This is a genomic window from Pseudomonas arvensis, assembly GCF_056688935.1.
Map to the genome: position 1 here is coordinate 3085193 of NZ_CP162038.1, position 57367 is coordinate 3142559.

General features: G+C 61.0%; 51 protein-coding genes and 1 pseudogene (2 of these 52 cut by a window edge). 32 read left to right on the forward strand and 20 right to left on the reverse strand.

Annotation, left to right across the window (positions count from 1 at the left end; translation table 11 throughout):
• The 3 genes from AB3G88_RS13785 to AB3G88_RS13795 all read left to right on the forward strand — a co-directional run.
• Nucleotides 1-1266 carry the 3' portion of a methyl-accepting chemotaxis protein gene (locus AB3G88_RS13785; RefSeq protein ID WP_191948047.1) on the forward strand. The gene continues 369 nt to the left of window position 1, outside the view, so 1266 of the gene's 1635 nt are visible here — the last part of the coding sequence; the start codon falls outside the window, past its left edge; the stop codon is at nucleotides 1264-1266.
• Nucleotides 1267-1383: 117 nt separating this feature from the next.
• A complete protein-coding gene (pnuC, locus tag AB3G88_RS13790; protein ID WP_032891136.1) occupies nucleotides 1384-1947 on the forward strand; it encodes a nicotinamide riboside transporter PnuC in 564 nt (187 codons plus the stop codon).
• Nucleotides 1944-2468 (forward strand): AAA family ATPase, encoded by a 525-nt coding sequence (locus AB3G88_RS13795; protein WP_112195426.1) that lies wholly within the window; start codon nucleotides 1944-1946, stop codon nucleotides 2466-2468. Before pnuC ends, AB3G88_RS13795 begins: the two co-directional genes overlap by 4 nt.
• A 36-nt stretch (nucleotides 2469-2504) precedes the next feature.
• Here the strand turns inward: AB3G88_RS13795 and ggt are convergent, their stop codons facing one another.
• Nucleotides 2505-4229, reverse strand: a complete 1725-nt coding sequence (gene ggt, locus AB3G88_RS13800; RefSeq protein WP_480454383.1) for a gamma-glutamyltransferase — start codon at nucleotides 4227-4229, stop codon at nucleotides 2505-2507.
• 229 nt (nucleotides 4230-4458) lie between these two features.
• Between ggt and AB3G88_RS13805 the strand changes: the two genes are divergently transcribed.
• A complete protein-coding gene (locus AB3G88_RS13805; RefSeq protein WP_480454385.1) occupies nucleotides 4459-10539 on the forward strand; it encodes a dermonecrotic toxin domain-containing protein in 6081 nt (2026 codons plus the stop codon).
• 136 nt (nucleotides 10540-10675) lie between these two features.
• Nucleotides 10676-11821 (forward strand): MalY/PatB family protein, encoded by a 1146-nt coding sequence (locus tag AB3G88_RS13810; RefSeq protein ID WP_099583138.1) that lies wholly within the window; start codon nucleotides 10676-10678, stop codon nucleotides 11819-11821.
• 45 nt (nucleotides 11822-11866) lie between these two features.
• Here AB3G88_RS13810 and AB3G88_RS13815 read toward each other — a convergent pair whose 3' ends face one another.
• From AB3G88_RS13815 to AB3G88_RS13830, 4 genes are all read right to left on the reverse strand, one after another.
• On the reverse strand, nucleotides 11867-12082 hold the full coding sequence (locus AB3G88_RS13815) for a TOBE domain-containing protein (RefSeq protein WP_003173733.1): 216 nt from the start codon (nucleotides 12080-12082) through the stop codon (nucleotides 11867-11869).
• A gap of 152 nt (nucleotides 12083-12234) precedes the next feature.
• A complete protein-coding gene (locus tag AB3G88_RS13820) occupies nucleotides 12235-13143 on the reverse strand; it encodes a FecR domain-containing protein (RefSeq protein WP_480454386.1) in 909 nt (302 codons plus the stop codon).
• Entirely contained in the window at nucleotides 13140-13658 is a 519-nt protein-coding gene (locus tag AB3G88_RS13825; RefSeq protein WP_099583140.1) for a sigma-70 family RNA polymerase sigma factor, read from the reverse strand. Before AB3G88_RS13825 ends, AB3G88_RS13820 begins: the two co-directional genes overlap by 4 nt.
• A gap of 92 nt (nucleotides 13659-13750) precedes the next feature.
• Complete coding sequence (locus AB3G88_RS13830) at nucleotides 13751-14692, reverse strand: LysR family transcriptional regulator (RefSeq protein ID WP_112195434.1); 942 nt, start codon at nucleotides 14690-14692, stop codon at nucleotides 13751-13753.
• A 115-nt stretch (nucleotides 14693-14807) separates the two neighbouring features.
• Between AB3G88_RS13830 and AB3G88_RS13835 the strand changes: the two genes are divergently transcribed.
• The 8 genes from AB3G88_RS13835 (at nucleotide 14808) to AB3G88_RS13870 (ending at nucleotide 22722) form a co-directional block, all read left to right on the forward strand.
• Nucleotides 14808-16103, forward strand: coding sequence for an MFS transporter (locus AB3G88_RS13835; RefSeq protein WP_099583142.1), 1296 nt, complete (start codon nucleotides 14808-14810; stop codon nucleotides 16101-16103).
• Between the two features lie 16 nt (nucleotides 16104-16119).
• Nucleotides 16120-17304 carry an L-rhamnonate dehydratase gene (rhmD, locus tag AB3G88_RS13840; RefSeq protein WP_112195436.1) on the forward strand — a complete coding sequence of 395 codons (1185 nt, stop codon included), beginning with the start codon at nucleotides 16120-16122 and terminating at the stop codon, nucleotides 17302-17304.
• Nucleotides 17305-17314: 10 nt separating this feature from the next.
• Nucleotides 17315-18115: an aldolase/citrate lyase family protein gene (locus AB3G88_RS13845; RefSeq protein ID WP_112195438.1), complete on the forward strand. Its 801-nt coding sequence runs from the start codon at nucleotides 17315-17317 to the stop codon at nucleotides 18113-18115.
• Nucleotides 18116-18125: 10 nt separating this feature from the next.
• Nucleotides 18126-19559: an aldehyde dehydrogenase gene (gene aldA / locus AB3G88_RS13850; RefSeq protein WP_480454388.1), complete on the forward strand. Its 1434-nt coding sequence runs from the start codon at nucleotides 18126-18128 to the stop codon at nucleotides 19557-19559.
• Between the two features lie 69 nt (nucleotides 19560-19628).
• Nucleotides 19629-20504, forward strand: coding sequence for an amidohydrolase family protein (locus AB3G88_RS13855; protein WP_480454389.1), 876 nt, complete (start codon nucleotides 19629-19631; stop codon nucleotides 20502-20504).
• Nucleotides 20504-20824: an L-rhamnose mutarotase gene (rhaM, locus tag AB3G88_RS13860; RefSeq protein ID WP_480454390.1), complete on the forward strand. Its 321-nt coding sequence runs from the start codon at nucleotides 20504-20506 to the stop codon at nucleotides 20822-20824. Before AB3G88_RS13855 ends, rhaM begins: the two co-directional genes overlap by 1 nt.
• Nucleotides 20825-20864: 40 nt before the next feature.
• Nucleotides 20865-21923 (forward strand): L-rhamnose/proton symporter RhaT, encoded by a 1059-nt coding sequence (gene rhaT / locus AB3G88_RS13865; protein ID WP_099583148.1) that lies wholly within the window; start codon nucleotides 20865-20867, stop codon nucleotides 21921-21923.
• A 28-nt stretch (nucleotides 21924-21951) separates the two neighbouring features.
• Nucleotides 21952-22722, forward strand: a complete 771-nt coding sequence (locus AB3G88_RS13870; protein WP_480454392.1) for an L-rhamnose 1-dehydrogenase Lra1 — start codon at nucleotides 21952-21954, stop codon at nucleotides 22720-22722.
• 66 nt (nucleotides 22723-22788) lie between these two features.
• On the opposite strand, the gene AB3G88_RS13875 is transcribed toward AB3G88_RS13870, so the two are convergent.
• On the reverse strand, nucleotides 22789-24234 hold the full coding sequence (locus AB3G88_RS13875; RefSeq protein ID WP_480454393.1) for a mechanosensitive ion channel domain-containing protein: 1446 nt from the start codon (nucleotides 24232-24234) through the stop codon (nucleotides 22789-22791).
• A gap of 211 nt (nucleotides 24235-24445) precedes the next feature.
• Here AB3G88_RS13875 and AB3G88_RS13880 point away from each other — a divergent pair, with 211 nt between their 5' ends.
• Entirely contained in the window at nucleotides 24446-25243 is a 798-nt protein-coding gene (locus tag AB3G88_RS13880) for an EamA family transporter (protein WP_099583151.1), read from the forward strand.
• A gap of 65 nt (nucleotides 25244-25308) precedes the next feature.
• On the opposite strand, the gene AB3G88_RS13885 is transcribed toward AB3G88_RS13880, so the two are convergent.
• Nucleotides 25309-26175, reverse strand: a complete 867-nt coding sequence (locus tag AB3G88_RS13885; protein WP_191948040.1) for a pirin family protein — start codon at nucleotides 26173-26175, stop codon at nucleotides 25309-25311.
• Nucleotides 26176-26355: 180 nt separating this feature from the next.
• On the opposite strand from AB3G88_RS13885, the gene AB3G88_RS13890 reads away from it, so the two are divergent.
• Nucleotides 26356-27099 (forward strand): response regulator, encoded by a 744-nt coding sequence (locus AB3G88_RS13890; RefSeq protein ID WP_480454395.1) that lies wholly within the window; start codon nucleotides 26356-26358, stop codon nucleotides 27097-27099.
• A 20-nt stretch (nucleotides 27100-27119) separates the two neighbouring features.
• On the forward strand, nucleotides 27120-28439 hold the full coding sequence (locus AB3G88_RS13895; RefSeq protein WP_178075313.1) for an ATP-binding protein: 1320 nt from the start codon (nucleotides 27120-27122) through the stop codon (nucleotides 28437-28439).
• Here the strand turns inward: AB3G88_RS13895 and AB3G88_RS13900 are convergent.
• Nucleotides 28436-30373, reverse strand: coding sequence for a TonB-dependent receptor domain-containing protein (locus AB3G88_RS13900; RefSeq protein ID WP_480454396.1), 1938 nt, complete (start codon nucleotides 30371-30373; stop codon nucleotides 28436-28438). The genes AB3G88_RS13895 and AB3G88_RS13900 overlap by 4 nt on opposite strands.
• A gap of 591 nt (nucleotides 30374-30964) precedes the next feature.
• Entirely contained in the window at nucleotides 30965-32176 is a 1212-nt protein-coding gene (locus tag AB3G88_RS13905) for a multidrug effflux MFS transporter (protein WP_480454398.1), read from the reverse strand.
• Nucleotides 32177-32278: 102 nt separating this feature from the next.
• Between AB3G88_RS13905 and AB3G88_RS13910 the strand changes: the two genes are divergently transcribed.
• The 5 genes and pseudogenes from AB3G88_RS13910 to AB3G88_RS13930 all read left to right on the forward strand — a co-directional run bounded on the left by AB3G88_RS13910 (nucleotide 32279) and on the right by AB3G88_RS13930 (nucleotide 38354).
• Nucleotides 32279-33385 carry an efflux RND transporter periplasmic adaptor subunit gene (locus tag AB3G88_RS13910; RefSeq protein ID WP_480454400.1) on the forward strand — a complete coding sequence of 369 codons (1107 nt, stop codon included), beginning with the start codon at nucleotides 32279-32281 and terminating at the stop codon, nucleotides 33383-33385.
• Nucleotides 33386-33387: 2 nt separating this feature from the next.
• On the forward strand, nucleotides 33388-36471 hold the full coding sequence (locus AB3G88_RS13915; protein ID WP_099583158.1) for an efflux RND transporter permease subunit: 3084 nt from the start codon (nucleotides 33388-33390) through the stop codon (nucleotides 36469-36471).
• 110 nt (nucleotides 36472-36581) lie between these two features.
• Nucleotides 36582-37511 (forward strand): annotated as a pseudogene (locus AB3G88_RS13920) (type IV secretion protein Rhs); the annotation flags it as partial.
• Between the two features lie 43 nt (nucleotides 37512-37554).
• Nucleotides 37555-37911: a hypothetical protein gene (locus AB3G88_RS13925; protein ID WP_250925196.1), complete on the forward strand. Its 357-nt coding sequence runs from the start codon at nucleotides 37555-37557 to the stop codon at nucleotides 37909-37911.
• Between the two features lie 95 nt (nucleotides 37912-38006).
• The gene (locus tag AB3G88_RS13930) at nucleotides 38007-38354 is read left to right on the forward strand and encodes a hypothetical protein (protein WP_480450223.1); all 348 of its coding nucleotides are present in this window, start codon (nucleotides 38007-38009) and stop codon (nucleotides 38352-38354) included.
• Between the two features lie 68 nt (nucleotides 38355-38422).
• Here AB3G88_RS13930 and AB3G88_RS13935 read toward each other — a convergent pair whose 3' ends face one another.
• From AB3G88_RS13935 to AB3G88_RS13955, 5 genes are all read right to left on the reverse strand, one after another.
• Nucleotides 38423-39652: a M20/M25/M40 family metallo-hydrolase gene (locus AB3G88_RS13935; protein WP_480450225.1), complete on the reverse strand. Its 1230-nt coding sequence runs from the start codon at nucleotides 39650-39652 to the stop codon at nucleotides 38423-38425.
• 47 nt (nucleotides 39653-39699) lie between these two features.
• Complete coding sequence (locus AB3G88_RS13940; RefSeq protein WP_480450228.1) at nucleotides 39700-40758, reverse strand: diguanylate cyclase; 1059 nt, start codon at nucleotides 40756-40758, stop codon at nucleotides 39700-39702.
• Between the two features lie 106 nt (nucleotides 40759-40864).
• Nucleotides 40865-41497 (reverse strand): LysE family translocator, encoded by a 633-nt coding sequence (locus tag AB3G88_RS13945; protein ID WP_099583162.1) that lies wholly within the window; start codon nucleotides 41495-41497, stop codon nucleotides 40865-40867.
• Nucleotides 41498-41567: 70 nt separating this feature from the next.
• Nucleotides 41568-42437, reverse strand: coding sequence for a sugar phosphate isomerase/epimerase family protein (locus AB3G88_RS13950; RefSeq protein ID WP_099583163.1), 870 nt, complete (start codon nucleotides 42435-42437; stop codon nucleotides 41568-41570).
• A gap of 26 nt (nucleotides 42438-42463) precedes the next feature.
• Complete coding sequence (locus AB3G88_RS13955) at nucleotides 42464-42628, reverse strand: rubredoxin (RefSeq protein WP_016968943.1); 165 nt, start codon at nucleotides 42626-42628, stop codon at nucleotides 42464-42466.
• A gap of 158 nt (nucleotides 42629-42786) precedes the next feature.
• Between AB3G88_RS13955 and AB3G88_RS13960 the strand changes: the two genes are divergently transcribed.
• From AB3G88_RS13960 to AB3G88_RS13985, 6 genes are all read left to right on the forward strand, one after another.
• The gene (locus AB3G88_RS13960) at nucleotides 42787-44199 is read left to right on the forward strand and encodes an aminotransferase-like domain-containing protein (RefSeq protein ID WP_191958363.1); all 1413 of its coding nucleotides are present in this window, start codon (nucleotides 42787-42789) and stop codon (nucleotides 44197-44199) included.
• 344 nt (nucleotides 44200-44543) lie between these two features.
• Nucleotides 44544-45794 (forward strand): ribonucleotide-diphosphate reductase subunit beta, encoded by a 1251-nt coding sequence (locus AB3G88_RS13965; RefSeq protein ID WP_112195468.1) that lies wholly within the window; start codon nucleotides 44544-44546, stop codon nucleotides 45792-45794.
• 84 nt (nucleotides 45795-45878) lie between these two features.
• Nucleotides 45879-46367 (forward strand): DUF1289 domain-containing protein, encoded by a 489-nt coding sequence (locus tag AB3G88_RS13970; RefSeq protein ID WP_099585267.1) that lies wholly within the window; start codon nucleotides 45879-45881, stop codon nucleotides 46365-46367.
• A 50-nt stretch (nucleotides 46368-46417) separates the two neighbouring features.
• Nucleotides 46418-47338 carry a class I SAM-dependent methyltransferase gene (locus AB3G88_RS13975; RefSeq protein WP_099585268.1) on the forward strand — a complete coding sequence of 307 codons (921 nt, stop codon included), beginning with the start codon at nucleotides 46418-46420 and terminating at the stop codon, nucleotides 47336-47338.
• 148 nt (nucleotides 47339-47486) lie between these two features.
• A complete protein-coding gene (gene pcsA, locus AB3G88_RS13980; RefSeq protein WP_099585269.1) occupies nucleotides 47487-48203 on the forward strand; it encodes a phosphatidylcholine synthase in 717 nt (238 codons plus the stop codon).
• 180 nt (nucleotides 48204-48383) lie between these two features.
• Nucleotides 48384-49163 carry a TSUP family transporter gene (locus AB3G88_RS13985; protein WP_480450233.1) on the forward strand — a complete coding sequence of 260 codons (780 nt, stop codon included), beginning with the start codon at nucleotides 48384-48386 and terminating at the stop codon, nucleotides 49161-49163.
• Here the strand turns inward: AB3G88_RS13985 and nudC are convergent.
• Together nudC and AB3G88_RS13995 are read right to left on the reverse strand one after the other, a co-directional pair.
• Nucleotides 49131-49964: an NAD(+) diphosphatase gene (gene nudC, locus AB3G88_RS13990; RefSeq protein WP_112195471.1), complete on the reverse strand. Its 834-nt coding sequence runs from the start codon at nucleotides 49962-49964 to the stop codon at nucleotides 49131-49133. The genes AB3G88_RS13985 and nudC overlap by 33 nt on opposite strands.
• 5 nt (nucleotides 49965-49969) lie before the next feature.
• Entirely contained in the window at nucleotides 49970-50782 is an 813-nt protein-coding gene (locus tag AB3G88_RS13995) for a crotonase/enoyl-CoA hydratase family protein (protein ID WP_099585271.1), read from the reverse strand.
• Between the two features lie 160 nt (nucleotides 50783-50942).
• Here AB3G88_RS13995 and AB3G88_RS14000 point away from each other — a divergent pair, with 160 nt between their 5' ends.
• The 3 genes from AB3G88_RS14000 to AB3G88_RS14010 all read left to right on the forward strand — a co-directional run bounded on the left by AB3G88_RS14000 (nucleotide 50943) and on the right by AB3G88_RS14010 (nucleotide 53266).
• Nucleotides 50943-51497: a UPF0149 family protein gene (locus AB3G88_RS14000; RefSeq protein WP_480450236.1), complete on the forward strand. Its 555-nt coding sequence runs from the start codon at nucleotides 50943-50945 to the stop codon at nucleotides 51495-51497.
• Between the two features lie 90 nt (nucleotides 51498-51587).
• Nucleotides 51588-52844, forward strand: a complete 1257-nt coding sequence (locus tag AB3G88_RS14005) for a 3-phosphoshikimate 1-carboxyvinyltransferase (RefSeq protein WP_480450238.1) — start codon at nucleotides 51588-51590, stop codon at nucleotides 52842-52844.
• A 32-nt stretch (nucleotides 52845-52876) separates the two neighbouring features.
• A complete protein-coding gene (locus AB3G88_RS14010; protein WP_032886837.1) occupies nucleotides 52877-53266 on the forward strand; it encodes a hypothetical protein in 390 nt (129 codons plus the stop codon).
• Nucleotide 53267: 1 nt separating this feature from the next.
• Here the strand turns inward: AB3G88_RS14010 and AB3G88_RS14015 are convergent, their stop codons facing one another.
• Nucleotides 53268-53867 carry an NAD(P)H-dependent oxidoreductase gene (locus AB3G88_RS14015; protein WP_191959042.1) on the reverse strand — a complete coding sequence of 200 codons (600 nt, stop codon included), beginning with the start codon at nucleotides 53865-53867 and terminating at the stop codon, nucleotides 53268-53270.
• A gap of 82 nt (nucleotides 53868-53949) precedes the next feature.
• On the opposite strand from AB3G88_RS14015, the gene AB3G88_RS14020 reads away from it, so the two are divergent.
• Nucleotides 53950-54555: a TetR/AcrR family transcriptional regulator gene (locus AB3G88_RS14020; RefSeq protein WP_191946147.1), complete on the forward strand. Its 606-nt coding sequence runs from the start codon at nucleotides 53950-53952 to the stop codon at nucleotides 54553-54555.
• 43 nt (nucleotides 54556-54598) lie between these two features.
• Here the strand turns inward: AB3G88_RS14020 and AB3G88_RS14025 are convergent, their stop codons facing one another.
• From AB3G88_RS14025 to AB3G88_RS14035, 3 genes are all read right to left on the reverse strand, one after another.
• A complete protein-coding gene (locus tag AB3G88_RS14025; protein ID WP_480450241.1) occupies nucleotides 54599-55606 on the reverse strand; it encodes a transcriptional regulator SouR in 1008 nt (335 codons plus the stop codon).
• A 315-nt stretch (nucleotides 55607-55921) separates the two neighbouring features.
• Complete coding sequence (locus AB3G88_RS14030; RefSeq protein ID WP_112195482.1) at nucleotides 55922-56530, reverse strand: LysE family translocator; 609 nt, start codon at nucleotides 56528-56530, stop codon at nucleotides 55922-55924.
• Between the two features lie 258 nt (nucleotides 56531-56788).
• The gene (locus AB3G88_RS14035) at nucleotides 56789-56956 is read right to left on the reverse strand and encodes a hypothetical protein (protein WP_158235035.1); all 168 of its coding nucleotides are present in this window, start codon (nucleotides 56954-56956) and stop codon (nucleotides 56789-56791) included.
• A gap of 153 nt (nucleotides 56957-57109) precedes the next feature.
• On the opposite strand from AB3G88_RS14035, the gene AB3G88_RS14040 reads away from it, so the two are divergent.
• A protein-coding gene (locus AB3G88_RS14040; protein ID WP_480450244.1) for a GNAT family N-acetyltransferase crosses the window boundary here: on the forward strand, nucleotides 57110-57367 show its start. Its footprint extends 279 nt past the window's final position; only the first 258 of its 537 coding nucleotides appear in the window; the start codon lies at nucleotides 57110-57112; its stop codon lies off the right edge, out of view.

Consider the following 57367-nt stretch of genomic DNA (forward strand, 5'->3'; position numbering starts at 1 on the left):
GATGGGTTTGCAGTGTTCAACGAGTTCGTGAACCTGGCAAAAGCCAAGGGTGCCGGCATCGTCAACTATCGCTGGCCCAAGCCCGGCGCACAGGCGCCCGTGGCGAAGACTTCCTATATCCAGTTGTTCGAACCCTGGGGCTGGATTATCGGCTCCGGCGTGTATATAGACGACGTCCAGGCCGAGTTCACCGCCCAGGTCTGGAAAGCCTCAGTGGTCGGCCTGGTCATTGCGCTGGTGATGGGCCTGCTGGTGTCGCTGATTGCGCGCAGCATCGTGCGGCCGTTGCAGGCGGCGGTGCATGCCATGGGCAATATCGCCAGCGGCGAAAGCGACCTGACCCGCAGCCTCGACACCCACGGCCGTGACGAAGTCACCCAACTGTCCCAGCACTTCAACAGCTTCACTGCCAAGCTGCGCCAGGTGGTGAGCCAGTTGCAGGTGTGCGCCAACGCCTTGGGCCAGTCCTCTACCGAGCTGGGCAACAACGCCAGCCAGGCCCATGACCGCAGCCAGCAGCAGTCGCAACAGATGGAACTGGTGGCCACCGCCATCAACGAAGTCACCTACGGCGTGCAGGACGTGGCCAAGAACGCTGAACACGCCGCCAGCGAAATGCGCGACGCCCAGGCCCAAGCGCAACAAGGCCAGGTCAATATCGACGGTAGCCTGCAACAGATCGACCAGCTTTCCAGCACCATCAGCCAGGCCGTGGAAGTGATCCGCACGCTGTCCAGCGAAAGCACACAGATCGGTGGCGTGCTGGAAGTGATCCGCTCCATCGCCGACCAGACCAACCTGTTGGCCCTGAACGCCGCTATCGAAGCCGCTCGCGCCGGGGAGCAAGGCCGGGGGTTTGCGGTGGTAGCCGACGAAGTCCGCCTGCTCGCCCAACGCACGCAGAAGTCCACCGCCGAAATCCAGGCGATGATCGAGCGCCTGCAAGGGCACTCGGAAGCGGCGGTCAAGGTGATCAGCGACAGCCACAGCGCTTCGCAACTGACCATCGAGCAAGCGGGCCAGGCCGGCGCCAGCCTGACCGCCATCGGCCAGGCCCTGCACAACCTCAACGGCCTGAACGCCTCAATCGCCAGTGCCACCCTGCAACAGGCCCATGTGGTGGAAGACATCAACCAGAACGTCACCCAGGCGGCGGGGTTGTCCCATAGCACGGCGTTGGCGGCGGAGCAGTCCAGCGTGGCCAGTGTGCATTTGCGCGGTTTGAGCGAGCAACTCGACGGCCTCCTGCGCCAGTTCAAGGTCTGACACTGCTCCAAAGGTGGGAGGAGGCCTGTCCCCTCCCACCTTTGCCCTCCTGCGTTTTGAAGATTGCTGGCCTGTGGTTACAATCACCGCCCTCTCCCACTCCCCCAAGGAATCGCCATGTCCGGGCTTGAACTGTTCGCCGCCGCCCTGGGGGTGATCGCTGTCTGGCTCACGGTCAAGCAAAACCCCTGGTGCTGGCCCATCGGCCTGGTGATGGTGTTGCTGTACACCTGGGTGTTCTACGACGTGAAACTCTATTCCGACATGCTGCTGCAAGTGGTCTACGCCGCGCTGCAAGTCTATGGCTGGTGGCAGTGGACCCGCGCCGGCGAGGTCAAGCAGGGCCGCCAGGTCACGAGCCTGGGCGTGCCGGCCATCATGACCAGCCTGGCGATCGGCGCGGTGGGCAGCCTGCTGCTCGGTGCCGCCATGGCCCACTGGACCGACGCCGCGCAACCCTGGCTCGACGCCGCCCTCACCGGCTTCAGCCTGGTGGCGCAAATGTGGATGGCGCAGAAACGCGTGCAATGCTGGCCGCTGTGGATTGCCGTGGATGTCATCTTCGTCGGGCTGTTCCTCTATAAAGGCCTGTACCTCACCGCCGGTCTCTATGCGCTATTCACCGTGATAGCTGTACAAGGCTGGCGCGAATGGCGCGCCGATCCGGCGTTGCGCACATGAAGGTCGTGGTGTTGGCGGGGCCCGAATCCAGCGGTAAGAGCTGGTTGGCTGCCGAGTTGAACAAACACTTCGGCGGGTTGATGGTCGGTGAATATGTACGCCATTTCATCGACCACCATCAGCGCGATACCACCCTGGCGGACATCCCGGCCATCGCCCACGGCCAACTGGCCTGGGAAGATGCCGCCCGCAAACAGCAACCCAACCTGCTGATTCTCGACACCCACCTGCTCACCAACACGCTGTGGAGCAAGACCCTGTTCGGCGACTACCCGGCGTGGCTCGACGATGAGCTGCTGGCCCGTCATTACGACCTGCACCTGCTGCTCTCGCCGGAAGATGTGGAGTGGACAGCCGATGGCCAACGCTGCCAGCCGGAGCTGGAAGATCGCCGCGCGTTTTTCCAGCAAAGCCTGGACTGGATGCAGCAGCATCAGCAGCCGGTGGTGGTGATTCGAGGGGATTGGGAGGCGCGCCGCGCTGCGGCGTTTGCGGCAGTGGAACACCTGCTTGAACCTTAACACTGCCCCCTCCCACATTTTTAACCGCGTCAGGCTTCAGTAGCCCAGGGACAGGCCCGTATTGCGACGCGGGTCATTCGCCCCGTAGAAACGATTATTCCCCACCGGCTTGCCGCCCAATGCAGGCGCGCCCACCAGGATCGCCGCCAAATGGTTGGCATCCTGCGGCCCGGCAAACTTGTGACCCCAGCTCTCCAGAAGCTTCTGGGTGTCCGGGCTGACCGCGAAGGTCTCAAGGTTGGTGGTGTCCGGCATCCACTGCTGGTGGAAACGCGGCGCATCCACGGCTTCCTGGATGTTCATCTTGTAGTCGATCACGTTCAAGATGGTCAGCAAGGTCGCAGTGATAATGCGGCTGCCACCCGGCGTACCCACCACCATCACGGCCTTGCCATCCTTGGTCACGATGGTCGGGCTCATCGACGACAGCGGCGCTTTGCCTGGGGCGATGGCGTTGGCTTCACCCTGCACCAGCCCGTACATATTCGGCACGCCGACCTTGACGGTGAAGTCGTCCATTTCATCGTTGAGGATCACACCGGTCTTGCTTGCCATCACGCCCGCGCCGAACCAGTCATTGAGGGTGTAGGTGACGGAGACCGCGTTGCCCCACTTGTCGACGATGGAGTAATGGGTCGTGTTGTTGCCTTCATGGGGCGAAACGCCCGGTTTGATCGCCTGGGAATCCCCGGCCTTTTGCGGTTCGATGGCTGCGCGCAGTTTGGCGGCGTAGTTTTTATCCAGCAGATGCTCGATCGGGTTCTTCACGAAGTCCGGGTCGCCGAGGTAGCTGTTGCGGTCCACATAAGCGTGGCGCATGGCTTCGATCTGGTAGTGCAGGCCCTGGGCCGAGTGATAGCCCAGGTCGGCCATCGGGTAGCCTTCGAGGATATTCATGATCTGGCAGATCACTACACCGCCCGAGCTCGGCGGCGGCGCGGAAACGACGTGGTAGCCACGGTAGTCGCACTCGATGGGCGCCAGTTCGCGGGTCTTGTACTTGTCGAGATCAGCCTGGGTGATGATGCCCTTCCCTGCCTGGCTGGAGTCCACCAGGGCCTTGGCGACCCAGCCTTTATAGAAACCATCTGTGCCTTTGGCAGAGATTTCCTTGAGGGTTTTGGCCAGGTCTTTCTGCACCAGTTTCTGCCCGACCTGCATCGGCTGGCCGTTGTGCAGGAAGATGCCGCGCAGGTCCTTGTCTTTTTCAAACTCGCCGGTGGCGGTGTGCAGCAGGTCGATATCGCCTTGTTCCAGGGCGAAGCCGTTTTCTGCCAACTTGATCGCCGGGGCAATCACCTGGGCGCGCTTGAGGGTGCCGTACTTGCTCAGCGCCAGCTCCATGCCGGACACGGTGCCGGGCACGCCGACAGCCAAGTGGCCCTTGGCGCTCAGGCCTTCGATGACGTTGCCGTCCTTGTCCAGGTACATGTTGGCGGTGGCTGCCAGCGGAGCTTTTTCGCGGAAGTCGAGGAAGGTCTTGCGCCCGTCCGCCAGTTGCACGGTCATGAAACCGCCGCCGCCCAGGTTACCCGCCGCCGGATACACCACCGCCAACGCATAGCCCACGGCCACGGCCGCGTCCACTGCGTTGCCGCCGGCCTTGAGTACATCCACGCCGACATGCGTTGCCAAATGCTGGGCCGTCACCACCATGCCATTTTCACCGGCCACCGGGGCCTGGGAAGCGGCCTGTACACCACTGACCGTCAACACCAGGGCAGTGGCAATCAAGGTACGGCTGAAGGGTTGGTATTTCATCCATGGCTACTCTAGTTGTTGAGATGCACCAAAATAGCCCGCTGGAGATTTAATCCCCAGCGCGATGGCGTTTTTATTACAGAACTTGTCGGTCATGGAACGGAGCCGAAAAAGCCGCTGCGATACTTCGCGCCCAACAGGCCGAACAACTGACAGGAACTTACACACTCCGCACGCCACTCAGCGAAACCCGCCTGAAGTCAGTATTGGTCAACGCGAGAAGCCCGACATGAAAAACGTCAACACACTCAACACAAAGATTGCACCACTCACCAGCGCAACACACCTGAACTTACCTGCCACTGAACCGATAGTTTCAAACGTGCTGAAAACACTGGCAGTCAAAATGCACGCCGATCTTGGCGGCACAAGCGCTCATTTCAGCCCGCCTCAATCGAGCGCGGCGGCATCTGCCGAACAACGTGTCCTGAGTGTCTTGGAACAACGCCCGTCGGTGAACCAGCCCAACCTTGCCGATCAGATCCTCTACCTGATGCATGCATCGAGCAGCCCCCTGGAGGACGCAGGAATGGCCCAGGCAGTCGCTCATTTACTGGATCAGCCCAGCCACCAAGATGTACGAAAAACCTATGCCCAACTGATCAGCGACAGCCTGCAAGGCGCGGCGACAGTAGCGCATGACGCCGCACACGTGTTGTCACGCAACCGGCGCGCTCTAGCCCCAGACCGAGCGCGACCCACGTCCACCGAGACCAATTCCTCTCCCCGCACAATAGTGACCCAAGGCGACAGTGAACTGGCCTTGCTGTCGGCCAACGCAATGCTCGAACGCTATATCGCCATCGAGGAAAAACGCGCGCTCCCAGCGCCAGAAACCGTGTCCAATATCCCACCCTTCTCAACCTTCGGCCTGGCATGGTCGAAGCTTTCGGCATTGCTCACCGGCGAACCCTTCAAAACCTTTGCAGCCAGTAAAGGGATTGACGTCACCACCGTACGGATTTCCTTGCCATCGGGCACATTGAACTGCCTCAGCAATGGCAAGCCCGCGGTCTTTACGTTGACCGACAGGTCCGACTGGTACGCAGTTGCTCCGCGAGTGCTGACGGCGGCAAAACAACTGACGCCACTCAAAGTCGCGACGATAGACTTTCCTGGCGTTAACAGAGCCTCTCTCGAACTCATCAGCCGCTTCTACCACGCCGGCTTCGACGAAAGCTCAAGCTCTCCACGCTTCTTTATCAACTTTCTGAATGAATACCGGACGTTTCATTCGCTCCTTCCGGGCCGCGTTCCAGATAGTTTCAACTACAGAAAACAGGCCGAGGCAATACGCACTGTCGGAGCAATGACCCCAGAGGAAATCACCGCCCTTACCGCGTCGCGCCCCTCGGATGTTTCGCAGCAACTCAAACGCGGCGACAGTGCCTTGGCAAGACTTTGCAGTCAGGCTCTGATCAACAACGTCGATGGGCTTAACAGCGACCCATATAAAATTTTTTATTTGATGATTCATGACATCCCTGAAGACTCAACCTTCTCAAAGGCCCAAGAGCATTTTAGACACACGTTGAACACCGAGCCTTTTGCGCGATTTGCGGTAGACCAGTCCATCAACCTGAATAGCATCTCGATTGATCCCATCAGTGGCGATCTGCATTGCACGATTAATGGGGATGAAAAGGTTTTTAAATCAAACGACGCATCAGGCTGGAAGCTGGCTTCACCCCAGGTCCTGGAAGCCGTCAGGACGTTGGCCGCCGGACTGGACAGACACTGGAGTTACCCGCAACCCAAACGGGCCTGCCTGTTTGACGTAATGGCTTTCTACGGCGAAAGCCCGGTTGTGGGCTCAACATTGGCCACTTTCAATCAATGTGCCCGAATCAATCGCAATAATACGTTCAGCGCTTTTGTGGACGGCGTAGCCGACCCTCGCGGCGACTATCGTCGAGCGCGTGAAAGGCAACAATCCGTCCTGAAATCGCTCACCCCTGAGCCTCAACCACCTGCCGCACAAAACATCGACGAGCAACGCTTGGTCGAGGCTTACGCCACAGAGCTTCTCAAGACAGCGGATGGCAGCGATGCCGCCTGGGTTCGTGCGCCTGAGGGCTCGACGCTGGGCAAATGGCTGGAAATGTATCGCGGCCTCCTCGACCACCCGCTGGTAGCAGACTGGATGCGCGAGCAAAAAATCGACCCAGCGCTCATCGAACTCACGCCGTCTACGGGTGAGTTACTGGTCCGCGACGACAGTTCAGTGAGGGTCTTTTCATTGAACGATGATTCCGACTGGAAAGAGATTGCCCCTGTCCTCTTGAGCGTTGCCAACGTTATTGCCCCCGTCCCCGATCAAAGCCTGCGCATCGCCCCGGGCAATGGTTTCATCGCCACGCCGCTTGAGGTGGTCGCCAACTTTTACGGGGAGCAGGCGCCTACCACAGCGGCCGACATTCGTACCAGGGTCAATCAGTTGCGGCACAAAGGCAGCTTTGATCCGCCTGCGCCAAACGACGCGCTGCGGCCCGCCAGGGCAAGAACGGCGGAGGCGCTGGACAATCTGCACCGCCAGGCACACGTTTACAGCAGCGCCATCACGCGCTCGAGACGAGACAAGACCGACTACAAAAACCTGATGACAACCGTCGCACGCGACTTGCCGAACTTGCGCGCAGAAGCAAAAAAATGGGCCGAGGCCCTGGTTCTCAAACTCACCGGCAAAACGGTCGATGCCGATACGATCTACCTCAACCGATTCCAGGGTTCCCAGAGTGCGAACACCGTCACCGGCTGGGAACATATGAACGAAGAGCCGACTTCTTCGCTGCGCCTGCCTGACGCTTTGTTACACAACTTCTCGGAGGACGACTGGGTCCCCGGCAACCTCGATTCCGAAGCCGGCCTGTATACAGACGGCCCGGGCAAAAGTAAAAACGGCGGGTATGGCACTCATAACGAACTTGCGCTGTCACCTTCGCAACTGATGCATGAAAGCTGGAAAACCGACTTTCAAAACCAGATCTCCCAAAAACTCGACAATTTCTGGACAGAGCACGCTGATGACTATCGGGCGGCGGTCAAAGGCCAGTTTATTTTCAAGGCGCGAGAGCAATTGAAGGCCGCTGAACAAGCCACACCGGCCGAACGGGCAGCGCTACCGGCGGAACAACGCTTTACTCGCCAGGACTATGAACTGGTCATGAAAGCTGCCGCCAATGTGCCATTGGATGTACATCAACAACTGTCCCTTGAACAGATAAGGACCCTCAGCCCGGTAAAACATGTCGTACGCGTACATGCCTTCGACATCAACGGCCTCATGTCCAACGACATCCTGCGTTTCACCGAGCTGGATGATGGCCAATACCGCTACCTCAAAGGGCGCCGGGACGGCCGTCAGATACTGTATATACCTGGAAACAACCCGGATTTTTTACGCTTTGACTCTTTAGAGAGCATGGATAACTGGATCGCTGATCATGCCAAAAACCCTGACAAACGCAAGGCCCTGGCGTCCCATTTCACCCTGTCAGATCGTCAGGAAAGAGCGTCCACTCCCGTGTTGAAAACGATGCTGGAGCAGTTTCTTCCGTTGTATGGGCTGCTTGCGCCTAAAGATCGTTCGAAAGAAGGCATCGACTCCTTGCTCGATAGGCTCTCAACGGGCTCCGCAGACAACCTGGAAGGTAACCATATCGATCAGGGCAACTTCGTGATCCACGAGGACGTTTTCAGCACAGTGACGAAAGCCACCAGCCAGCGCATGCGTGCTGATGCGGACACCACCATCAAATCCAACAGTGAAGTCACCCGCGATACCTGGCTCAACGATCTGTCTGTTGCCGCCGAGTTACTGGCCAAACTGGCTCCGATTGCCGCTCCAGTCGCCGCAGCTGCCGTTGTTACCAGCCTCGCGGAGGCTGTAATTGGGGCGGAAAAGTCCGACACGGGCGATACCGAAGCCGAACGAAGCGACGGCTCAAGCAAAATGCTGGATGGTGTGCTCAACGCGCTGTTCTCCTGCAACGCCGCAGAAGTCCCCGAAGATCCCTTTGTGCGGCCGACCTCCAGGCCGCTCGCACGCCCCGCGGCCCGCGAAGCAACCGGCGTGCTGGTGAACAACGGCGTATCCAGGGAGATCATCACCGAGGCTCACCTGCCCGTGCAACGCGAGCGTTTTTCCGACGGTACCACGGCCCTCGTGCTTGAACGACCGATGCCGCCCGATGCGTACACCGTGGCTCGCTCCGACGGGTTCGATCTGGTCGCGGGTGAAAAAGTCTATCGCTACGAATCCAGCGAGCCGGATCGGTTGACCGATCTCGCTACCACGGCGCGCCCTGGCAGCCTGGACCGTTTCGAAGAATTCTGTCCGGCCCCCATGTCCTTCTCTGGAAGAATGCGACGAGACACAAGTAGTCTGTGTTTCGTCAAATCCTTGGCTAACCTAACCGGAGATAAAGCAAAAGAACTGCAATCTCTGGAACATACACGCCTGTACCCAGCCGCGCGAAAATCACTGTTTAACAGTAAGCGGTTCGTGGTTGCCGAAAGACGCTTGAATGAAGTGGTCGAGACCAAGGTGGGCAGTAAACTGGTGCCAGTTCAGGGCAAACCCTTCATCGAATACAAGTCGATCGTCACCGGCACTATCACCAAGGATGCCCGATTCGGCATGGTTGACAGGACCGAAAGTGAATTCCTGCGTGACCATACCTATGTCGTAAAGCTGGGAAATATCAGCAGCGTCTGTAAAGACTCGCGCGAACTCAGAGGCATCGTCGTCACCAGTCCAGTAGCGGGTGACACGGCTCAATACCTGGTGATCGAGGCAGACACTGCGCAATTCTATACAGCAAAAATAACCCCAGGTCAGACCGGGGAGGTGCGCTTCATCAAATGTGACCTTAACGACTTCAATATTGAGCTGGGCAAGAAATACCGCGCCGAACTCTACGCACGCCAAGGCTCTGCCGCCCTGCCGATCGACGCCGATTTTGTCGCATTGCCCCCCCTCGATAAGGCTCTCGCCGACTTGAAAAAGTCAGGCCACACAGACCCGCAGATCAATGAGCTGAAAACCAAGCTGGCAAAAATGAGCAGCGGCCAGAAGCGTGAGGTCGTGTACGAACTACAGGCAAGAGGAGCTATTGAGAAACAGGTCATCGCACTGAAAACCGCGAAGGTTCGACCGCTGACCAAACCCCGCAACTTCAACACACTGTCGGTTTCGCAAAAAAATGAATTTTTTGCGACCCGTGCAAAAGAGGCAGTAACCCAGCAGCTCAAGGCCACGGGGCTTGGCCCAGGCAATCTGGTGCGCTCCGCCGATGACGTGGCACGAGCAAGGGCTGCACATCAGACCCTGCAATGGATGCGACGTACCCACCCATCCGGAGCGCCGGAGCGTGCGACGATGGCGCTCAAGAGCGGCGTTGGAAACTGCGGCGAGATGAGCCTGTTGGCCAAAGACACGATCAACAGCAGCGGCGGCAGAGCCTATGAATGGAGGGCTGGGAATGAGCATGCATTTACCGTGGTGGGCGGCCCCGCAGAGCTGCCCGGTGCGACGGTGGACTTTTCCGGCCCCGAATGGGGTGACGCATGGATTGTCGACCCCTGGGCCGATATTGCATGCCCTGCCAGTCAGTACACCGGCAAACTGGACGAAGTCATGCGCCAATGGGAGGCCCAGGGAATAAAGATCGTGGACGGCAGTGGCGCTATAGGCCTGGGGAGCCCAACCAAGCAAGAATGGCTGGATGCCCTGATCGAAAAACCGAAAACTGCTTACCCGCACAGTTACGAATTACCCGCACCTGCCCTACGGGTTCCCAGGCCTGATGCGCCCGTCAAGCCGCCGACCGTTTACGTTCCCGCAGGCGCCAGCGAAACCCTGGAGGGCGGCAACGCCGTACTGTCTACACGCGGACTGTCAGACTGCTCAGCGCTCATCGTTCTAACCGACCTTAGAAACGGTGTTTTTCAAAAACGTACCCTGATGCATCTGCTCGGCAGTAATGTCGAGAACGGTCTTGGCAGCCTGAGCGCATCGCGAGAGCTTGCGAAGCTGGAACAGTCATTGGGTAGCGACGCAAAAGTCATCTTTGTGGGCGGCAGCAACTCCAAGTCGGTCGTAGGTATGGCCACTGTTCTGGGGCAGACCGTGGATGGCAGACAACCGCTGCTGGACATCGTAAAAAAACCAGGGGTTTCGTCCAGTCTGGCCAGCGCTACCGCCATTGATGTCAACCCGGATGGGACATTTCAACTGGTGACGGAGGACGGAACCCAGGGCGTCTTGAGCAAACAGATGGCCGAGGATGTTTTTGGCTTTATTGACTAAGGGCCGCGTTACTGCCCATTGGCGCAACCCGAGGTCTGTGACGACCCCGGATTACCTGGCGTGCCGGGTGCGATAAACCCGGCATGCGGTTAGAATCGGCGCTCTGTCACAGGCCCTTTCAACCGCGAGCCCCTCCATGAGTTTTGATTTCGACACGATCCACCCCCGCCTCGGCACCGGCAGCACCAAGTGGAACCGCTACCCGGCCGATGTGCTGCCAATGTGGATCGCCGACATGGACATCGCCGCGCCGCCTGCCATTCTGCAAGCCCTGCACGAACGCCTGGACCAGCAGATCCTCGGTTACAGCGTGGCCGGCCCGGATGTGCGCGAAGCCATCGTCGCCGACCTGTGGGCCAAGTACGCCTGGCGCGTGCAACCTGACGAATTGCTATTCCTGCCCGGCGTCGAGCCCGGCTTCAACATGGCGCTGCACGCCTTTGTACAACCGGGCCAGCCGGTGGTGCTGCAAACGCCCAACTACCGGCCGATTCGCCTGGCGCCGGGGCACTGGAACCTGCCGCGCATCGAAGTCCCATTCGAATTGATCGACGGTGAATACATCACGCCAATGGCCGCCATGCGCGAAGCCTTGACCGGCGCCGGCGCCCTGCTGTTGAGCAACCCCCACAACCCGATGGGCAAGGTCTTCCCCCGTGAAGAACTGCTGGCCGTGGCCACGGCCTGCCTGGACAACGGCGCGCTGATCATCAGCGACGAAATCCACGCAGAGCTGTGCTTCGACGGCCGCCGCCACATCCCCACCGCCAGCCTCAGCCCCGAGATTGCCCAGCGCACCATCACCCTGATGTCGGCGAGCAAGGCCTATAACGTGGCAGGCTTGAAGACCTGTTTTGCGGTGATCCAGAACGCCGAGATTCGCGAGCGTTTCAACCACGCCCGTTGCGGCATGGTCGACAGCGTCAGCCCCCTGGGCCTGGAAGCCACCCGCGCCGCCTACAGCCAGTGCGGCGAATGGCTGGAAGCGTTGAAACAGTACCTGCAAGCCAACCGGGATTACCTGCTCGACGCTGTGCAAACGCGCTTGCCGGGTGTGGTGATGCATGCCCCCCAAGGCACCTTCCTCGCCTGGCTCGATTGCAGCGCCCTGGGCCTGGATGACCCACAGCAATTTTTCCTCGAACAGGCCAAGGTCGGGTTGAGCGCAGGGATCGAATTCGGTGATGACAGCCAGCAGTTCGTGCGCCTGAACTTCGGTTGCCCACGGGTCATGCTGGAGGAAGGCTTGCAGCGTATGGAGCGCAGTTTGCGCAACCGCTGAAACGCGCAAAAAAATGGCCCCCGCTGCAATGGCGGGGGCTAGGGTCTACAGCTTGGCGATAGACACTTCGGTGGACTTCACAAAGGCAATCACTTCGCTGCCTACTTTCAATTCCAGGTCACGCACCGAGCGGGTGGTGATCACCGACGTCACGATGCCGGACGCGGTTTGCACGTCGATCTCCGACACCACTTCGCCCAGCAGGATTTCCTTGATCACGCCCTTGAACTGGTTGCGCACGTTGATCGCTTTAATAGTCATGTCGGCTTTCCTTTTGGCTGCTGGGTCAATCCGCACGAATGCGCAGGCCCTCAAAGTGCGCTATCGGTAGAGACATTAAAAGGAATATATAACTCTTTATTTATTCGATATGGATATATAAAGGCTGTTGTGGTGAGCGGGCAAGCTCGCTCTCAGCTGAGTGTGACCCAATACCGCGTGCGCGCCTGCACCTCAAAGCCCAGGGTCGAGGCCAGCAGGTTAAGGATGCGATCAGTGTCGTCCAGGCGAAAACTGCCGGTCACCCGCAACGCTTCAAGCCGAGGCTCCCAGCGCAACACACCCGGACGATAGCGCTCCAATTCCCGCAGAAAATCCCCCAGCGCCTGGTTCTGCGCGGTCAGTACGCCGTCGCGCCAACCGAGTTGCAACACATCAAACGGCACCCAGGCGCCAAGTCCACTGGCCTTGAGCGGCGCTTGCTGGCCTGCCTGCAAGGTCGCCGTCTGGCCGTTCAGGTCGCGCACCTGCACCATGCCCTTGAGCACCGACACCAGACAACCGGACGCCAGTTGCCGAACACAAAGTTCAGCCTGGCTGAGCCGGAGTTCACCGTAGCGGGTGTGCACGGTCATCGCCGCCGTGCCCGGCACCGTCAGCGCCAGTTCACCGTCGACCAGACTGATGCGGCGCTGCGCCAGGTCTACGTCTACTGCCGTGGCGGTATTGAGCTGCAGGCTGGCACCGTCGGCCAACGGCAGGCGTTTTCGCTCGCCGGTGGCGGTATGCAGGTCGGCCCGCCAAGTGTCGATGGGCAACTGGCGGCTGATCAGCCAAACCGTCGGCAGCAGCGCCGCCACGCCCAATGCGCGCTTGAGCACCGCACGGCGGCCCGGTTGCGGGCGGTCGAGGCTGGCCATCGCCAGTGCCTGGGGCAAACCGCTGAAGCGTTGACGCAGGGATTGGGCTTTCTGCCAGGTCTGTTCATGTTGCGGATGGCTGTCGCGCCAGTGCTGCAGTGCGGCGTGATCACGCTCGGTGGCCGCGCCGGACTCCAGCAGCGCCAACCACTGGGCGGCAGCACGGGCGACGTCGCGGCTCACAGTTCCACCAGCAGGCAATGTTCGTAGGCCTGGGCCATGTAACGCTTGACCGTGCGCTCGGACACGTCCAGTCGTTCGGCAATCTCGCGGTACCCGAGGCCCTCCAGTTGGCTCCACAAAAAGGCGCGGCGCACCAGCACGGGCAAGCCGTCGAGCAATTCATCCAGGGCTTGCAGGGTTTCCAGCATCAGCCAGCGCTGTTCGGGGGACGGCACACAGGCTTCGGGCAAGCTGGCCAGGGCGTTCATATACGCCTGTTCCAGGCTGCGACGCTGATGAAAATTCACCAACAGGCGCTTACCCACCGTCACTAGATACGCCCGCGGCTCCTGCATCTGTGCAATCGGCTGGGCACTGGCCAGTACGCGCAGGAACGTATCCTGGCTCAGGTCCGCCGCATCCCAGGCATTGCCCAGGCGCCGGCGCAGCCAGCTTTCCAGCCAACTGCGATGGTCACGGTACAAGCTTGACAGCGTCAGTTCAGGGGCATGCGTCGGGACAACAGCATCATTCATGGCAAGCAACCTGCACGGCGCGAGTGAGTCTCAAATGAGATTCATTCTATTTAATATCCTGCCGCGACACCATGCCCTTTTCAACATTGCGTTTAGAGCATCGCCGCTTTCTGCCGCAGCAAATCCATAAACAGCCCCAATTCCCGGCTCACCCCCTCGCCCTTGCGCAGCAACATGCCGAACGGTGCCAGGCGCACATCCAGGGCCACCGGCAGCGCCACCACCAGGCCCATCTTCAGGTAATCGCGCAGGGCACTTTCCGACAGCACCATCACTGCGTCGGTCAGTTGGATCAACTGCTGCATGGAGTACACCGAGCTGCATTCGATAATGTCCGCGGGGCTAGGCAGTGCCAGGTCCTGCAACGCCTGGTCGAAGCCGATGCGCGCTGGGCTGGTTTGCGGTTGCAGGATCCATGGCCAGTCGCGCACCAGTTCCGCCAGGTCCAGGTGTTTACGTTGCGCCAGCCGGTGCCCGGCATGCACGACCACCAGCATTCGCTCGTTGCCCAGAGGCTCGAAACTGTAGTGCTCGCTGTCGGTGGCGGCGTTGCGCCGGGTGATGGCCAGGTCGATGCGGCCCTGTTCGAGCAGTTGAATCACCTGGTCGCTGGTGTCGCCCATGATGCGGATGCGCAGTTGCGGGTTGAGCGCTTTGATCTGCGCGATGGCGTCCATCACCAGGTCCGGCGCGGCGCCCATGATGGTGCCGATGGACAAGTAGCCGTAGCCGCCCTGCTGGCGCGCCATCAAGTCCTCGGCGCAACGGTCCAGGCCGCTGAGGGCCGACTCGGCGAAGCGGATCAGCTCTTGGCCCAGCGCCGTAGGCCGCATGCCCCGTGGCAGGCGTTCGAACAGGTCGCAACCGAACATGTCCTCGATCTCGCGCAACATACGTGTGGCCGCCGGTTGCGACATGTTCAGGGCCTGGGAGGCACGGTGCAGGTTCTGGCTGGAACTGAGCGCCACCAGCATGTGCAGATGCTTGTAGCGCAGGCGATTGAACAGGCTGCGGGAGATGACGGGACTACTCATGAATTCCTCATTATCGATACCCTGAGAGTATCACTTGTAAGCTAGATTCGATTTGTAGCGCATTGCTCGGTCGCCGTACAGTCCGTCCCATAAGAACAAAACAACGGACTCCATCATGAAAACCCTGCCCGCGCCCCTGCTCGCCAAGATTTCCTGGCGGCTGCTGCCCTTCCTACTGTTGATGTACATCATGGCGTTTCTCGACCGCGCCAATGTCGGGTTCGCCAAACAAGCCTTCCAGGCCGACACCGGCTTGAGCGATGCCGCGTTCGCCTTCGGCGCCGGGGTGTTCTTTGTCGGCTACGCGCTGCTGGAAGTGCCGAGCAACCTGATCCTGCACCGTGTCGGCGCCCGCCTGTGGATGTGCCGCATCATGGTCAGTTGGGGCCTGATTTCAGCGGCGATGGTGTTTGCCCACAACGAAACCAGTTTTTACCTGCTGCGTTTCTTGCTCGGTGTGGCCGAAGCCGGCTTCTTCCCCGGCGTGATCCTCTACCTCACCTACTGGTTCCCCCAGGCCGTACGCGGCAAGGCCATGGGTTTCTTCTACTTTGGCGCGCCCCTGGCATTTATCTTCGGCAGCCCGCTGTCCGGTTTGCTGCTGGAGATGGACGGCTTCGCTGGCATCCATGGCTGGCAGTGGCTGTTCGCGGTGGAAGGCCTGATGGCCACCGCCGTGGGCATCTGGGCCTACTGGTACCTGGACAACCGTCCCGCCGATGCCAAGTGGCTGAGCGCGGATGAGCGCGAGCAAATCCAGACCTTGCTGGATGCAGAAGACCAACACAAAACCTCCCACGGCCGCAGCCTGCTGAACGTGCTGTGCCAGCCATCGGTGCTGTACCTGTGCCTGGTGTATTTGCTGATCCAGGCCAGCGTCTACGGCGTGGTGTTTTACCTGCCGACCCAAGTGGGCGACCTGCTCGGCACCAAGGTTGGCTTGATGGTCGGGCTGGTCTCGGCGATTCCGTGGATCTGCGCACTGTTTGCCGCGTGGTGGATCCCCGGTTATTCCGACCGCACCGGCGAGCGTCGCCGCACCGCTTGCCTGACGTTATTGATGGCCGCTGCCGGCATCGCTTGCTCGGTGACCTTCACCAACCCGTTGCTGGGCATGCTCGCCCTGTGTTTTGCCGCCTCGGGTTTTATCGCGGTGCAGCCGGTGTTCTGGACCTTTCCGTCGAGCTACCTGGCGGGCAGCGCTGCGGCAGCGGGCATTGCGCTGATCAACTCCTTCGGTGCCCTCGGCGGCTTTATCGCACCGGTCATCAAGCACTGGGCCGAAGGCGCCTTCCATTCCCCGGCAGCCGGTTTGTACCTGCTGTCCGCTACCACGGTACTGGCTGCGTTGCTGGTACTGGGCATCCATTCACCCGGCCGCACTGCATCGAACACGCCGGCCACTGTTTAACGCCAGGAGTCTTACCATGGGTCATCTCACTATCAAACACGTGCGCGCCTTTGTATTGCGAGGCGGCGGTGCCGATTACCACGATCAGGCCGACGGCCACTGGATCGACGATCACATCTGCACACCCATGAGCAAATACCCCGAGTACCGCCAGAGCCGCCGCAGTTTCGGCATCAACGTGCTCGGCACGCTGGTGGTGGAGATCGAAGCCAGCGACGGCACCGTCGGGTTTGCTGTGACCACCGGCGGCGAACCGGCGGCGTATATCGTCGAAAAGCACCTGGCGCGCTTTATCGAAGGTGCCCGCGTCACCGATATCGAAAAGATCTGGGACCAGATGTACCAGTCCACCCTCTACTACGGCCGCAAAGGCTTGGTGATCAACACCATTTCCGGCGTCGACCTGGCGCTGTGGGACTTGCTCGGCAAGATCCGCCAGGAGCCAGTGCACCAACTGCTCGGCGGTGCGGTACGTGACGAATTGCAGTTCTACGCCACCGGCGCCCGCCCGGACCTGGCCCAGAAGATGGGCTTTATCGGCGGCAAGATGCCCCTGCACCACGGCCCCAGCGAAGGCGAAGAAGGCCTGCGCAAAAACCTCGAACAATTGGCCGACATGCGCGAGCGGGTCGGCCCGGACTTCTGGCTGATGCTCGACTGCTGGATGAGCCTGGACCTCAACTACGCCACCAAACTGGCGATCGGCGCCCATGAACACGGGCTCAAGTGGATCGAAGAAGCCCTGAGCCCGGACGATTACTGGGGCTACGCGGCCCTGCGCAACAACGTGCCCAAGGGCATGCTGGTGACCACTGGCGAACACGAAGCCACCCGCTGGGGTTTCCGCATGCTGCTGGAAATGGGCTGCTGCGACATTATCCAGCCGGATGTTGGCTGGTGCGGTGGCCTCACTGAATTGGTGAAAATTTCGGCCCTGGCCGACGCCCACAACGCGATGGTCGTGCCCCACGGCTCGTCGGTGTACAGCTACCACTTTGTCGCCACGCGGCAAAACAGCCCGTTCGCCGAATTCCTGATGATGGCGCCGAAGGCCGATGAAGTGGTGCCGATGTTCCACCCGCAACTGCTCGGCGAACCGGTGCCAATCAATGGCCGCATGCGCCTGTCGGTGCTCGACAAGCCCGGCTTCGGCGTTGACCTGAACCCGGATTGCCAACTGCACCGTCCGTATAACCGCTAAGGAACCTGCCATGAACATGCCCCGCAATGGCTTCAAGGCCGCCCTGGCGCACGACGCCACCCAGTACGGCATCTGGGCCGGTTTCGCCACCGGCTACGCCGCCGAGATCGTCGCAGGCCTGGGTTACGACTGGATGCTGATCGACGGCGAACACGCGCCCAACACCGTGCCCAGCGTACTCAACCAATTGCAGACAGTGGCGCCCTACGCCACCGCGCCGGTGGTGCGTGCGGTGAATGGCGACGCCAGCCTGATCAAGCAACTGCTCGACGTCGGCGCCCAGACGCTGATGATCCCTATGGTCGAAACCGCCGAACAGGCCCAGGCCCTGGTGCGCGCCATGCGTTACCCGCCCCACGGCATCCGCGGCGTCGGCGGCGGTTTGACCCGCGCCACCCGCTGGGATGGTGTGGCGAACTACCTGCAAACCGCCCACGAAGAGCTGTGCCTGATCGTGCAGGTGGAGTCGCGCCTGGGCGTGGAAAACGTCGCGGCGATTGCCGCTGTCGAAGGCGTGGATGCGGTATTTATCGGCCCCGCCGACTTGTCCATCGGCCTCGGCCACGCCGGCAACCCCGGCCACCCCGAGGTGCAGGAGCGCATCCGGCACGCGGTGGACGCCACCCTCGCCGCCGGCAAGGTCTGCGGCATCCTGGCGCCCAACGAAGACGACGCACGCCGCTACCAGGCCTGGGGTTGCCGCTTTATCGCCGTGGCCATCGACATCAGCCTGCTGCGCCAGAGCGCCCTGGCCACCCTCGCCCGCTATCGCCCGGTTACCGACGCGAAAGCGCCGTCGCGCACTTACTAAGGAGCTGCCCATGTCATCCGTTCCCGTGTACCAGAACTTCATCAATGGCCGCTTCGTCTCCAGCGAAGCCCATCTCGATGTGCTCAACCCGGCCACCGGCGCCTTGCTGTCCAAGGTGCCCGCCTCCACCGGCGCTGACGTCGACCAGGCCCTCGCCGCTGCACGGGGTGCGCAAAAAGAGTGGGCGCGCAAACCGGCCATCGAACGCGCCGGGCACCTGCGCCGTATCGCCGCCAAGCTGCGAGAAAACGTCGCGCACCTGGCCCGCACCATCACCCTGGAACAGGGCAAGGTCAGCGGGCTGGCCGAAGTCGAAGTGAACTTCACCGCCGACTACCTCGACTACATGGCCGAATGGGCGCGCCGCATCGAAGGCGAGATCATCACCAGCGACCGGCCCAACGAAAACATCTTCCTGTTCCGCAAACCCTTGGGCGTAGTGGCGGGCATCCTTCCGTGGAATTTTCCGTTCTTTTTGATCGCACGCAAAATGCCCCCGGCGCTGCTCACCGGCAACACCATCGTGATCAAGCCCAGCGAAGAAACCCCGAACAACTGCTTTGAATTCGCCAAACTGGTGGCCGAGACCGACCTGCCCGCCGGCGTGTTCAATGTGGTCTGCGGTGATGGCCAGGTCGGCGGTGCACTCACCGCTCACAAAGGCGTGGACATGATCAGCTTCACCGGTAGCGTTGCCACTGGCTCACGCATCATGGCCGCCGCCGCGCCGAACATTACCAAGCTCAACCTGGAGCTGGGCGGCAAGGCGCCGGCCATTGTGCTGGCAGATGCCGACCTGGACCTGGCCGTCAAAGCCATCCGCGACTCGCGCATCATCAACACCGGGCAAGTGTGCAACTGCGCCGAGCGGGTGTATGTGGAGCGCAAGGTTGCGGATCAGTTTATCGAGCGCATCAGCGCGGCCATGTCGGCCACGCGCTACGGTGATCCGCTGGCCATGGCCGATGCGGAAATGGGCCCGCTGATCAACCGCCAGGGCCTGGACAACGTCAATCGCAAGGTGCGCACCGCGTTGAGCCAGGGCGCCACGCTGGTCAGCGGCGGGCAGATCGCTGACCTTGGCGCGGGCTTTCACTTCCAGCCGACGGTTTTGGCCGGCTGCCGCGCCGACATGGAGATCATGCGCGAAGAGATCTTCGGCCCGGTGCTGCCGATCCAGATCGTCGACGACCTCGACGAAGCCATCGCCCTGGCCAATGACTGTGACTACGGCCTGACCTCGTCGATCTACACCCGCGACCTGGGCAAGGCCATGCACGCGGTGCGCGAGATCGACTTTGGCGAAACCTACGTCAACCGCGAAAACTTCGAGGCCATGCAGGGTTTCCATGCTGGCGTGCGTAAGTCCGGGATCGGCGGAGCCGATGGTAAGCACGGCCTCTATGAATACACCCATACCCATGTGGTGTACCTGCAGAGCTGAGGTGGTGAAATGGGCCGGTGCGCGGTAGCGTGCTGGCCGTTCCTGACAGAGTCCCACAAGGATTGCGCAATGCCCCAGACGCTCTATACCGGCCCTATCATCGATAGTCATCTGCACCTGTTCGATCCGCGTCGCCCCCAGGGCATCCCGTGGCCCGAGCCGGGCAACCGCTTGTATGCCGCGCATTTACCCCTCGATTACTGGACCGTCGCCAGCTCGCACAATGTGGTCGGCGCCATCGCGGTGGAAGCCAGCCCATGGCGCGACGACAACCGCTGGATCCTCGAAACCCTGCGCAGCGACCCGCGCATGCTCGGGTTTGTCGGCAACCTGGACCCGCTGCACGCCGACTTCGCCGCCGACCTCGCTGCACTGGTGCAAGAGCCACTGTTCCTCGGCCTGCGCTACGGCAACCTGTGGGACCGCGACCTGCTGCTGGATCAGACGCGCCCCGGTTTTATCAACGGCCTGCGCCAACTGGCCGCCAGCGGGCGCAGCCTGGACAGTGCCAACCCGAACCCGCGTTTGATCAAGGGATTGTTGAAGCTCAGCGATGCACTGCCCGAGCTGCGCATCATCGTCGACCATTTGCCCAATGCCCAAGTGCCGGCCGGTGAAGAGGCCGCTTATCACGCCGACCTGCTGCGCCTGGCGGAGCGGCCGAATGTATTCGCCAAACTCGCGGAAATCCCCCAGGTCGGCCCGCACGGCCTGATCGTCGACACCGCGTTCTACAACGACCGGTTGTCGGTGTTGTGGGAAGCGTTTGGCGACGAGCGCTGTTTCTTCGGCAGCGACTGGCCCAACAGCGATCACCTGGCGGATTTCGCCACCACGCTGGGGCTCGTAAAAAGCTGTTTGGCGCACAAACCCGAAGCCGTGCAGGCGCAGTTTTTCCTGCACAACGCAGTGCGCATCTACACCCCGACCCATGGAGCGCAGTGATGCAGACCCGTGCCTTTCGCATGAACCTCAACCCCGGGCAGGCCGATGAATATCGCCGGCGTCACGACGAGATCTGGCCCGAACTGGCCCAGGCGTTGTTGGACGCGGGTGTGGTGGACTATCGGATTTTCCTCGACGAACCGGCCAACGCGCTGTTCGCCGTGCTGACCCATGAAGACGCCCACGGCCTGGACGAACTGCCCGGCACGGCACTGATGCGACGCTGGTGGAGCTACATGCAGGACATCATGCCCAGCCATGCGGACGCCTCGCCGGCCAGCGTCGATTTGCTGCCCATGTTCCACCTGTCCCGGCCCTGAACCCACCGATGCACAACAACAATAAAAAGGATTCGACTTCGTGGAAATCATTCTCCTTGGTGTGATTCTGCACTTTATCGGCGGCTTCGCCTCCGGCAGTTTCTACATCCCCTACAAGAAGGTCCGCGGCTGGGCCTGGGAAAGTTATTGGATCACTGGCGGCCTGGTGTCCTGGCTGATCGTGCCGTTGATCGCGGCGCAACTGACGGTGCCGGGCTGGGTAGACATCCTGCGCAACGCCGACACCAGCACCCTGCTGTGGACCTATCTGTTCGGCGTGTTGTGGGGCATCGGCGGGCTGACCTTCGGCTTGACCATGCGCTACCTCGGGCTGTCCCTGGGCATGTCGCTGATCATGGGCCTGACCTCGGCCCTCGGCGCGCTGATGCCGGCGCTGTACCGCGACCTGTTCACCGATGCCACCGAAGGCACCCTGACTTCGATGCTGGCCTCTCAGGGCGGGCACTGGGTGTTGTGGGGCGTGGCGGTGTCGCTGGTGGGTATTGCGGTGTGCGGCAAGGCTGGGCTGATCAAGGAACGGGAAGTGTCCGAGGCGGTGAAGTTCGCCAGTGTCAGCGAGTTTTCCCTGGGCAAGGGCATGCTGGTGGCGGTGATTTCCGGGGTGCTCAGTGCGTGTTTCAGCTACGGCATTTCTGCCGGCCGCCCGCTGGCCGCTGCGGCTGTGGAGCACGGCGCCAACAGCCTGTTCCAGAACAACGTGACCTTTATGGTGATCATGTGGGGCGGGCTGACCACCAACGGCATCTGGTGCCTGTGGCTGAACTGGCGCAACCGCAGCTTCCATAACTATTTCGATCGCAGCACGCCATTGCTGGGCAATTACCTGTTGGTGGCCATCGCCGGCACGCTGTGGTTTCTGCAATTCTTTTTCTACGGCATGGGCGAAAGCCGCCTGCAGAACGACGCCAGTTCGTGGGTGCTGCACATGTCATTCATCATCATCGTGTCCAACTGCTGGGGCCTGTATTTCCGCGAATGGCACGGCACCAGCGCCGCCAACAAAGGCGTGCTGGTGGCCGGTATCGCAGTGATCCTCGGGGCCATCGCCATGGTCGGTTACGGTAATTACCTCGGCTGACGCCGCCTATTTTTGAAGGAGTGTTTTTATGTTGCTTGCAGACAAAACCGTGATCATCACCGGCGCCTCCCGTGGCATCGGCCGCGCCGCCGCCCGTGAATGTGCACGCCAGGGCGCCCGCGTGGTGATCGGCCACAGTGGCAGCGACCAGGGTAGCGAGGCGGCGTATTCGCTGATCGAAGAGATCAAGGCGTTTGGCGGTGCGGCCATCGAAGTGGGTGGCGATGCCGCCGACCCGGACACCGGCGACAAGCTGGTGGCTGGCGCGGTGAAGGCGTTCGGCAGCGTCGACGTGTTCGTCAACAACGCCGGGATCTGCCCGTTCCACTCGTTCCTCGACATGCCGCGCGAGGTCTACCTGAAAACCGTCAACACCAACCTCAACGGCGCCTACTTCGCCGTGCAGGCGGCGGCCAACCAGATGAAAAACCAGGGCCGTGGCGGCGCGATCATCGCGGTCAGCTCCATCAGCGCGCTGGTCGGCGGCGGCATGCAAACCCACTACACGCCAACCAAGGCCGGGCTGCATTCGTTGATGCAGTCCTGCGCCATTGCACTCGGGCCCTATGGCATTCGTTGCAACTCGGTACTACCGGGGACCATCGCCACCGACATCAACAAGGACGATCTGGCCGACGAGGAAAAACTCGCCTACATGACCTCGCGTACGCCGTTGGGGCGGTTGGGTGAGCCGGATGATGTGGCTGGGCCGATTGTGTTCCTGGCTTCGGATATGGCGCGCTACGTCACCGGCGCTTCGTTGCTCGTCGATGGCGGCCTCTATGTGAACCTGCAGTAACCCCCGCTCTCCCTCAAACATCACAGTCCCTTCCCACAGGGGATCTCTGTGTGCCTGTGCGGTCTGTCAAAGACCGCGCTTGCGCAGCCACTGTAAAAAGCCCTTCTTGACCGGCACCACCGGCGCGTCCTGGGTCAGGGCCTGGGCCGCGTGCAAGCGGAAGTCCAGCAGGGTTTTCATGGCGTCGGCGATGTCGTGTCGTGCGTCAAGGCACGGCGTCAGGTATTCCTTTTCAATGCGGTACAGGGTGCAGAACGTCTTGGCGGTGAAGTCCGCCAACGCGGCCTGATCGGTCAAAATCCCCGCTTCGCCGATGACCTCTCCAGGGCCCATGCGCCCGGCCTCGAAGGTATGACCGCCTTTGATCAGCATCACCGACACCACACCCGACTCCACGATAAACAAATGATCGCTGACCTCCCCCGCCGGCAAAATCATCTCGCCGGACCGGTAACTGTGCAGGGTCATGTTCTGGCTGAAGGTGTCTTTTTCCTCCTGGCGCAGGGTCGAGAAAATCGAAGAACTGTCCAGCAACGCCCGTGCTCGGGAAGTTGGCACCGGGGTCGCGCTTTCGCCAGCAGACAGCAGGCTCACACCCGCCGCTTGCAGGTGCCGGAACGCCAGGTCGTAGAGTTGGTTGCGCACTTCGCGCTTGAGGGGCATGGCCGGGACGAAGCCGCTGATTTCATACTCCACGCCACCGCTCACGGAAGTCTTGAACGCCACACTCGGCGCGGGCTTGGCCAACAACGGCCGGCACCCCTGCATGGCACGCTCCAGCGCTTCGATCACCGTTTGCGGCCGCGCATGGGGGCTGACCTGCAAGCTGACTGCCAGGCCGAACATGTCCGCCGGGCGCGAGAAGTTGATGATCTTGGCCTTCGCCGCCAGGGAGTTGGGAATCACCGCCATGCTGCCCTGGGAGGTTTGCAGGCGCGTGGCGCGCCAGTCGATATCGGTGACCCGGCCTTCGGTGCCGTCGATGGAAATCCAGTCATCCAGTTGATAGGGCTTGGTGGTGTTGAGCACGATCCCGGAAAACACATCGCTCAACGTGCTTTGCAACGCCAGGCCGACAATGATCGCCACCGCGCCGGACGTCGCAAGCACGCCTTTGACTGGCAAGTCGAGCACGTAGGCCAGCGCCGCGATGATCGCAATCAGGAAAATCACCGCGCCCATCAAATCCTGCAACAACCGCCCGGTATGCCCGACCCGCTGCATCATCAACGCCCCGAGCAACACCGTCAGCGTACGCGCAGCGAACAACCACCAACCAATCTGCAACGCCGTGGCAGCCATGTGCAACGCGGTGTTGTCGGCATAGGGCGCGACGAGCATGGGATTCATGCCGTCGTTGAACAGCACGGCACTGAAGACAGCGAAGATCACCAACCGCGCCGCGAGTTTCCAATTGGCGAGGTTGGCGGAGATAAGCCGCCACACGGCGATGTCGATGAGGATCAGCGCCAGGGCGCAGAGCATCGGGTGATCGGAGATAAATGAGGGCATCCAGGCGACTCCAGGGCGAATGACGGGAAGATCGCATGAAATGGGGGTGGCGGGTATAGGGCGCGAAAAAAAACTCAAGCCCCCCAAACTCCCTTCCCCTTTCTGCAAAAAAGCACAGGAAAAGAACTACATACTTTTGGGAAGTGAGGGGTTTGATGTAGACCCAATCCGGCAAGAAGCTGACAACGGATGACCGACAGGTAGCACTGACATGCAGAAAACACAGCAAGAAAGTCGCCAGACTTCTGCGTTAGCGATTATTTTATCTGCGCTGGCGAATGTTCTATTAGGGGCGTCGTCTGTTTACTGGAGAGCGCTTAACGACGTTTCGTCCCTCACGTTGGTTGCCTACAGAGTTTCGCTATCCACTTTAATTCTCGCTTTTTTGATTTTCACTTTTCGGCGATACAATCAAATAGAACGATACACGCTAAAGCTGATTCGGCTGCACTGCATCGCGTCGCTGCTTATCGCTATCAACTGGGGCGTTTTCATCTGGTCATCCATTAACGGATACATTCTGGAGAGCGGTCTCGGCTACCTGCTGGCGCCTATCATTTCAGTGACGCTGGGAACAATGATTTATCGCGAGCGAGTAAGCACGGGAAAAGCGCTGTTTACTTTTCTCGTATTTGGCTTGGTTGCCCTTCTCATGGTGCTGATCGACAACTTTAATCACGGGACATCTATATTGATTGCACTAACATGGGGACTCTACACGTACCTCAAGAAATCTACCTCTTTGGACGCGGCAAACGGATTATTCATAGAAACGCTTTTTCTAACAAGCTGCTTGGTACCCGCTATTTTCTTACTTGACTTGCCCATCACTCAACTCAGTGAATTGGGTACATTATCGAGCAATCTGATTTGGCTGGCAGGTGCGATATCAATCTTACCTTTGCTCATGTTTTCCTACTCCACCGGCAAAATCCCTCTATCCCTAACGGGATTTTTACAATTCCTGCTCCCCCTCACACTGATAGCAATTGCGTTGGTTTCCCCCTGAAGACGAAGCCCCATACATAAAGCCCACCGCAAAAACAATCTCGCCGTGGGCAATGCCACACTTCGTCAGGCGTGCATCCGCCCAAATTTACCCGACTGAAAATCCGCAAACGCCTGGTGAATTTCCTGCTCTGTATTCATCACAAAAGGACCATGGCCGACGATAGGCTCGTCAATCGGCTCGCCGCTGAGCAGCAGCACCATGGCGTTGTCATTGGCCTCCAGGACCAGTTGCGTGCCATCGCGCTCGAACAGTGCCAATTGGCCTTGGCGCGCAACCTCCTCGCCATTGACCAGCACGGTGCCGCGCAGGATTACCAGAGCGGTGTTGCGCCCGGCGTGCAGGTCCAGGGTCACTGGTTGGCCGGCGTTGAGGCGCAGGTCCCATACGTCGATCGGTGTGAAGGTCCGTGCGGGGCCTTGAGTGCCCGCGAATGCACCGGCGATCAGGCGCAGGTGCCCGGCGTCATTGGCCAGCGGCAGCACGGGGATGTCGCCGTCGACGATGGTCTGGTAACCGGCGTCGGCCATTTTGTCCTTGGCGGGCAAGTTGACCCACAGTTGCACCATCTCCAGCGCGCCGCCTTTGCGGGCAAACGCTTCGGAGTGGAACTCCTCGTGGAGAATGCCTTTTGCGGCGGTCATCCATTGCACATCGCCTGGGCCGATGGTGCCACCGGCGCCGGTGGAATCGCGGTGCTCGACTTCGCCGTCGTAGACGATGGTCACGGTTTCAAACCCTCGATGAGGGTGTTGGCCTACGCCGCGACGTTGTTCGGTAGGGGTAAATTCGGCCGGGCCGGCGTGGTCCAGCAGCAGGAATGGGCTGATGTGTTTGCCCAGGTTGTCGTAGGAAAACAGTGTGCGCACCGGGAAACCGTCGCCGACCCAATGGGCGCGAGGGCTGGTGTAGATGCCGATGAGTTTTTTCATGGTGATCCTCCAAAGTGCATACACCTTAAAACCGATAGCAATTGAGCGCTAGGCGGCTAAAACACCCTAGAGCGTCCTACTGATAGAACGGCATACCCGCAACTCGCCATAAAAACAGCGTTAATGATAATGACTCGTAGTAATATCCGCCCTCTCCCGCTCAACCTTCCGAGGGCTGCAATGCCGTTTGCCCCTGCGCCTGTCGCACCGCGCGTGCTGGTGGTGGATGACCACCGCAAAATCCGCGAACCCTTGGCCACTTATCTGCGTCGACACACCTTCGACGTGCGCACCGCCGAGGACGCGGCCGGCATGTGGCAATTGCTCAAGACCCAGGCGTTCGACGTGGTGGTGCTCGACGTGCTGCTGCCCGACGGTGATGGTTTCGAGCTGTGCAACCAACTGCATCGGCGCAGCAATACCCCCGTGATTCTGTTGACCGCCCGTGACACCGCCGCCGACCGCGTCCGAGGCCTGGACCTGGGCGCCGACGACTACGTGACCAAGCCCTTCGAACCCCGCGAACTGGTGGCACGCATCAACAGTGTGCTGCGCCGCCAAGGCCGCAACACCGGGCCCGCCGCGCCCGGCAGTGGCGCCCGCGCCTATCGGTTTGCCGGCTGGCAGTTCAGCGTGGCCAACGCCACCTTGCAGCGCGAGGCCTGCCCGGCGATCCAGCTCAGTACAGCGGAAAGCCGCCTGTTGCAGGTGTTCCTGACCCACCCCAACACCTTGCTGCCCCGCGAACGCTTGATCGACCTCACCGCCGCTGCCGACAGCGACGTGAGCGACCGCGCCATCGACCGCCAGGTCAGCCGCCTGCGCCGCAAACTGGCCCAGGGCGATGCCGCGCCGGACCTGCTGCGCACGATCTGGGGCGGCGGCTATCTGTTGGCGGCCGAGGTCAATGAATGTACGCCCTGAACCGGCTCTGGCCGCGCACCCTGGCGCGGCAATTGAGCCTGTTGTTATTGCTCGCATTGCTCGCCTCCAACGCTATCGCGATGTTGTTTCTGCAGCGCACCGGCAGCCTGATCCACCCGCTGTCACGCAGTTTCAGCCTGGAGCGCCTGGGAATTGCGCACCACACGGCAATCGACCTGACCTCAACGGAAACCGAACACCTGCTGGCCGGAATGAGCCATGACGACACGCGCTTCTGGATCGCCCCCACGCCGGAAGTGGCGCTATTTGAGCTGCGCCCGGAAGAACAGCGGCTGGCCAACGAACTGCGCCGCCACTTGCAACTGGACGACACGACCACCATCGGCATGCAGTTGGAACGCATCAGCGGCGCCGACGCCCGCACCCACGTATTCAGCCCCGCCGGTTGGGCACCGTTGCGCCTGCGCACCAGCGTGCCGCTGCCCAATGGCAACTACCTCAATGCCGTGCAGTACCCCGCCGGCGCCTATGAATGGGGCCGCGTGCTGGCCTACAGCCTGCCGGTGACGACGCTGCCGGTGCTGCTGATCGTGATGTTTTTCATCGCCCGCGTGGTGCGCCCGATCAAGACGTTGGCCCAGGCCACGGAGCGCGTCAGCCGGGGTGAATGGATCGCGCCTCTGCCGGAACGCGGCCCGCAGGAAGCCCGCGACCTTACAGCCGCCTTCAACACCATGCAGGCCAATCTTGCCCGGCATGTCGAAGGCCGCACGCGGATGCTTGCGGCGGTCAGCCACGACCTGAACACGCCGATCACCGAACTGCGCCTGCAAGTGGAATTGCTGGAGCCCGGCGACGTCCGGGATGACATGCTCGAAAGCCTTGCGGAGCTGAGTGCAATGGTGCGAGAAACCCTGAGTTTCGTGCGCGATGATGCAGTGCAGGAAGCGACCGCCACGCTATCGTTGAGCAGCCTGCTGGATGACCTGGCCAAGCGTTATCAGCGCCTGCGGCAACCCGTCAGTTGGGCCGGTGCGCCGCCCCTTATGCTGACGTGCCGCGCCCTGGCGCTCAAACGCGCCTTGACCAACCTGATCGACAACGCCCTGCACCATGCCGGCGATGCCCACCTGAGCCTGATCCGGGAAGACAACGGCTGGCTGCGCATCGAGATTCTCGACCACGGCCAAGGCCTGCCCGAGGACTGGCTGGATAAAGTCTTCGAACCCTTTGTGCAACGCGGCGTCAGCGACGGCGGTGTGGGGTTGGGCCTGGCGATTGCTCGGTCGTGCATCCAGGCCCATGGCGGCGAACTGGTGTTGCAGAATCGCCCACCGGCAGGCCTGTGCGCGGTGGTGCGATTGCCCGCAGCGCTTTAGAAGTTGTACGTGGCGCCCATCCACAAGGTGCGGCCATAGTTCACCGTGCCGTAGGTTTCATCGTCCAGCCGCTTGTCGGTGAGGTTGTTGAGGGAGGCGTTCAGGGTCAACGCATCGTTTACATCGTAGGAGCCGCCAAGGTCAGCCGTGGTGTAGCCCGGCGCCGGTTCGTCGGTAATGGTGTTGCCGGTTTCTTCGCCGTAGTAACTCAGCGACGCCCACGCCTGGGTGCGGTCGTTGATGCTCCACTCGGTGCGCAGATTGGCTTTTTGCTCCGGTGTGAGGGCCAGCGGCGCACCTTTGTTGGCGCCGCTTTTCTGCTCGGAATCGGTGTAGGTGTAGTTGGCCTTGAGCAGCACGCTCGGGCTGATATCCCATTGGCCGTTGAGTTCCACGCCCTGGATGATCGCCTTGTCGACGTTGACCCGTTCCATGATGGTGTAGCCGTTCCAGCGCCGATCGGTGGTGACGGTGGAGAGCTTGTCCTGGAAATCGTTGTAGAACAGCGTCACGCCGCCCGACAGGTCATCGCGGTTGCTCCACAGTGCGGAGACTTCGTAATTGGTGCTGGTTTCGGGCTTGAGATCGGGGTTGCCGAACATCACGAAGCGGTTGCGGCGCAAGTAAGCGTAATCCTCGACCACGGCGCGCAGTTCCGGCGCCTTGAAGCCACGGGCGATACCGCCCTTGAGCGTCCACTGGTCGGTGGCGCGCCACACGCCGTAGACCCGCGGGCTTAGATGCGCGCCGTACTCTTCGTGTTCATCCAGGCGCAGGCCGGTGGTCAAGGCAAAGCGGTCGGTGACTGACCATTCGTTTTCGGCGAACAGGGCTTTTTGCACCACCGAGAATTTATAGTCGACGCGGTCACCCAGGCCCTGGTTCCAGTCCGTCAGCTCGCTTTCATTCCATTGCACGCCGACGGTGCTGACATTATGGGCGGTGGGCACCACCAGCTTAGCGTCGAACACGGTGTTCTTGATCTCGGGTTTACGCCCGTAGATATCGGTTTGAGCCGGGGTGGCCTTGCCTTCGCGGGTCGAGGTTTCCTGGGACAGCGCAATGTCCGAGGTCGCCCAGCCCCAGCGGCCCTGGTGAGACAGGGACCAATGATCGCGGTTGTTTTCCTGCTCGCGGGTGGCCCAGTTGGCGCTCATCCCGTCGCCATTCTTCAGGCGCGTGGCGCCAGCTTCCAGCAGGATGTCGTGATCAATGGTCGGGGTGAAGGCCAGGCGCGCGGTGAGGTCGCGGTGGTCGGCCTGGCTGAAGCCGTTGGTCTGTTCGATGTCATCGTCGGCCTGGCGGTCGAGGTAACGGCCCCACACCTGCAAGCCGAGGAAATCCTCCTTGAGCGGACCGCTGAGGTAGAACTGGGTCTGGCGCGCATTGCCCTGGTCGCTGTGCTGGCGGGCCGAGTAGTCGTAGCCGATGGAGCCGCCCCAGGTCGGCGAGACCTTGCGCGTGATCACGTTGATCACCCCGCCGATCGCATCCGAGCCGTACAGCGACGACATCGGCCCGCGCACCACTTCGATCCGCTCGATGGCGGCGGCAGGCGGCACGAAGCTCTGCTCGTAGCCACTGTTGCCGTTGACCCGCGACTCCCTCGCGCTCTGGCGTTTGCCGTCGACCATGATCAGGGTGTAATCGGCGGGCATGCCACGGATGGAGATGTCGGTTTCATTCGCCCCGCCGTTGACCGTCACGCCTTCCACATCCCGCACCGCATCGCCCAGGTCGCGGTAGGACTTACGGCGCAGTGCCTCGCCGTCGATCACCGTAACCGAGGCCGGCGCGTCTTCCACGCTTTGGGCATAACCGGCGGCCGTCACCACCACATCGTTGAGTTCCAGGGCAACGGGTTCGTCGGCATGGGCGCTGAAACTGCCGGCAACCAGCATGACCAGGGGCGTAAAGCGAAAAGCAGCAAGCATGGGCGTGGACCTTAGGATTGGACTCAAAAGAGAATCGTAATCATCCAGCCCCGAATAACTTGGACAAAGTGTGACAACTGGTGCGGATTTCAGGGAGTTCCGTTTCGCCTATGTGGGAGGGGGCTTGCCCTAATGCCAGTCAGTTAAGGGCGAACACCGTACCTGTGGCGAGGGAGCTTGCTCCCGCTGGGCCGCGAAGCGGCCCCAAAAATGGGACTGCTGCGCAGTCCAACGGGAGCAAGCTCCCTCGCCACAGGTTACTTTTTGCCCTTTTATCTCTTAACTGACCGGCATTAGGGCTTGCCCCCGATAGCTATAGGTATCTACACAACTCTTAAAAGTTGACACATAACTCTGTGGTGAGCGGGCTTGCCCCGCGCTGGGTGGCGAAGCCGCCCCAAACCATGCGACCGGGTTCTGTCTGATACTGCGCGGTGTTTTTATTGGGGCGGCTTCGCCACCCAGCGCGGGGCAAGCCCGCTCACCACAGAAGCCCGCTCACCACAGAAGCGTGTTTGCCATAGATTCAGCATCCACTGGAAGTTGTGTAGATACCCGTGCCCCAATAGCGGTCGTTCAGCCTCGCCAAAACTAGGCATCTCCCACAAGCACCGGCGCCACACGCCGCTCACGCAATACGTGAAAAGCCACAAACGCCATCACCGCAAACCCCGCCTGGATCATGATCATCGGTGTAGCGCTGCCATCGCGCAGTTGACTCAGCAGCACGCCACTGCACGTGGCGCCGAACATTTGCGCAAAGCCCATCAACCCAGCCGCCAACCCGGCGCGGTGCGCGTTGGGCATCACCCCGCCCGTGACCGAGCCGGGCAACACCAAGCCGCCGCCGAGCGTGGCCAGGGCAATCGGAATATCCAGCCCCAACACCGACAAGCCAAACAGGCCATAAATCACCGCCGCCGACACCCCACCGAGCGCTACCAGCGTCACCCCCATCGACACAATCCGCTGCGGCCCCAGGCGCAGGATATTGCGCCGGGTATAGGTGGAACCGACGATCAGCATCGACACGATCACGCCAAAATTGATGCCGTACTCCAGGCTGCTAAAGCCCAGCAAGTTGATAAACACCGCCGATGAACCGGCAATCACCGCGAACATCGCGCCATAGGTGCATGCCAACGCCACGGCGAATGCACGGTATGGGCGGCCCTTGAGCAAATCCAGATACTGGCCGCCCAGCGTGCGCCAATGGCCGGCCTTCGGGTCCAGGTATGCGTTGCTTTCACGAAAGAACCGCAGCGCCAGCAACAACACCACACTGCCGATCACCAGTGCCAGCAAGATCGGCGCATGCCAGCCCAACAATTTGATCAGCAGACCGCCAACCATCGGCGCAACAACAATGGCGTAGAGCATGCCGATCATGGTCAGCGCCAGAGCCGGCCCCGCTTCGGCTTTCCATACATCGCGCACCACCGTGCGCGCCAACACCAGCGCTGCGCAGGCGCCAAGCCCCTGCAGCACGCGGGCGGCGATAAATTGATGCATGTCGCTGACCAGCAGCATCGACAAGGTCGCCAGCACAAACAGCAGCAACCCGCCGATCAACACCGGACGCCGACCAATGCGGTCCGACAAGGGCCCAAACACCAATTGCCCCAGGCCAAACGCCGCCACGAAGGCCGACAGCGCCATCAGTGCCGAGCCCGGCGGTGCGACCAGCGCCTGCTCGATGGCGCCGAGGCCGGGGATGATCAATTGGGTCGAGACTTCGCCGAGTGCCGTAAGGGCAACCAGTAGCAAGAGCAGGCTTCGCGACGGAACCGGGGCATTCGACATGAGGATTATCCGGGGGCTGGATTAATTTATATTTCAACCATAATATGCGTAAAAAATTATGTCCATAATTTTTTGCCCGATGGTCATCCCCTGGAGCCCGACATGAACCTTCTCCCGCTGCGCCTTCTCTCGCCCGTGGCTTTGCTGATGATCCTCAGCGGCTGCAACAGCCAGGCCGACCCCGCCGCCCAGGCGCCCCAACCACGACCGGTACTCGCCGCCAAGGTCGAAGCCGCCGGCACCCAACAAAGCGCCTACACCGGTGTGGTCGCGGCTCGTACGGAAAGCGACCTGGGCTTTCGCGTAGGTGGCAAGGTGATCGAGCGCAAGGTCGATCCCGGCCAGCATGTCTCCCGTGGCGACACCCTGTTGGTCCTGGATATCGGCGACTTCGAGCTGGCCCTGCGCTCGGCCAGGAACCGTGTCAATGCCGCCCAGGCGCAACTGCGCCAGCGCCGCGATGACGCCAACCGCTATCAGCGCCTGGCGAGTACCGGCGCCGTGTCGCGGCAGATCTTCGACCAGTCGGCGACCAACCTGCGCGTCGCCGAAGCCGAGTTGGCTGCGGCACAATCCGACGCCAGCCAGATCGAAAACCGCCGCACTTACTCGGTGCTCAAGGCCGACGGCGACGGCATCATCACCGACGTACGGGTCGACCCCGGCCAGGTAGTCGTCGAAGGCCAGATCGTTGCGCGCCTGGCCCGTGATGGTGCCCGCGAAGCCATCGTCAACCTGCCGGAAAACCAGCGCGAACAGGCCTCGCAAAAAGCCCTGGCCTTCCCGTTCGGCGCGCCTGATCAAGCCGTAGCGGCCACCTTGCGCGAACTCTCCGCCAGCGCCGACCCCACCACCCGCACCTACCGCGCGCGTTATGTGTTGCGCGGCGCCGTCGACCGCTTCGCCCTCGGTTCGACCATTACGGTGCGCCTGCAAGGTAATGGCCAGGCACAACAGACCCGCGTCCCCATCGGCGCATTGCACGATGCAGGGCAAGGCACCGGGGTATGGGTGATCGGCGCGGATAACACAGTCACTTTCTCGCCGGTCAGCGTCGCCAGCCTCGGCCAGGAAGATGCCCTGCTCAACAGCGGCGTGAGCCCCGGCACCGTCATCGTCGCCCTCGGCGCGCACCTGCTGCACAGCGGCGATGCGGTACGCCTGCTGCCCGCCCAGGCATTGGCCCTCAACCGCAAACAGGACCAATGAACATGCGCGGCATCAATCTCTCTGAACTGGCGGTCAAGCACCGCGCCGTCACGTTGTTCCTGATCATCGCGATCCTGGCCGCCGGGATTTTCTCGTTCGGCAAACTGGGGCGCGCCGAAGACCCGTCCTTCACCGTCAAGGTGATGACCATCACCGCCGCCTGGCCCGGCGCCACGGCCCAGGAAATGCAGGAACAAGTCGCCGACCGCCTGGAAAAACGCCTGCAGGAGCTGGACTACTACGACCGCGTCGAGACCATCGCCCAGCCGGGTTTTGTGTCGATGCGCATGACGTTCCTCGAATCCACCCGTCCCGGCGAGATCCAGGACCTGTTCTACCAGACCCGCAAAAAGCTCAGCGATGAAGCGTCGCGGCTGCCCAACGGGGTGATCGGGCCGTTCTTCAACGATGAATATTCCGATGTGTACTTTGCGCTGTACGCCCTGGAGGCCGAGCACCTGCCCCATCGCCAGCAAGTGCAGATGGCTGAGGAACTGCGCCAGGGCTTTCTTAATCTGCCGGGGGTGAAGAAGGTCAACATTCTGGGCGAACAGGCACAACGCATTTTTGTCGAGTTTTCCTACGAGCGTCTGGCGACTCTGGGCATCAAGCCCGACCAGATCTTCGCCGCCCTCGCCGCGCAAAACGCCGTGGCGCCGTCGGGCTTTGTGGAAACCGCAGGGGCCCGCGCCTATATCCGTATCGACGGGGCTTTCGACAGCCTGGCGCTGATTGAAAACGTGCCGCTGGAAGTCAACGGCCGGTTGCTGCGCATTGCCGATGTGGCGACCGTCAGCCGCGGTTATGAAGACCCGCCGAGCTACCGCATCCGCCATCAGGGCGACCCGGCGCTGATGCTCGGCGTGATCATGGAAAAACACTGGAACGGCCTGGAGCTGGACAAGCGTCTCAAGGCCGAGGAGGCACGGATCCACGCAGACCTGCCACTGGGGGTGAACTTCGCCAAGGTCTCCGACCAGGCGAAAAACATCAGCCTGGCGGTGAATGAATTCATGCTGAAATTCTTCGTTGCCCTGGCGGTGGTGATGATCATCAGCCTGTTGGCCCTCGGCTTTCGCGTCGGCCTGGTGGTGGCAGCTGCGGTGCCGCTGACGCTGTCCGTGGTGTTCGTGATCATGCTGGTGACGGGGCGAGAGTTCGACCGCGTCACCCTTGGCGCGCTGATCATTTCCCTCGGCCTCCTGGTGGACGACGCGATCATCGCCATCGAGATGATGGTGGTCAAACTCGAAGAAGGCTTTGACCGCATTCACGCCGCCACTTACGCCTGGAGCTCGACCGCCGCGCCAATGCTGACCGGCACCCTGGTGACCATCATCGGCTTCCTGCCGGTGGGGTTTGCGCGCTCGGGCGCCGGGGAGTACGCCGGCAATATCTTCTGGATTGTCGGCTTCGCGCTGATTTCATCGTGGCTGGTGGCGGTGGTGTTCACCCCGTACCTGGGGGTCAAGCTGCTGCCGAACATCAAACCGGTGCCCGGTGGCCACGACGCTATCTACGCCGGGCGCTACTACCAGAAACTGCGCGCCCTGGTGGAACTCTGCGTGCGCAGGCGCTGGCTGGTGACCGGGCTGGTGGTGGCGGCGTTTGTGCTGTGCGGGCTGGGCATGGGCGTCGTGAAGAAACAGTTCTTCCCCGACTCCGACCGGTCCGAATTGATTCTGGAGGTGTACATGCCGCCCGGCAGCGCCTTCAAAAGCACTGAGGCGGTGGCGGCGCAACTGGAGAAGGCGCTGCTGCAAGAACCGCAGACAAGCATGGTCGACACCTACGTGGGCGGCGGCGCGCCACGGTTTTTCCTGTCGTTGAACCCTGAGCTGCCCGACCCGGCTTTCGCCAAATTAATCGTGCAGACCCCGGACTCCCACGCCCGCGATGCCCTCAAACTGCGCATGCGCGAACGTATCGCGGCAGGCGAATTCCCGGCGGCGCGGGTGCGCGTCACGCAATTGCTGTTCGGTCCGCCGGTGCCCTTCCCGGTGGTATTTCGCGTGTCCGGCCCGAATCTGGACGTGCTGCGCGGGCTGTCCGAAGACGTACGCAACGTCGTCGCCGCCAACCCACTGACCAAAGATGCCTTCCTTGATTGGGGCGAGCGCACCAGCGGTTATCGCCTGGTGCTCGATCAAGACCGCCTGCGCCTGCTGGGTTTCACCCCCAATGAAGTCAAATCCCAGCTCAACGCCCTGCTCAGCGGCAATCCGATCACCGAGGTGCGTGAAGGTAATCGCACCGTGTCCGTCGTGGCCCGCGCCCAGGGCAACCAACGCGAGAACCTCGGCAACCTCAACAACATGACCCTGACCAACAGCGCTGGCACCTCAGTGCCCCTGGCCCAGGTCGGGCATTTCCAGGCGGTGATGGAAGAGCCGATCCTCAAGCGCCGCAACCGCGCGACCACCGTGGAAGTGCGCGCCGACATCATCGACGGCGTGCAACCGCCCGACGTGGAAATGGCCGTGTACAAAGACCTGCAACCGCTGATCGCCAAGCTGCCGGCGGGCTACACGCTCGACATCGGCGGCCCGGTGGAAGAAAGCGCCAAGGCCAACGTCGCCCTGGCCGCGCTGTTCCCGATCATGATCCTGCTGACCCTCAGCGTGATCATGTTCCAGGTGCGCTCCTTCGGCGTGATGTTCATGGTTTTCGCCACCGCGCCCTTGGGCTTGATCGGCGCGGTGCCGACGCTGTTGCTGTTCAACCAGCCGTTTGGGTTCAACGCGATACTGGGGCTGATCGGCATCGGCGGCATTCTGATGCGCAACACACTGATCTTCACCGACCAGATTCGCCAGAACCAGGAACAGGGCATGGCGATACGCGAGGCCATCGTCGAAGCCACGGTGCGGCGAGCCAGGCCGGTGATCTTGACCGCGTTGGCAGCGGCGCTGGCGTTTATTCCGCTGACGTTGTCGGTGTTCTGGTCGTCCCTGGCCTATGTGCTGATCGGTGGAGTGCTGGTGGGCACGCTGTTGACGCTGTTGTTCTTGCCGGCGCTGTGCAGTCTGGTGCTGGGGCGCGAGAAGACAAAAGCTGTCGAAGCTTCCCACGTGAACGCCGGATAAGCTCTACAACTTCCCCCTGAAAACCTCTGCAAAGTCCTTCGCCTGATCACACAGTGCGAAGGATTGCAGATGGTTTTTTTCGTTAAGGCCCTGGTTGACGGGGCTGCCTCTTGATTCCCGTTATCGCCAGCCTTGTCCTGGCCCCCATGGATCCCAAGGCGCCGGATAGTGAGCGCGTCTTCGGTGATTTTCGCGATTGCCTGAACACCTTTGATGCCTGGGCCGAAAGCTTCTGGAGCGGTTCGGCACTGGAGGTGGAACAGGTCTTCAAGGTGGGAGACGAGGTAGAGCTGGTCACGCCGGTTTCGTCCAAGACACCCAGTAAAACCGTCGCCATGTGCAGTGCCCAGGGCTCGCTGACCCTGGTGCATATGTTCGAAAGCACCCGCTTTGTACCTATGGGCAATACGCCAGTGATGCTCCAAGCCGTTGCGGCGGATGGCAGCCCGATGGGCGCGCCGCTGCATCGGACCATCGGCCCCGGCGGCATCCTCGAAATCACCGAGTGTGATCGCAATCAGCCGTACCAAATCACCTTCTACCCCACTGTTTCCCAGGATCACATCAAGGCGCTGTATGCGTCTTATCAGTCGGTGATTGCGGGGCTAGAAGGTCGGCTGCGGGAAGAGTGGACGGCGACTTTCCAACCCCAATGGAAGGACTTTGCCAGCGCCAGCTCTTTGCAACGCAGCGCGATGCAGGGCGTGGCGTTTTCCACCGGGATGGCCAAGGCGCTCTACAGCCTGTGGGACAACATTTCCCAGCTGTACGACCTGCTGGCGGATCTCAAGGCCAACAGCCAGAAGTTGTTGGCGTACCTCTCTCAGGCTGAGCTTGATGAACTGCTGAAGCTGGGCAGCGACGCGATTGCCAAGGGTTTGTTGGTGCTTAGCGATGAGCCGCTGTTGTTCATTTATGTCTCGGCGATCGTCAGTTGGATACGCCTGCTGCCACCGCCGGAGATGTATGAATTACTGGGCGAGATCACCGGTGAAGTGCTGATCAACCTGCTGCTGATGTGGGCGACGGCCGGGACGGGTGATACAGACGGCAGCCCAATTACCGCCTATACGGAATATTGAAATGAAATACCACCCTAAACTTTCGATCTTGCGTAGCCTGCTATTCACCTACAGCATCGAAAATTTCGACGACCCCGAAAGAGAGATCTTTATCGCATCAAAAAATATAAATGACGACAAAGAACTCGCCGACCTATTTGACGAACTTACCAAACCTGAATTCATCAAATATACAAGAGAGGAAAGAGAGTGGCACATCAACACCATTCAAAATTCCTTAAGCGCAGACGAAAAATTTGAGTCTGTCTTTTATCTTTTTGACACTTACTTTAATGATGAAATAACTGACAAAAGGCAGTTTATGAAAATCCTTCTAGACTGCCTTTGCAGATATAACGTCGAAATCATAGATAATTAATTTAGAAGCTTTAGATAGCTAGAGCTGCTCATCACAAAGGTCACTCAGCAAATGAAACTCAAAAATACAAAAGCTGCTTGCACCGGCTTATAAATATGCAAAACAAACCAAGCTTGGAAATAATTCGCGGCTTGCTATTTACCTATGATATCGAAAACACGGACGACTTGGAGAGAGAAGCCTTAATCTCTTCAAAAAACATAAATAATGAAAAAGAACTTATTGAATTATTCAACAAGCTGACCAAACCAGAATTTTTAAATCACACAAAGCCCGAACAAGACTGGTTCATTGACTCAATAGAATACTTCTTAACGATCAACGACAACTTCGACGCTGTCTTTAAAAAAATGGCGACCTACTTCAGCGAAGATGTAGCTGATCAGCGGGCATTCATGCAAACCCTTCTTAATACTCTGAAGCATTACACCGACAATCCTTGATGGCTAACCCACCAAGTGGTGAGCAGGCTTGTCCTGCTCACCACAAAGCCACACTGCGTACCGTCAATTCACCGCTTCGCCAACTCCATAATCATCCGACTCAACAGATAAACCCGAGGCACCACACTCTCCACCTCCGCATATTCCTCGGCCGTGTGAATATTCCCACCCACAATCCCGAAACCATCCAACGTCGGCGTCCCCACTCCGGCCGACAAACTCGCATCCGCCGCGCCGCCGCTGCCTTCGATGGTCAGCTTCTTGCCCAATTCCCCATAGATCCCTTGGGCAATCGCTACCAATTTGTCCGACTCCGCCGTCTGCGGCATTGGCGGCAGGCCGCGTTTGAGGGTGGTGGTCACGTCGGTTTCCGGGATCAGCTTGTTGGCTGAAACCCGCACCAGGTCTTTCTCGATCCGATCAAACTCTTCCGGCAAGGCTGCGCGGACATCCGCCTTGGCGGTGGCTTGGTCTGGAATCACGTTGGTGCGGTCACCGGCATTGATCACCGTGAAGTTGATGGTGGTTTTCTTCTCTTCATCACCCAGCTTGCCCAGTTGCAGGATCTGGTGCGCGGCTTCCATGGCGGCGTTGCGGCCCAGTTCCGGGGCGACGCCCGCGTGGGCGGCTTTGCCTTTGACTTCGACCACGGCGGTGGCGCTGCCTTTGCGCCATACCACCAGGCCGTCGGCGGGGCGGCCGGGTTCGAGGTTGAGGGTGACGTCGTGGGCCTTGGCGGTGGTGCGGATCAGCTCGGAGGCGATGTCGGAGTCGGTTTCTTCGCTGGCGTCGAGCAGGAAGGTGATTTGCGCGTAGTCCTTGAAGCCTTGGTTTTTCAAGACTTTGAGTGCGTAGATGCCTGCGACGATGCCGCCCTTGTCATCCATCACGCCGGGGCCATAGGCGCGGCCGTCCTTGATGTGAAACGGGCGTTCTGCAGCCGAGCCTTCCTTGAACACGGTGTCCATGTGGGCCATCAGCAGGATCTTGGCCTTGCCGGTGCCCTTGAGGGTGGCAATCACATGGTTGCTGTTGGCGGCAGCGTCCGGCACGCGTTCGATGCTGAAGCCCAACTGTTTCAACTCATCCACGGCGATGTCGCTGACCTGGTTCAGGCCCGGCCCGTAGCCGGAACCGGAGTCGATATTCACCAGGCGCTCCAGCAGTTTCAGGGCCTCGGCCTTGTACTGCTGGGCATCCGCCTGGATCTGCGGGTGGAGTTCGGCGCTGTAGGCCGGGAGTGCGAAGGACAAGGCCAGCGTGGCGGCCAGGAGCGTACGGGGGAAGGTGAAGAGCATAAACCGGTCCTTGTTTTTTGTTGGGGGGGCCGCCACACCCTACCCCACTAAACGGACCGCAACCAACTCCCGTGCACCGCGCTGACACGGTTGCGCCCGCTGCTCTTGGCTTCATACAGCGCCAGGTCGGCATCATTGAGCCAACCGGTGGAATCGGCATGTTCGGGTCGATACGGCGCCAGGCCGATGCTTAAGCTGGCGCGTAACGTCGGGTCCTGGGCGTATGCCAGGGCATTGAAGCGGTCACGCAGTGCGTCCATGACTTCCGTGGCCCGGTTGAGCGGCATGCCCGGCAGGATCACGCAGAACTCGTCGCCGCCGTAGCGTCCGGCCAGGTCGGTGGCGCGCAGGTTCTGGCGCAGTATTTTACCGAGTTGGCGCAGGACGATATCGCCGGTGACGTGGCCGTAGGTGTCGTTGATGGTCTTGAAATGGTCGATGTCGATCAGCGCAATCGCAGCGCCCTGCTGCTCGCGGCGGCAGCGTTGGAATTCAATCTCCAGGTGATCTTTCCAGGCGCCATGGTTGAGCAGGCCGGTCAGGCTGTCGGTGCGGCTCAAGGCGAGTAATTCACGTTTGTGCCGGGCCAGGTTCAGGGCCTGGCGGTAGCAGATCCAGCCAAGCGCCAGGGGATACAGCATCAGGATCGGCAGGCATGCGTAGAGTTGGCCCTGGGTGGTGGTGGCGACAAAGGCCGGCGCGAAGATCAGCAGCGAGGCGCCGATGCCCAGCGCCTGCGCCAACCACCCCGCCAGCATCAGGCGGGGGCCGCCGAGGGCCACGTTGTTCATGGTCATCATCGACAGTGTGGTGACGCTGGGCAGTGGATTGAAGTGCATGGCACCGACCCAGAAACCGCCGCAGAACGAATCGAACAACAGGTTGCCGCGCTCAGTGCGCAGCGTGTTGGCGGTTCGCAAGGAAAGTTGGAACGCCAGATGGGGCCAGACAAACGCGTTGATCAGCATCCACGCCCACACCCAGGGCGACGGGTGCAGCGGGTACATGCCAAAGACCACACACACCAGACCGAGCGTCAGCCCCAGGGTGCGGGATTTGTACAAACGAATAGCGAGCGGAAGTCCTTTTCCTCCGGCGGCTGGCATGGTCGAGGGTAATCCTGGATGAATGCCTGGAGTCTATCAGGGCGCCAGCAATTCGCCACTACCACTCATAAGCTCATCACCCGCGCAAATGCCCGATCCAAAGCGCTCAGTGGGAAAAACCCCGGGCCAGCATCAACGCTACGCCCAACAGCAGCACTGCCGTGACCCGCTGCAACAGCACGCGGCGCTTGGGGTTTTCCAGGACGTGCTTGATGCGCTGGCCGAAGTAGCAATACAGGCAGCCACTGGCAAATTGCAGCAACAGGAACGTCGCGCCGAGGATGGCGATATCCGCCGCCGAGCTGTGCTCCCCTGCCCCGGCAAACTGCGGGAACACGGCGCTGAACATGATGATGGTCTTGGGGTTGGAAAACCCGGTCAGCAGCCCTTTGCCGAACAGGCTGCGCGAGCCCTCCACGGCGCCGGCCTTGCCGATGGCCACGCCGCTGCTGGTCCACTGTTTGTAGGCCAGGTAGAGAATGTAGGCCACGCCGACAAACTGGATAGTCTGGGTGATCGCGAGGTTGCCCTTGATCAGCTCCGAGAAGCCCACGGCGAAGATCAGGATCGAAATCAGGTACGACACGCTGGCGCCGATCTGCGCCGGGATCGAGCTGCGCAAACCGTCCTTCAAGCCCAGGCTCAGCAGCAGCAGGGTCATGGGGCCGGGGCTGAAGGTCATGGTGGCGCAGAACAGCAGGAAATAGAGAAACGAAGACAGGGTTAACGCAGTGGTCATGGGCCAGGGCCTTCAATAAGTAGAAACGACAGCCGTGGGACGGGCACACCGGCGCCCGCCCCGGCTTCCATCAAGCGACAGCGATCTCGGTGGCCAGGGATTCGCGGTACATCACCGCCAGCTCACCGAGGGCCGCTTTGGCCGTCTGGTTGCGGGTTTCGAAGGCCACCAGGCCTTTCCAGTTGGTTTCGACGATGGCCTGCATCACGTCGGCGTAGTCGCAGTTGCCGTCATGAATGCCGAAGTGCTGGTCCTGCACGCCATTGTTGTTGCTGAAGGAAATGCCCTTGATCAGGTGGTGATACTTGCGCACCACCTCGGCCGGCAGGCCGTCTTCGATATTGGCGTGGCCGGCGTCGAGGAAGAAGTACACGTTGCTGTGGGCCTGCAGACGCTCGAACACAAAGGCGTATTCCGCTTCATGGGTGAAGATGTAGTGGAACGGCCGGTAGTTGACGTAGTTCGACAGGTTTTCCAGGTAGATGTCCACGCCCTTGGCCTCGGCGTAACGCGCCAGTTCCTGCACCGACTTGAGGTAGTGCTCCAGGGCGACTTTCTTGGCCATCAGCACCATTTTTGGTTCGACGATGCAGCCCCCGTGGATGATCAACGGCGCGCCCAGGCGGCTGGCAATGTCGACTTCCTTTTTCACATACGCCACGGCGGCCACGCGAAAGGCTTCGACGTCACTGCCCAGCGGCGCCTTGAAGTTGCCGTGGTAGACGGGCTTCACACCGGTGGCCGCGATCTGCGCCTGCAGGCTGGCGATGCGCTCATCGGTCCAGTCATCGACCATTTCGCCGAACAGGCTGCCGTCGATATACCAATGGGTGCAGCCGCCTTCGATGGCGGTGTCCAGGCCCTTCTCGGCGGCGAGGTATTTCTGGTGGGCCACACCGGTACAGAACGGTACGGCGGCGTTGATCAGGTTACTTTCCATGAAGCGATTCCTTTCGTGATGGAGGGTTACAGTTCAATGGCCATGAAATCGGCCTTGGTCACGCCGCAATCCGGGCATGTCCAGTCTTCCGGCACCTCTTCCCAAGGGGTGCCGGCCGGGATTCCGTCTTCAGGAATGCCCAATTCTTCTACGTACATAAATCCGCAGGGCGCACACATATAAGTCTTCATGAGAATGCGAAATCCATGGCTCGCTGGTAGGAAAGTTCGCCAATTCCAGGCGAGATGGCGCGCAGTCTAGGGGAGCGGCATTGCACAAGGCAGGTGAAGTAATGCCTAATCCGGCCTAACTTCACCGGTAAAATCACCAGTAAACACAAGGAAGGTTTATGTTCGTATCCGCCATCGCCTTTGTGGACGGCACGCCGAAGGTGCAACAGATCGTCGAGGCGTTCAGCCAGGCCATCGAGAACGGCGAATGGGCGCCTGGCAGCAAGTTGCCGTCGGTGCGCGAATTGACCCAGACCCTGGGCGTGAGCAAGTTCACCCTCAATGAAGCCCTGGACCGCCTGCGCGGGCGCCACCTGCTCACCTCCAGCCAGGGCCGTGGCTACTTTGTGGCGATGGACAGCGCACGCCCGGCCTCGGTGGCGTGGGTCGACCTGCTGCCCCAGGATCTGCTCAGCGTCTTGCGTCGGCCCCTGGTCACTGCCAGCGGCGAACTGCGCCCCGGCGGCGGCCACCTGCCGGAAGAATGGCTGGACGCCGACGCCATCCGCCAAGCCATGCGCAGCGTGGTGCGTGCGCCGTCGCTGCGCATCGCCGGGCTGGGCACGCCGGCCGGCTTGCTGCCGTTGCGCCAGGCCCTGCAACAGAAGCTGCACGGCGAAGGGTTGTCGGTGCCGGTGGAGCAGATCATCACCACCCCCAATACCGTGCAGGGCCTGGACATGCTGATGCGCCTGCTCGCCCGTCCCGGCGATACGGTGCTGCTTGACGCGCCGTGCTACTTCAACTTCCACGCCAACCTGGCGCTGCATGGCGTCAAGGTGGTGACCATCCAGCGCCGTCCCGATGGCTTCGATTTCGTCGCCCTCGAACAGCTATTGGCCGAACACCGCCCCAGCCTCTATCTCACCACCAGCGTGCTGCATAACCCCACCGGCCATTCCTTCAGCCCCAGCCAGGCGTTTCGGCTGCTGCAACTGACCCAGCAGTACCACTGCCATATCGTCGAGGATGACCTCTACGGTGACCTTCATCCCAACCCGCCACCGCGTCTGGCGGCCGTGGCCGGTCTGGATCAGGTCACCTACCTGTCGGGCTTTTCCAAGATTCTGAGCGCCAACACCCGCGTCAGCTTTGTGGTGGCCGCGCCGCAACTGGCGGCCAACCTGACCAATATGAAGTTGATGAGCGGCGGCGTGACCTCGGAGCTGTTCGAGCAGATCGTCTACCGCATGCTCAGTGAAGGCAGCTACGCCAAGCACCGCAAGCGCATGGTCCAGCGCTTGATGGAGGCCGGTGGGCGCGTCGAGCAATGGCTCAAGCGCTGCGGCTGTGAGTTGCCGATGGCGTATGACGGCGGGATGTTTATCTGGGCGCGCCTGCCTGCGGGGGTCAATGGCGAGCTGTTGGCCCAGGAGGCTTTGAAACGCAGCATGGTGCTGGCGCCGGGCGCGCTGTTCGGCTACGACCCGGCCCATCGTGATTCGATGCGTTTTAATGTGGCCCATACCGATGAGCCGCGGGTGCAGCGGGTGTTTGAAGCGCTGTTGCTCAAGGCGGTGCGCGCGCCTTAGCGGCGATGGGCCAGGGATCGCACGTGGGACATCGGCGGCTCGCTCCTTGAACAGAATCTGTTAGAAGCGTCCAAGCTAAACAATCTAAAAAACCGCCAATAAATATCTTTTTAGAATTAGCTTAGGCGCGGGTCTCTGCGACAGTTGCGCTCTTCTTGTTCGTTGACCAACCGTGTGACACCCCATATAGTGTGCCCACAAACAAAACAGACCACTACATAGTGTGCAGTATCGGTATTTACCGACCACACTATGCGCACTATTTCAATGCCTGACAGCCTGCAAATCGCATATTTTTGGACGGGTTCTCATGCCGTCAAACCAGAACAGAAGGGAGTATTTCAATGCTGAGTTGGGATGAAGTCGACAACGAGGACACCGGTGCAGCGGTGATCAAGGGCGCCAACGCCGGCCATGCCAGCGAAGCCAACATGGACCGCCTCGACGGTGCCGGCGCTGCCGCCGCGCTGGAAGCACGCCACGTGACCGCCAACGACTCCGCCGCCATCGTGCGCGCCAAGGCCGCCCTGGACAAACTCGACGTCGCCGAAGGCCTCGCCGAACTCGAAGGCTCCGCCGCCCGCGTCGCCGTTGACGAAAAGCGCATGATCAACTGCCGCGCCGACCTCAACCAACTCGTACCCTTCAAGTACGACTGGGCCTGGCAGAAGTACCTCGACGGCTGCGCCAACCACTGGATGCCGCAAGAGGTCAACATGACCGCCGACATCGCCCTGTGGAAAAACCCCGAAGGCCTGACCGACGACGAGCGTCGCATCGTCATGCGCAACCTGGGCTTCTTCTCCACCGCCGACTCCCTGGTTGCCAACAACCTCGTGCTGGCCGTATACCGCCTGATCACCAACCCGGAGTGCCGCCAGTACATCCTGCGCCAGGCCTTCGAAGAAGCGATCCACACCCACGCCTACCAGTACTGCATCGAATCGCTGGCCATGGATGAAGGCGAGATCTTCAACATGTACCACGAGATCCCATCGGTCGCCAAAAAGGCAGCCTGGGGCCTGAAGTACACCCGCTCCATCTCCGACCCGAAGTTCGAAACCGGCACCGTCGAGACCGACAAAGAGCTGCTGCGCAACCTGGTCGCCTACTACTGCGTCCTGGAAGGCATCTTCTTCTATTGCGGCTTCACCCAGATCCTGTCCATGGGCCGCCGCAACAAAATGACCGGCGTGGCGGAACAGTTCCAGTACATCCTGCGTGACGAGTCGATGCACCTGAACTTCGGTATCGACGTGATCAACCAGATCAAAATCGAAAACCCACACTTGTGGGATGCCGAGATGAAGGAAGAAGCGACCCAGATGATCCTGCAAGGGACTCAGTTGGAGATCGAATACGCGCGCGACACCATGCCTCGCGGTGTGTTGGGCATGAACGCGGCGATGATGGAGGACTACCTCAAGTTCATCGCGAACCGTCGTCTGTCGCAGATTGGGTTGAAGGAAGAGTATCCGGGGACGACGAATCCGTTCCCTTGGATGAGCGAGATTATGGACTTGAAGAAAGAGAAGAATTTCTTTGAGACTCGCGTGATTGAGTACCAGACCGGCGGCGCTCTGAGCTGGGATTGATTCAACACTGACCAAAAATGTGGGAGGGGGCAAGCCCCTCCCACATTGGTTATCGGTGCTCCATCGACTTACAAACACTCTCTTATGCCCAACCAAACCATCAAGACCCCTTGCGTCGGCCTCTGCTCCACCGTTTACGGCGATCTGGTCTGCCGCGGCTGCAAGCGTTATCACCATGAAGTCATCCAGTGGAATGGCTACAACGCCGAGGAAAAACAGGCGGTGTGGCTGCGCCTTGAGCAATTGCTGGTGCAGGTGATGGCCAGCAAGCTGGAGGTGTTTGATCCACTGCGTCTGCGCCAGCAGTTGGAAGACCGCAAGATCCGCTTTATGCCGCACCAATCCCCCTACTGCTGGGCCTACCAGTTGATCGCACGGGGTGCGCGGGTGATATCCAGGCTGGACGCGTATGGGCTGGCGTTATTGCCGGAGTTTCGTGAGCGCCACCTGGCGGATCTGCGCGATGCAATCGACCGCGAGTTTTTCCTGCTGTCCGAGGCGCATTACGAGCGGTATATCGCGCCGGGGTTTATCCGCGAGGCATTTGGCCCGCCGTTGATCGCTGCCTTTTAACCCTTCAATTGTGGTTAAAATGCCGCCCGCTCAACGACCGACGCTCAACGATGACCCCAGACGCACTCGCCACCCTGCACGCCCACCTGCTCAATGCCCTGGCCACTGTGCCTGCTGAAACCCGGCGCCTGTTCCACGGCCGTGGCCGTTGCTGGCCGGGTCTGGAGCAACTGACGGTGGACTGGCTGCAGGGCGTGGTGCTGGTGGCCTTGTTCAAGGAAACCGAACACCTGGACGCCCTGAAGGCGCAACTGTTGCAGATCGACTGGGCCGGATTCGGCGCCCACACCGTCGCCCTGCAACACCGCTACCTGCCGCAAAGCACCACCGAATGGCTGCTGGGCGAGCCCATCGACGAATTGACCATCACCGAAGGCGGCCTGCGTTACCTGATCGACCTGGGTAAAAAGCAGAACAGCGGGCTGTTCCTCGATATGCGCTACGGCCGCAACTGGGTGCGCGAACAGGCCGAGGGCCAGCGCGTGCTCAACCTGTTTGCCTACACCTGCGGGTTCTCGGTAGCCGCCATCGAAGGCGGCGCCGACCATGTAGTCAACCTCGACATGGCCCGTGGCGCCCTCAGCCGTGGCCGCGACAACCATCGCCTGAATGGTCATGACCTGAGCAAAGTGACCTTCCTGGGCCACGACCTGTTCAAGTCCTGGGCCAAGGTCACCAACAGCGGCCCCTATGACTTGGTGATCATTGATCCGCCGTCCTTCCAGAAAGGCAGCTTCCTGCTGACCAAGGACTACCAGCGCGTATTGCGTCGCCTGCCGGACTTACTCACGGCGCAGGGCACGGTGCTCGCTTGCATGAACGACCCGGCCTTTGGCGAAGACTTCCTGATCGACGGCGTTACCCGCGAGGCGCCGGGCCTGCGCTTTGTGGAACGCCTGCAAAACCCACCTGAATTTCCGGATATCGACGTGCAAAGTGGCCTGAAGGCCTTGGTGTTCCGTCAAGGCTGATGCCGAAACGTCCTACGCTTGCTACGCTAAGTGATACGCCGGGCGGTGAACCTTATGACCCCCTTCCCGGTCGATACCTGCATTCCCCGGCCAGACTCGACGGCGTCACGTTGTCGGCTGCCCCGTTTGACCTTTTGGAGAACCGCCCGTGATATCGACCCTGCATGTAGCCAGAATCAAAGCCTGGGGCGCCCACGGCTTCACCGCCACCGGTGTGGTGCTGGCCTTCCTGGCCACCCTGGCGCTGCTGGAGAACTCACCCAAGGCCTGCCTGTTGTGGCTGGGCCTGGCGCTGGTGGTGGACGGCGTCGACGGTTCCCTGGCGCGCCGGGTCAATGTCAGCACGGTACTGCCCAGCTTTGACGGCTCGGTGCTGGACCTGGTGATCGACTACCTCACCTACGTGTTCATTCCGGCACTGTTTATCTACCGCTACATCGACCTGCCGGAGTTTACCCACCTGTTTACCGTGTCGGTGATCCTGGTCTCGTCGCTGTTCTGCTTCTGCAACGTCAACATGAAGAGCAAGGACAACTACTTCGTCGGCTTCCCCGCCGCCTGGAACGTGGTTGCCTTGTGCGTGTACATCATCCAGCCGGACGCCTGGGTGACCCTGCTCACCGTGATCGGCCTGGCGCTGCTGACCGTGACGCCGATGAAGTTTCTGCACCCGTTCCGGGTCAAGCGCTTCATGCCGATCAATATCGCCGTGACCACCATCTGGTTGCTGTGCAGCTTCTTGATGGTGGTGGATTACCCGAACACCAACCCGTGGACGTTTGGGTTGTGGTCCGTGATGTCGGCGTATTTCCTGGGGATTTGCATCTGGCGCACGGCGCTGGAGTGGCTGGGTACCCACAAATAACCCAGCGGTCACGGTTAACAATGTGGGAGGGGGCTTGCCCCCGATGGCGGTGGTTCAGTTAGACACAAGCTGACTGATACACCGCTATCGGGGGCAAGCCCCCTCCCACATTTGGATCTCCTTACATTCGGAAGGTAAGATGGCGACCCTCAGCAGTCCCGCCAACAATAAGCCCTGCCCATGCCCTTCGAACTCAGCGTTGACCTCACCACCCTCGCCATTCTCGCCGTCGTGGCCTTTGTCGCCGGTTTTATCGACGCCATCGCCGGCGGCGGCGGCCTGCTCACCACGCCCGCCCTGCTCACCGCCGGCATGCCACCGCACTTGGTATTGGGCACCAACAAACTCAGTTCCACCTTCGGCTCGGCCACCGCCAGCTTTACCTTCTACCGCCGCAAGCTGTTCCACCCGCGCCAGTGGGTGCACGCCATCGTCGGTACGCTGATCGGTGCGTTGACCGGTGCAGTGGTCGCCCATTACCTGCCCGCCGAAACCCTGAACAAGATGCTCCCGGTGATCGTCTTCGGCTGTGGCCTGTACCTGTTGTTTGGCGGTACGCCCAAGGCAGCATTGGATAACGACGCGCCGATCAAGAAGAAGTGGCAGTCCACCCAAGGCTTTGGCCTAGGTTTTTACGACGGCGTGGCCGGCCCCGGTACGGGCGCGTTCTGGACCGTCAGCACCATGCTGCTGCACCCCATCGACCTGGTGAAGGCCAGCGGCGTGGCGCGCAGCATGAACTTCGTCAGCAACGCGGCGGCGCTGTCGGTGTTTATCTTCAACGGCTCGGTGGACTGGATCGTCGGCCTGGCGATGGGCGTCTCGGTGATGTGTGGCGCGTTCTTTGGCGCACGCAGCGCGATCAGCGGCGGCGCCAAATTCATTCGGCCGGTGTTTATCACCGTGGTCCTCGGCCTGACGGTGCGCCTAGCCTGGCAGCACTGGTTCAGCGTGCCCTAGGCGACGGGCCAGGTAGAGGTCGATCAGGTAGCGCGCAATCGAGCGTGACGCCGGCAACGGCGGCAGGTCGTGGATGTTGAACCACTGCGCGTCTTCGATCTCGTCGGCCTGGGGCACGATATCGCCACCGGCGTACTCGGCGTGAAAGCCCAGCATCATCGAATGGGGGAACGGCCAGCACTGGCTGCCCATGTACTGGATGTTCTTGACCTCCACCTGCACTTCTTCGCGCACCTCGCGGATCAGGCAGTCCTCGGCCGATTCCCCCGGCTCGGCAAACCCCGCCAACGTGCTGTACACGCCTGTCACAAAACGCGGCGAACGGGCCAGCAGGATCTCGTCGCCACGGGTCACCAGCACGATCATGCTCGGCGAAATCCTGGGGTAGCTGCGCAGGTCGCACGCCTGGCAGAACATCGCCCGCTCCCGTGGCACCTGGACCATGGCCTGGCCGCAACTGCCGCAAAACCGATGCTCCCGCGCCCACGTACCGATCTGAGCGGCGTATCCGAGCACTTTGTAGAGTGTGTGATCACCTTGCAGCATGAAGCCGCGCAGGCCTTGCCAGCTGCAACCTGGCACGTCAGCGGTGGCGTCGAGTTCCAGCAAATACACCGGCTCACCGTCGAGGTGGCCGATGCCGTGCTCGGCTAACACCACCAAGTCCTGGCGCTTGAGCCATTCGCGAGGGAACAGCGGGCCGTTGGGGTCATGCAAAAAGCCGTCGCGGCTGCGGGCGACGGCCCAGCCGCCGGGGGTGTCGTTGTCCAGCAGCGTTGTGGTAATCCAGCCTTGGGTCATGTCAGTCAATCCACGAATTCGGGTTTCTGCTTACTCATATGGGCCGCGATGGCCACGCGCAGGTCGTTGGATTGCAACATAGCCGCGTTCCAGGTGGCAACGTATTCCAGACCATCATTGACTGTGTGGTCACGCATGTAGCTGATCATGGCCTTGGTGCCGGTCACGGCAATCGGTGACTTGGCGGCGATCTGATGGGCGATTTCCAGGACACCGGCCAGCAGTTGCTCATGATCGGCGTAGACGCGATTGACCAGGCCAATGCTGCGTGCTTCCTCGGCGCCGAACTGGCGCCCGGTGTAGGCCAGTTCACGCAGCATGCCGTCGCCGATGATGCGGGGCAGGCGTTGCAGCGTACCGACGTCGGCGGCCATGCCGATGTCGATTTCCTTGATGGAGAACTGCGCATCTTCAGCGGCGTAACGCATGTCGCAGGCGCTGATCAGGTCGATGGCGCCGCCGATGCAATAACCGTGGATCGCCGCCAGTACTGGCTTGCGGCAGTTGTCGACCGCGTTGAACGAGGCTTGCAGCTCCAGGATCTTGCGGCGCAGCAGGCGTGCGTTGCGGCCGACGTCCTTGCCGAAGGCATTGGCCACCGAGGCCAGCATCATCAGGTCGATGCCCGACGAAAAATGCTTGCCGGCGCCGCTGAGTACCACGGCCCGCACGGCGTCGGTGTCTTCGATCCATTGGAAGATGTCGATGATCTCGGTCCAGAACACCGCGTTCATCGCGTTGATTTTTTCCGGGCGGTTGATCTGCACATGGGCAACGTTGCCAGTGACTTCGACGACGAACGCTTGGTATTCGGACATGGCAGTGATCCCTGGCTGGCGAGTGATAAGGCCCGAACTATAACAAGGGTGCACCACGGCGCATCGGCCAAAAGCGGGACTGGCAAAAAACCCTGCCAGGCGCCATCCTTGGCGCTTTAAGCCGCCCTACCCGCGGCGCTCGACGTTTTAAGGAAATGCCATGCACGCCCAACCCCTCGCCACCACCGATTTGGACTTCATCGAAGAAACCCTGCTCAAGTACGGCGATGACCATTCGGTGCTGAACCTGGCGGAACTCAACGGCTACTTCACCGCACTGGTGTCCAGCCCCGCGCAGGTCGATATTGCAGAGTGGTTCCCGGCGATCTGGGGTGGGCAGAACCCGGAGTGGGAAAGCGCCGAAGAGGCCCAGCAGTTCCTGGACCTGTGCGTGCGTCATATCAACCTGCTGGCTGCCCAACTGGCGACCGACGCCCAAGGTTTCAAGGCACGCTTCGATGACACCGACCATCAAGGCCACACCGTGACCCTCGCCGAAGAATGGTGCTTTGGGTATATCCGTGGCGCCGCCATCGGCAACTGGCCAGCACTGCCCGCCGCACAGGCCGCGCTGCTGGAGAAGATCTCCTGGTGCGCCGAGCAGGACAACTTCGAATTGCCGGCCGACCTGGATGTGCAGGCCCACCAGCAACGCGTCAGCGAGATCGAACCGGCAGCGCGTGCCCTGCATGATTACTGGCTGAGCCAGCGCTAAACCTCGACAAGCACCGCACCTTTGGCCGATTATTCGGGTCCGCCCGTCGGCCACTCCGTCCCACCTTGCCTTGATCAGGAGCCTTGTACCTTGAGTTCGCAGAAAACCGTGACCGTTACACCGCCCAACTTTCCCCTGAACGGCAAGGTCGCACCGCCCGGCTCCAAATCCATTACCAACCGCGCCCTGCTGCTGGCCTCCCTGGCCAAGGGCACCAGCCGCCTCAGTGGCGCGCTGAAAAGCGACGACACCCGCCACATGTCGGTGGCCCTGCGCCAAATGGGCGTGACCATCGATGAGCCGGATGACACCACCTTTGTCGTCACCGGCTCCGGCAAGCTGCAATTGCCTGCGCAACCGTTGTTCCTCGGCAATGCCGGCACGGCGATGCGCTTTCTGACGGCCGCCGTCGCCACCGTCGAAGGCACCGTGGTGCTGGACGGCGACGACTATATGCAAAAGCGCCCGATCGGCCCGCTGCTGGCCACCCTCGGCCAGAACGGCATCCAGGTCGACAGCCCCACCGGCTGCCCACCGGTGACCGTGCACGGCGTGGGCAAGGTCCAGGCCAAGCGCTTCGAGATTGACGGCGGGCTGTCCAGCCAGTACGTCTCGGCCCTATTGATGCTGGCCGCGTGCGGTGAGGCGCCGATCGAAGTGGCGCTGACCGGCAAGGACATCGGCGCCCGTGGCTATGTGGACCTGACCCTGGACTGCATGCGTGCCTTTGGCGCGCAGGTGGACGAGGTCAACGACACCACCTGGCGCGTGGCCCCCACCGGCTATACCGCCCATGACTACCTGATCGAACCCGACGCGTCCGCCGCCACCTACCTGTGGGCCGCCGAAGTGTTGACCGGAGGCCGTATCGACATCGGCGTGGCCGCGCAGGATTTCACCCAGCCCGACGCCAAGGCCCAGGCCGTAATCGCCCAGTTCCCGAACATGCAGGCCACCGTGGTGGGCTCGCAGATGCAGGACGCGATCCCGACGCTGGCCGTGCTGGCCGCGTTCAACAACACCCCGGTGCGTTTCACCGAGCTGGCCAACCTGCGAGTCAAGGAATGTGATCGCGTGCAGGCGCTGCATGACGGCCTCAACGAGATCCGTCCGGGCCTGGCGACCATCGAAGGTGACGACTTGCTGGTCGCGGCTGATCCTGGGCTGGCCGGTACGTCCTGCACTGCGCTGATCGACACCCACGCCGACCACCGCATCGCCATGTGCTTTGCCCTGGCAGGCTTGAAAGTGTCGGGCATCCGCATTCAGGACCCGGATTGTGTCGCCAAGACCTATCCTGAGTACTGGAAGGCCTTGGGCAGTCTTGGGGTCGCGCTCAGCTACTGAGTCAGTAGCGTCGGTTTGGGGAGGGCAAGCACATGACCATTCGCCAACCCTGCCCACCCGGCGCCTGTGTCTGCGACCGCGAGCAACTGCTTGAAGCCCCCGGCGCCGACCTGCGCATCCTCAACCTCACGCGCCAGGAAGAAAAACGCCTGCTCGACCGCCTCGAAGACCTCAAGAGCCTGCAGGACCTGGAACGCATGCAACAGCTGATGTACCAGCAATTGGGCATCCGCGTGCACATCGCGCCAGGGCACACCGAGGTCAAGAGCATGCGCGGGATCCAGATCGTGATCGACGAGCTGCCAGGCATGTGCCGCAAGACCCGGCAATCAATCCCGGCGGCGATTCGCCGAGGCCTGGAGAAACGCCCGGAAATCGCCTACCGCCTATTGGACGCCCACGACCTGTTTCGCGAGGGGTGAATCAACCGGCGACGGTCTCGGTTTCGAATAACCCCTGCCCCACGGCCTTCGCCGTTTTCAGATGCGCCTCGGCCGCGCCGCCCTCCGACTCCAGCAACAGCTCGGACGTCAGCACCTTCGCCCCGCAGTAATCAAAGATGCCGTAGTCGATCTGCGTGCGCATCGCCTTGGCATAGCCGTGGCGGTCAAACGCGCTGTCATCGGCTGCGCCGAGGGCCAGCAGGTGCACCTGTAAGTGGCGCAGTTTTTTCAACACCGGGGTATCCGGGCCGTAGTCGATTGCCCAGCCATTGACGAACACGCGGTCGATCCAGCCCTTGAGCAGCCCCGGCAGCGACCACCAATAGATGGGAAACGCGAGCACCAGGGCGTCGGCGCGGTCGAGGCGCGCCTGTTCGGCAAGCACATCGGCCGGCGGTGCGGCGCGGGTGCGATGGACAAGGTGGTCGGCGGCGGTGTAGCGCGGGTCGAAACCTTCGGCGGCGAGATCGGCGATTTCGTAGGTGTGGCCAGAGGCGATGAGGCCTGCGGCGACTTGCGTGGCGATGCTGTGGGTGAGGGATTGTGGGTCGTGATGAGCTACAACGATCAGTGCGTGCATGACATTGACTCCCTTTCGGTTTAGGCTGGCCTTAGTTACTGTTAGTAAGTTAATTCGAGTAAGTTACTTTTGGTATATAAGCATGTCAAGCACTGAGTCCCCTGCCCCACGTCGTCGTCTGTCCCGTGAAGATCGTCTGAATCAATTGTTGGAAGTGGCCTGGCAACTGGTGCGCGAAGAAGGCACCGACGCCCTGACCCTGGGCCGCTTGGCGGAACTGGCGGGCGTGACCAAGCCGGTGGTCTACGACCATTTCGTCACCCGGGCAGGATTGCTGGCTGCGCTGTATGAAGACTTCGACGGACGCCAGAATCAGGTGTTTGCCCAAGCCATCGAAGCCAGCAGCGCGACCCTGGACGACCGCGCGTGGGTCATCGCCGCGTCGTATGTGGACTGCGTGTTATTGCAGGGTCGGGAAATTCCCGGCGTCACCGCCGCACTCAGCGGCTCACCGGAGCTGGAAACCCTCAAGCGCAAGTACGAGGCGATCTTTCTCGACAAATGCCGCGACGCCCTGGCGCCCTTCGCTCCCAGCGGCACAGTGTCCCAAGCCGGCCTGCGGGCCATGCTCGGCGCGGCGGAAGCCTTGTCCCATGCAGCCGCCAGCGGCGAAATCAGCCGTGAAGAAGCCCAGCACGAATTGCTGGCGACCATTCTGGCGATGGTCAACCGCACGACTGTTTCCTGACCTGAGCCCGCGCCAACAAAGCCTCGCTGACGCTAGGCCCAGGCTATTTGACCAGGCGCTTCTCTTTAGAGGGGCGATAGCCGAAGTACGAGCTGTAGCACTTGCTGAAATGACTCGGCGACACAAAGCCACACGCCACCAGCACCTCTACCTGTGACAACTCGGTGTGCTGCAATAACCGCCGCGCTTCGGTCACGCGCAATTCCATGTAGTAGCGCTGTGGCGTGGTACCCAATTGCTCCTTGAACAGTCGCTCCAACTGTCGACGAGAGCGGCTGGCGTAGACCGCCAACTGGTCCAGTTCCAAGGGTTCTTCAAGGTTCGCGTCCATCAGCTTCACCACTTCACGCAACGGCGCGCTGACGCTGACGTTTTCGGTGGGCTTGATACGCCGGTAGCGGGACTCCTCAAAGGCCAGGATGTCTTCGATACCCTCGACCAACGCCTTGTCGTGCAGGCTCTTGATCCAGTCCAGGGCCATATGGAAGGCGCCTGAAGGACTGGAGGCGGTCAGACGGTCGCGGTCGATCACGTAGGGTTCGCTGGTGACGTGGGTGGCTTTGGACACTTCCGCCAGCGCCGGGCGATGTTCCGGGTGGATAGCGCAGCGGTAGCCCTGCAACAGTCCGGCGCGGCCGAGGAACCAAGCGCCGTTCCACAGACCCGCGAGGTGGACGCCGTGCTCGGCAGCGTTGCGCAGCAGTTGGATGAATTCCTCGCTGGCCTTGAGTTCGGTGCGAAATCCGCCGCAGATCACCAACAACTGCAAATCATGCAGCGCAGCAGTATCCAGGCCCGCATCGGGGCGGATAACCAGGCCCAGGTCGCTGGTCACTTCGCCATCGCCCCAGCCAAACGTACGTGAGGCGAACAGATCGGGGCGTAGCAGGTTGGCGGTGACGAGAGTGTCGAGGGTCTGGGTGAAGGCAGGCAGGGAGAAATGTTCAAGCAACAGGAAGCCGACGCGGGTGACCGACGCCGGCTGTGAGGTTTCATTGAGGTAGCGCAGGTTCTTGCCTTTCATGCCACCGCTGAATTGACGTCTTTCCATCGAGGGTTGGCCCACTCTTATTGTTGATGCAGTGGGCGCCATCTTAGGGGGAAATGCGGTGGCTGTCTCAGGCGCTGATCTTGAAAAAAGCACAGGGCTCCGAAGCCCGTAGCAGAACAGTGCAGAGCGCATCTGATACGGTTTTTTCTTTGTTATCTGCGCCTGTATTGAAATACCCTCAGGGCGGACAATAGCCCCAATCCTGTTCCCCTTCCCTTCGGAGGCCTTATGACCAAGATGGCGATTTTCCTGTTCGGTTTTTTAGTGCTGACCATCGGCATCGGCCTGCTGGCGACCATCTCACCGGTCTAGCACTTAGCTGGCAAACAACATCGGGTACAGCGACAACACCAGCAACCCGGCCATGGACCAGTTGAACAGTCGCAGCCAGCGCGGCTCACGCAGCACATTGCGCAGGCCGCTGCCACACCCGACCCAGACGCACACGCTGGGCAGGTTTACCACGGCAAACACCAGCGCAATCACCAGCACATTGACGACATAGCCCTCGGCCGGCGTGTAGGTGGTAATGGCGCCCAGCGCCATAATCCATGCCTTGGGGTTGACCCACTGAAACGCAGCGGCGCCGAGGAAGGTCATGGGCTTGCCGCGTTCGTCATTGCTGTCGGACATGCCGCCCGACGTCGCGATCTTCCACGCCAGGTACAACAGGTACGTTGCGCCCACATAGCGCAACACGGTGTAGGCCCAAGGAAACACCTTGAACACTTCGCCCAGCCCCAGGCCGACCGAAATCACCAGCAGCATGAAACCGATACTGATCCCCAGCGCATGAGGCATCGAGCGACGAAACCCGAAATTGACCCCCGAGGCCAGCAACATGGTGTTATTGGGCCCCGGTGTAATCGAGGACACGAAGGCGAACAGCACAAAGGCCGAGAGCAGGCTGGTGGGGATGAACATAAGGCAGCATCCAAGCAGGAGTGGTATGCCAGGACAGTAGTGGGTTATGGCCTCCCCTGCCCCATACAGCCAGGCGCGGAATGAGGCGTACACTTTTCACAAAGCTTTCACAGACGCCGGGCTAGGGTGGACTCAGCTCCTAATGAACATCCCTTTTAGCCCGCACTCCCCATCGCGGGCTTTTCTTTGTCCGGGATTTGTCCCAGGCAAAAAAAGAGGCAGGTCATTGTTCATGACCTGCCTCTGGTTGACTGATGGTTAACGCTGACCGCCGCCAGGGCCACCAGGGCCGCCGCCTTGACCATGACCCCCACCGCCATGCCCACCGCCGCCGCCACCGCCCGGCGGCATAAACATCCAGCAGCCAGACAAGGTCGACAACAGCGCGACAACCACAGCTGCCTTGGTTAGGTAATTCAACTTCATGACAACACTCTCTGCTTTACAAGGTTGGGTGTACGGAAAATAAGACCGCTGCAAATGAAGTCCGTCACGGCTTTCGTGTAACGTCTTGGTAGGGTTTGTGTTGTAGTGGATACGTGTATGGGCAGTGGGTTTGAGCTAACCGGGGCGATTCCGATGATCAACATTCGTGCAGCAACAAAAGCCGATCTCGACAGCCTGGGAGCCTTGGGCCGCGAGACCTATCAAGAGCATTTCTCGACCTTGTGGTCCCCTGTTGGCATGAGCGACTTCCTCAAGCAGGATTTCGCACGCGATTCGCTCCGCCGATCACTTGACCTGCCCGACCGTCACTCATGGCTGATCGTCTCAGATGAACAGGGCACGTCCATTGGGTTTTCCAAGGTCAACTGGTCGACACCAGCACCTATCACC

Bases quoted from the DNA above. Each gene is read 5' to 3' on its own strand.
- AB3G88_RS13845 (WP_112195438.1), top strand. From the start codon at position 17,315: ATGAACATGCCCCGCAATGGCTTCAAGGCCGCCCTGGCGCACGACGCC.
- AB3G88_RS13885 (WP_191948040.1), bottom strand. From the start codon at position 26,175: ATGAAAAAACTCATCGGCATCTACACCAGCCCTCGCGCCCATTGGGTC.
- AB3G88_RS13805 (WP_480454385.1), top strand. From the start codon at position 4,459: ATGAAAAACGTCAACACACTCAACACAAAGATTGCACCACTCACCAGC.
- rhaM (WP_480454390.1), top strand. From the start codon at position 20,504: ATGCAGACCCGTGCCTTTCGCATGAACCTCAACCCCGGGCAGGCCGAT.
- AB3G88_RS13935 (WP_480450225.1), bottom strand. From the start codon at position 39,652: ATGCTCTTCACCTTCCCCCGTACGCTCCTGGCCGCCACGCTGGCCTTG.
- AB3G88_RS13815 (WP_003173733.1), bottom strand. From the start codon at position 12,082: ATGACTATTAAAGCGATCAACGTGCGCAACCAGTTCAAGGGCGTGATC.
- AB3G88_RS14010 (WP_032886837.1), top strand. From the start codon at position 52,877: ATGACCATTCGCCAACCCTGCCCACCCGGCGCCTGTGTCTGCGACCGC.
- AB3G88_RS13910 (WP_480454400.1), top strand. From the start codon at position 32,279: ATGAACCTTCTCCCGCTGCGCCTTCTCTCGCCCGTGGCTTTGCTGATG.
- AB3G88_RS13965 (WP_112195468.1), top strand. From the start codon at position 44,544: ATGCTGAGTTGGGATGAAGTCGACAACGAGGACACCGGTGCAGCGGTG.
- AB3G88_RS13880 (WP_099583151.1), top strand. From the start codon at position 24,446: ATGCAGAAAACACAGCAAGAAAGTCGCCAGACTTCTGCGTTAGCGATT.
- AB3G88_RS13940 (WP_480450228.1), bottom strand. From the start codon at position 40,758: ATGCCAGCCGCCGGAGGAAAAGGACTTCCGCTCGCTATTCGTTTGTAC.
- AB3G88_RS13960 (WP_191958363.1), top strand. From the start codon at position 42,787: ATGTTCGTATCCGCCATCGCCTTTGTGGACGGCACGCCGAAGGTGCAA.
- AB3G88_RS13945 (WP_099583162.1), bottom strand. From the start codon at position 41,497: ATGACCACTGCGTTAACCCTGTCTTCGTTTCTCTATTTCCTGCTGTTC.
- AB3G88_RS13795 (WP_112195426.1), top strand. From the start codon at position 1,944: ATGAAGGTCGTGGTGTTGGCGGGGCCCGAATCCAGCGGTAAGAGCTGG.
- AB3G88_RS14000 (WP_480450236.1), top strand. From the start codon at position 50,943: ATGCACGCCCAACCCCTCGCCACCACCGATTTGGACTTCATCGAAGAA.
- AB3G88_RS13955 (WP_016968943.1), bottom strand. From the start codon at position 42,628: ATGAAGACTTATATGTGTGCGCCCTGCGGATTTATGTACGTAGAAGAA.
- AB3G88_RS13830 (WP_112195434.1), bottom strand. From the start codon at position 14,692: ATGAGTAGTCCCGTCATCTCCCGCAGCCTGTTCAATCGCCTGCGCTAC.
- AB3G88_RS13915 (WP_099583158.1), top strand. From the start codon at position 33,388: ATGCGCGGCATCAATCTCTCTGAACTGGCGGTCAAGCACCGCGCCGTC.
- AB3G88_RS13995 (WP_099585271.1), bottom strand. From the start codon at position 50,782: ATGTCCGAATACCAAGCGTTCGTCGTCGAAGTCACTGGCAACGTTGCC.
- AB3G88_RS13925 (WP_250925196.1), top strand. From the start codon at position 37,555: ATGAAATACCACCCTAAACTTTCGATCTTGCGTAGCCTGCTATTCACC.
- AB3G88_RS13970 (WP_099585267.1), top strand. From the start codon at position 45,879: ATGCCCAACCAAACCATCAAGACCCCTTGCGTCGGCCTCTGCTCCACC.
- AB3G88_RS13855 (WP_480454389.1), top strand. From the start codon at position 19,629: ATGCCCCAGACGCTCTATACCGGCCCTATCATCGATAGTCATCTGCAC.
- AB3G88_RS13905 (WP_480454398.1), bottom strand. From the start codon at position 32,176: ATGTCGAATGCCCCGGTTCCGTCGCGAAGCCTGCTCTTGCTACTGGTT.
- AB3G88_RS14025 (WP_480450241.1), bottom strand. From the start codon at position 55,606: ATGGAAAGACGTCAATTCAGCGGTGGCATGAAAGGCAAGAACCTGCGC.
- aldA (WP_480454388.1), top strand. From the start codon at position 18,126: ATGTCATCCGTTCCCGTGTACCAGAACTTCATCAATGGCCGCTTCGTC.
- pnuC (WP_032891136.1), top strand. From the start codon at position 1,384: ATGTCCGGGCTTGAACTGTTCGCCGCCGCCCTGGGGGTGATCGCTGTC.
- ggt (WP_480454383.1), bottom strand. From the start codon at position 4,229: ATGAAATACCAACCCTTCAGCCGTACCTTGATTGCCACTGCCCTGGTG.
- AB3G88_RS14035 (WP_158235035.1), bottom strand. From the start codon at position 56,956: ATGAAGTTGAATTACCTAACCAAGGCAGCTGTGGTTGTCGCGCTGTTG.
- AB3G88_RS14015 (WP_191959042.1), bottom strand. From the start codon at position 53,867: ATGCACGCACTGATCGTTGTAGCTCATCACGACCCACAATCCCTCACC.
- rhmD (WP_112195436.1), top strand. From the start codon at position 16,120: ATGGGTCATCTCACTATCAAACACGTGCGCGCCTTTGTATTGCGAGGC.
- AB3G88_RS14020 (WP_191946147.1), top strand. From the start codon at position 53,950: ATGTCAAGCACTGAGTCCCCTGCCCCACGTCGTCGTCTGTCCCGTGAA.
- AB3G88_RS13975 (WP_099585268.1), top strand. From the start codon at position 46,418: ATGACCCCAGACGCACTCGCCACCCTGCACGCCCACCTGCTCAATGCC.
- AB3G88_RS13950 (WP_099583163.1), bottom strand. From the start codon at position 42,437: ATGGAAAGTAACCTGATCAACGCCGCCGTACCGTTCTGTACCGGTGTG.
- AB3G88_RS13835 (WP_099583142.1), top strand. From the start codon at position 14,808: ATGAAAACCCTGCCCGCGCCCCTGCTCGCCAAGATTTCCTGGCGGCTG.
- AB3G88_RS13985 (WP_480450233.1), top strand. From the start codon at position 48,384: ATGCCCTTCGAACTCAGCGTTGACCTCACCACCCTCGCCATTCTCGCC.
- AB3G88_RS13890 (WP_480454395.1), top strand. From the start codon at position 26,356: ATGCCGTTTGCCCCTGCGCCTGTCGCACCGCGCGTGCTGGTGGTGGAT.
- AB3G88_RS13825 (WP_099583140.1), bottom strand. From the start codon at position 13,658: ATGAATGATGCTGTTGTCCCGACGCATGCCCCTGAACTGACGCTGTCA.
- AB3G88_RS13900 (WP_480454396.1), bottom strand. From the start codon at position 30,373: ATGCTTGCTGCTTTTCGCTTTACGCCCCTGGTCATGCTGGTTGCCGGC.
- AB3G88_RS13870 (WP_480454392.1), top strand. From the start codon at position 21,952: ATGTTGCTTGCAGACAAAACCGTGATCATCACCGGCGCCTCCCGTGGC.
- nudC (WP_112195471.1), bottom strand. From the start codon at position 49,964: ATGACCCAAGGCTGGATTACCACAACGCTGCTGGACAACGACACCCCC.
- AB3G88_RS13810 (WP_099583138.1), top strand. From the start codon at position 10,676: ATGAGTTTTGATTTCGACACGATCCACCCCCGCCTCGGCACCGGCAGC.
- AB3G88_RS14030 (WP_112195482.1), bottom strand. From the start codon at position 56,530: ATGTTCATCCCCACCAGCCTGCTCTCGGCCTTTGTGCTGTTCGCCTTC.
- AB3G88_RS13875 (WP_480454393.1), bottom strand. From the start codon at position 24,234: ATGCCCTCATTTATCTCCGATCACCCGATGCTCTGCGCCCTGGCGCTG.
- AB3G88_RS13930 (WP_480450223.1), top strand. From the start codon at position 38,007: ATGCAAAACAAACCAAGCTTGGAAATAATTCGCGGCTTGCTATTTACC.